Genomic DNA, 57,671 nt, shown 5'->3' with positions numbered 1-57,671 from the left:
AGCTTGACGGCGCCGGTCTTGGGCAGCTTGACCCCGTGCGCCCCCGGCAGGCCGGGGACCGGCAGCGGGTTCCCGGCCTTTCCGGTCACCGCGCCCGGGTTCACCGGCAGCGTCGCGATCGTCATGCCGTTGCCGCCGGTGCGGACCGTCCGCTTCCCCGCGGCGGGCGCCTGCGGCAGCCCGTTGACCTTCGGCGTGACCGTCGGCGTCATGCCGCCGCCGAGCGCGTTGTTCACCGTCGGCAGGTTGCCGTGGACGGGCACGGCCTGCGCACCGGGCAGGCTCTGCAGCCCGGGCAGGCTCTGGGCAGCGGGCAGGCCCTGCGCGACCGGCAGGTTCTGCGCGACCGGCAGGTTCTGCGCGACCGGCAGCTGCGAGCCGGGGACCGGGCCCAGGGACGGCGCGCCGGTGCGTTGCTCGGCGGTGCGCTGCTCGGCGGTGCCCGGCAGCAGGTTCGTCGCGGACAGGGCGTCCGACACCGGGACGCTCTTGGTCGCGGGGATGCCGTTCACCTGCGCGGCCGTCCCGGACACGGCCTGGCCGGCGTCCGGCAGCCCCGTCACGGGCAGGTTGGCCGCGGGCGGCTTGGTCGCGGGGAGGCCGGCGTCCGGCAGGCCGGTCACGGGCAGGCCGGTCGCGGGCAGCGCGCCCGGTCCGCCGTCGCGGTGGTTCGCGGTGGCGGGCAGCTTCGGCAGGACGGGCAGCCCCGGGTTCACCGGCAGCGGGGTCGGGGTCTCGCCCGCGGACCGCGCGTAGGGGTGGTAGCCGCCGAAGCCCGGCCCGTCCTGGCAGTGCGCGAGGGAGCGGCCGACCACGGCGCCGACGTTCCCGCACACGTCCACCGGGGCCTTCGCCGGCGCGTGCGCCTGGTTGCCGCCGCCGACGCTGCCGTTCCCGGACGTCCGGCCGCCGCCCTGCGGGCCCTCGACCAGCGTCTGCCCGTTGCAGTGCGCGGCCGCCTGGCCGACGACCGCGGCGGCGTTGCCGCAGACGTCGACGGGGGCGGTGATCGGCGCGTTGCCCTGGTTGCCGCCGACGACGCTGCCGGTGCCGGACGTGTGCTGGCCGCCGGAGCTGCTGCGCACGTGCGCGCCGCCCTCGCAGTACGCGCCCGCCTCGCCGACCAGCGCCGCCGCGTTCCCGCAGACGGTCGCGGGGACGCTGATGGGCGCGTTCGCCTGGTTCCCGCCGATGACGCTGGACACCCCGTCGGTGGTCTGCCCGCCGGACCCGTGGCCGCCGTTGCGGACCGACGCCCCGCCCTCGCATTCGGCGAGGGCGTTGCCGATCGCGTTGCCGCACACGTCCACCGGCGCGCTGACCGGGGCGTTCGCCTGGTTGCCGCCGAGCACGCTGTGCAGCCCGGACGTCTTCTGCCCGGCGCCGGTGTGCCCGCCGTTCTTGACGATCGCGCCGCCCTCGCAGCCGGCCACCGCCTCGCCGACGATCGCGACCGCGTTGCCGCAGACGTTCACCGGCGCGCTGATCGGCGCGTTCACCTGGTTGCCCGCGATGACGCCGAGCGCGCCGTCGGTGGTCTGGCCGCCGCTGCCGTGGCCCGCGCCGCCGCCGTTGTGCACGGTCGCGCCGCCCTTGCAGCCCGCCTCGGCCTTGCCGATGATCGCCACGGCGTTGCCGCAGACGTCTACGGGCGCGGAGATCGGGGCGTTGACCTGGTTGCCGCCGAGGACGCTGTGCTCGCCGGACGTCTTCTGCCCGCCGGACCCGCCGCCGTTGAGCACCGACGAGCCGCCCTTGCAGCCCGCGTCCGCCTTGCCGATCAGCGCGACGGCGTTGCCGCAGGCGTTGACCGGCGCGCTGATCGGCGCGCTGACCTGGTTGCCGCCGCCGACGCTGCCGGTGCCGGAGGTGTGCTGCCCGCCTCCGCCGCCGTTCAGCACGGACGCGCCGCCCTTGGACACGCCGTGCCCGCTGCCGACGATCCCGGCGCCGTTCCCGCTGACGTCGACCGGCGCCGAGATCGGCAGGTCGACCTGGTTGCCGCCGAGGACGCTGCCGTCGCCGTTGGTGGCGTCGGCGAAGGCGTTGGCGGGGACGACGCTGACGCCGAGGGCGACGAAACTCGCGGTGAGCGCCGCGGTGCGCGCGGTGCTTTTTGCCCACGTTCGCATGATGCTCCGTTCGGGGGATGATGAATGGAATGCCGAGACACGCGTTCGGTCTCGTGGGAAGGACACGCCTGACGGCACGCTCACGCAGGGCCCGAGCCGCACGGGCCCACGCCGGGAGCGTTCTGATCAGGGATTAGTCAGGCGCGAAGGAGGGCTCGTCCGCTGCCGTGCGGACGGCCGGGGGAACCGCGCCGACATTGCGCGGAACGCGGGCTCGCGGCGGAACCGGAGCCCAGGGGAAAGCGGCCGGCAGGCCGGCGGCGGCACCGATCGGAACACCGCCGCAGGTCGCCGAATGCGTGCCGGGCTCGCCCGGCGCCTGGAAGGGCGCGGGGTGCCGCTCGAGGGCACGGTGATGCCGGACATGGGACGCCTGGCGCGTCCCGGAGGCCGCGTGCGACCGGTCCGGCGACCGGCGCGCCGGCACCGCGCTCCTCGCCGCACGGCGAGGTGCGCTGTGCGCCTTCTGCGGGCTCGCGTGCCGGTCCGCCGGCGCGGCGGCCTCGGCCGCCGACTCCGGCGGCACCGGCTTCGCGGACCCGGCCGGCGCCAGTGCCCGCACGGACGCGGGGTGCTTGACGGCCCCGGCCACCGACGGGATCGGCGTGCGCGGGGCCTTCAGCACGTGCGCCAGCACGGGGGCGCCGTCCGCGACGACCTCGGCCGGCGCGGGCGGGGCCTTGACCGCCGGTGCGACCGGCGGCGCCGGGAGCTCGGCGGCGCGGGCGGTCGCCTGCTGCGCCATGCCGCCGAGGAGCCAGCCCGCGATCAGCAGGCCGGCGAGGACGAGCAGCCGCCGGACGATCCGCCCGGTGAGGGCACGCCGCAGCGGGACGGGAACCGTCCCTGCCCGCGCCGCGACACCTGCCACCGTGAGACCTCCGTTGCGACCACCGCCCATCCCTCACGGGACGGGCGGGTCCCTACGAACGGTGACGATAGCACCACAGACCGCATTGGCAACGGGAATTTCAAGACCGGTCGAGGAATTGGTCGAGAACCCGCACGCCGAAGCGCAGGCCGTCCACGGGAACGCGCTCGTCGATGCCGTGGAACATTCCGGAAAAGTCCAACTCTGGGGGCAATCTCAGCGGCGCGAAACCGAAGCACCGCATTCCCAGCCGCGCGAACGACTTGGCGTCCGTCCCGCCGCTCAGGCAGTACGGCACCGGCAGCGCCCCCGGATCCTCCGAGGTCAGCGCCGCCTCCATCGCCGCGACCAGCGCCCCCTCGTACTCGGTCTCCACCGCGTGGTCGTGATGCACGAAATCACGCGTGACGCCCGGCCCGAGAAGTTCGTCCACCGTCGCGAAGAAATCGTCCTCGAAACCCGGCAGGAAACGCCCGTCCACCTGAGCCGTCGCGCTCTGCGGAATCACATTCGTCTTGTAGCCCGCGTCCAGCCGGGTCGGATTCAGCGTGTGCCGCAGCGTCGCCCCGATCATCCGCGCCAGCGGGCCGATCTTCTCCAGGGCCTCCTCCGGGCGCTCCGGATCGAACTCGACCCCGTACGCCAGGCACGCCCGCTCCAGGAACGCCCGCACCGTCTTCGTCAGCCGCACCGGGAACTCGTGCTCGCCCAGCCGCGCCACGGCCGCCGCCAGCGCCGTCACGGCGTTGTCCGGATGCACCATCGACCCGTGCCCGGCCGTCCCCGCGGCGGTCAGGTTCATCCACGCGATGCCCTTCTCCGCCGTCTCGATCAGGTACATCCGCTTGTCGCCCGGCACGGTCAGGCTGAACCCGCCGACCTCCCCGACGGCCTCGGTGCACCCCTCGAACAGCTCCGGGTGCTCGTCGACGAGCCACCGGGCGCCCCACTTCCCGCCGGCCTCCTCGTCCGCCAGGAAGGCGAGCACCACGTCCCGCGGCGGCCTGCGCCCCTCCCGGAGCCGCTGCCGCGCCACCGCGAGGATCATCGCGTCCATGTCCTTCATGTCCACGGCCCCGCGGCCCCAGACGCACCCGTCCGCGATCTCCCCGCCGAACGGGTCCCGTGTCCAGTCCTCCCGGCGCGCCGGCACCACGTCGAGGTGCCCGTGCAGCAGCAGCGCGTCCCGCGAGGGGTCCTCCCCCTCGATCCGCGCGACGACGCTCGCCCTCCCGGGATGCGACTCGAGGATCCGCGCCTCCAGCCCCACCTCCGCGAGTCTCTCCGCGACGTACTCCGCCGCGACCCGTTCCCCGGGTCCCGAATGATCTCCCGGATTGCTGGTGTCGATCCGGATCAGCTCCTGGCAGAGCCCGACGACCTCGTCCTCAGCGGTCGGCTGGTGGGCCACAGTGATCACCTTCGCGCTAGCCGTCCTCGTACCCCACCATCGTGCCCGCTCGATCGACTTCGCCGCGACTCGGCTCCTTTGGTATGGTGAAGCCCGCCGCAGCCGCGCTGCGGCCTGCGACACCGGTCCGGGTGGCGGAATAGGCAGACGCGCTAGCTTGAGGTGCTAGTGCCCTTCACGGGGCATGGGGGTTCAAGTCCCCCCTCGGACACCAGCATCACCCCGTAAGGGGCGCGAAAAGCTCGGCTTGGGGAAGGATCTCGAGCCGGGCTTTTTTCATTGGCCCTGATCAGCATGCGCATCGATCCCCCGCTGACGACCGCTGGTCTGTTCGCTCTCCAGGTAGGCGAGGGCAGGAGTCAGCGTCCTGGGGTGAGCAGGTTGCGGACACGGCTGACGGCGGCCGCGGCGGGCCAGAGGCGGGTCGCCATGTTGCGGGCGGCGATGGCGGTGCGGGTCCGGGGGACCATCAGCGCGGCGGCGGCGGAGACGTTGTTCTGCTTGGGGTCGACGAGGGTGCGGTGCTTGGCCTCGTAGCGGGCGAAGGCCGCCCGATGGTCGGCGGGCGTGGCCGCGAGTTCTTCGGCGAGGGTATAGGCGCCGGCCATGGCCATGGTGGAGCCGTCGCCGAAGAGCGATACGGACGAGGCGGCGTCGCCGAGCAGCGCGATGCGGCCGTTGTGCCAGCGGTCGAGGCGGACCCTGCTCACCGAGTCCAGCCACAGGTCGTCGGCGGTGCGGACGCGGTCCAGGAGTTCGGGCAGGCGCCAGCCGCCGCCTGAGTAGGCGTCGATGACGATCCGCTTGTGCTGCTCGACGTCGCGGGGGTCGAAGCCCTCGATCGCCGGGCTGCGGAAGATGAACGCCGCCAGGGACCGGCCGTGGACGGGGTGGACCGAGACGAGCCGGCCCGGGGTGTTGTGCAGCACGACGTCCCGCTGGTCGGCGGCCCTCCCGTCCCACTGCATCGTCGCGACGTACAGGCCCGCGTGGCCGACGAACCGCGACTCGGGGCCGAAAGCGAGCCGGCGGGTCCTCGAGTGCTGGCCGTCGGCGCCGATGACCAGGTCGAACCGGCGCGGCGCGGCGTTCTCGAACGTGACGTCCACGCCGTCGTCGTCCTGGCTCATCGAGGTGATGGTGTCGTCGAAGAGGAACTCGGCGGAGTCCCGGCTCGCCTCGTAGAGGATCTTCGCCAGGTCGGTGCGCGTGACCTCGGCCTCGCCGCTGCCGGCCGCCCGCGCCAGGGCCCGCATGTCGACCCGGCCGACCTCGCGGCCGGAGGCGTTCACGAAGCTCATCGCCGTCACGTCGGTGGCCGCCTCGCGGAGCCGGTCCATCACGCCCATCCGTTCGGCGACCGTCACGGCCGGGCCGCGGACGTCGACCGGGTTGCCGCTGGTGCGCAGGCCCGCCGACCGCTCGACGACGGTGGTCGCGAAACCGCGCGCGGCCAGCCAGTACGCCAGCGTCGGTCCGCCGACGCCGGCTCCGGAGATCAGCACGGTGGGGTTCTCGGCGGTCATGTTCGGCTCCTCTGGGTCGTCGTCTCGTGATGACTGTATGACCAGATTCGAAATCTAGTCAACTAATAGTTTGCGGTTGACCAGATTTCACATCCGGTCATAGGGTCGTCTCATGAGCGCGCGAGCCGAACGACTTCGCGATCCGCGGCAGCGGGCCGAGCGGGCCGCCCGGATCCTCGACGCCGCCGCCGAGCTGCTGGCCCGCCACGGCTACCGACGGGTGACCGTCGACGACGTCGCCGCCGGGGCCGGCATCGGCAAGGGAACCGTCTACCTGCACTGGAAGACCCGCGAGCAGCTGTTCGGCGCGGTCTTCCAGCGCGAGGTGCTGAGGGCGATCGACGAGCTGCGGCAGGCCGTGCGGCGGGACCCGCGGGCGGCCCTGCTGCACGGCTTCGCCCGCACGTACTTCCTGGCCATCACGGACCGGCCGCTGCTCCGCGGGTTCCTGCTCGGCGACCCCGCCCTGCTCGGCAAGCCGACCGCGGAACGCGGCGAGCGCCACGACACCACGTTCCGCGACTACATCGCGCTGCTCGCCGACCGCGCTCTGCTCCGCGACGACATGGACGTCGACGACCTGGCGTACGCCTACCAGTCGACCTTCGAGGGCTTCCTGCGAGCGGAGTCGGACGCCCCCGGCCGGGAAGTTCGCGCGGATCTGCTGGCTCGGACCGTACGGCGCGCCTTCGAGAACGACCCGGAGCCGCCCGAGGCCGTGCTGGCCGACCTCGCGGCCGCCGTGGCCGACCTGCTCACCGCCCTCATCGACGCCGACCGCGCCGAATCCGGCATCCCCGCAGGACGCGACGGCTGACCGGCCGTCGGTCGTTTACGGCCTGGTAGAGGGCCCTCCAGAAGGCGTGGATCAGCGTCGCGGCGAGGGCAAGCGGTGGACTCCGGCGCCGCGGCGGCTCACCGCACCAGCGGCAGGAAGATCGTGTCGACGATCTCTTCGAGGACGTGGTCGGGCGCGGGGGCGAAGGTCGTGAGGAACTCGTGGCGCAGCAGGTCGAAGGGCAGGGTCTTGATGCGCTCGGTGAGGCGTTCCGGGTCGACCTCGCCGCGGTCGGCGGCGCGGGCGAACAGCGCGTCGACGGCCTCCTTGCGCCCCGTCACCGAAGGGTCGAACAGGTCGCCGGGTTCGGTCCCGGTCTCCTGGCGGTAGCCGGCCAGGTGCGCGTTCATGACGACGACGAGCTGGAAGCGGGTGGCGTTGATCTCCCGCAGCAGGGTGAGCACGTCTCCCCGCAGGCTTCCGGTGTCGGGAACGTCCAGGATGTTCTCCCGGGCGACGTGGACGACGGCCGCCCGGACGAGCGCGTCGCGGTCGGGCCAGCGCCGGTAGAGGACCGGCGGGCTGGTGCCCGCCCGCTTGACGACGGCGTCCATGGTGAACCGGGCGTACCCGCCTTCGGTGAGCTCCTGCCAGGCGGCGTCCAGCAGCGCCTTCTCCAGCGCCGCGCCGCGGCGTCGCTCGGCCATGGGAGCCCCCGTCCGCTCTAGATAGACTTGCCTATCTAATCCTAGCCGCCTAGGCTGGCCTCCGTAAGATAGAATCCTCTATCCTAAGGAGTGCCGATGCACACCGCCGGCGCCAAGCCGCCACCACCGCCCGCCGCACCCGCCGGCTCCGGCCGCGTCGACCCCGCCGTGCGGCGGATGACCATCACCCTGATCATCGGCGCGCTCGCCGTCATCTTCGACACGACGATCATGAGCGTCGCCATCGACGGCCTCGCCGGCCGGCTGCACGCCTCGCTCAACGACGCCCAGTGGGTGACGACCGCCTACCTGCTGGCCCTGTCGGCCACGATGCCCGCGGTCGGCTGGGCCCAGTCGGTCCTCGGCGGCAAACGCCTGTGGATCGCCGCCCTGGCCATGTTCTTCCTCGGGTCGCTGCTGTGCGCGGCGGCGTGGAACATCCAGAGCCTGATCGCCTTCCGGGTGGTCCAGGGCGTCGGCGGCGGCATCATGATGGTGCTGATGACCACGCTGATCATGCAGGCGGCCAAGGGCCGCGACATCGGCAGGGTCATGTCGCTGATCACCGTGCCGACGGCCCTGGGCCCGGTCCTCGGCCCGGTCCTGGGCGGCGCCATCCTGCACCTGGCCGACTGGCGCTGGATCTTCCTGTTCAACGTCCCCTTCTGCCTCGTCGGCGGCTACCTGGCCCGGCGCGACCTGCCCGCCGACGAGCCCCGCCCCGCTCCCCGTCCCCGCCTGGACGCCGTGGGCATGCTGCTGCTGTCCCCCGGAATCGCCGCCGCCGTCTACGGCCTCACCCAGCTCGCCGGATCCGACGGCCCGGCCGCCGCCAAGGTGACGCTGCCCCTGGCGGGCGGCCTCGTCCTGCTCATCGGCTACGTCCTGTGGGCGCTGCGACGCGGATCCGGCGCCCTGCTCGACATCCGGCTGCTGCGCCACCGCTCGCTGGCCTCGTCCTCGGCGCTGGTGTTCCTGTCCGGCGCCACCCTGTACGGGACCATGCTCCTGCTGCCGCTGTACTGGCAGCAGGTCCGCGGCGAATCCGCCCTGGACGCCGCACTGCTGCTCATCCCCCAAGGCGTGGGCACGCTGCTGTCCCGCACGCTGGCCGGACGGTACATGGACCGCTTCGGGCCGCGACCGGTCGCCATCGCCGCCCTCGCCGCCTCCCTCGCCGCCACCGTGCCGTTCGGCTTCATCACCGCCTCCACGAGCGACATCACGCTGATGGCCGTGCTGTTCGTCCGCGGCCTCGGGCTGGGCGCGGCCATGATCGCCATCATGGGGGCCGCGTTCGTCGGCATGCGGCGCGACGAGATCCCGGCCGCGTCCAGCATCAGCCGCGTCACCCAGCAGGTCGGCGGTTCCGTGGGCGTCGCGGTCCTCGTCATGATCCTTCAACGCGCCTCCGCCGGCGCCCGCACGCCCGCCGCCCTCGCCACCGGATTCGCGGACGCCTTCTGGTGGTCCGCCGCGTTCACCGCCGCGGCCGTCCCGCTGTGCCTCCTCCTGCCCGGCCGGCCCAGCCCACAGCCGGTCGGCGCGTGAGGTCAGCGCGGCACGTAGGTGAGGATGACCGACCCGTTCTGGAACCGTTTCTCGTCGGTGAGCGTGAGATCCAGGCCCGCGGTGTCCACGTGTTCGAGGAGCCGTCGCCCCGCCCCGGCGACGACGGGCATGTACCAGAAGCGGAACTCGTCGATCAGGCGGTGCCGGACGAGCGTGGCGTCGAACCGGGTGGTGCCGTACTTGATGAGGTCCTTGCCCGGCCGCTCCTTCAGCTTCGCGATCGCGGCCGGGGCGTCGGGACCGAGCAGGGTGGCGTTCCAGGTCGTCTCGGTCAGTGATCGGGACGCGACGTACTTGGGCATGGCGTTGATGCGGTCGATGTAGGGATTGCCGGTGACCTGGCCCCAGTTCGCGTAGAAGGACTCGTAGGTCTTGCGGCCCATGACGAACGCGTCGTAGTTGCGGAGTTGTTCGAGCGAGTACGCCGAGGACTCGGCGTCGAAGAGGGCCCAGCGTTCCGGGGCTTCGATGACGCCGTCCAGCGTGACGAGCGTCGACTCGATGAGCTTGCGCATGGTGGTTCTCCTAGTTTCGAGTGGATGAGGGTTCCGGCCGCATCGGCGGTTGACCGCGGTGGTCAGTCGGCGGGGGCCGGTTCTGGGACTTGGTCCTGCTGGACGGTGGCGGCCCCGGTGACGCCGGTATGCCGGATGAACAGGAAGGCGATGGGGATTCCGGCCAGGGCGATGAGTCCGCAGACCCAGAAGGCGGTGTGGAATCCGCCGGTGAGCGCGCCTGCGATGGCGTGGCCATGGGCGCGGAGGTCACGGGTGCGCGTGGCCGCCACGGTGGAGGCGATGGCGATCCCGATCGCGCCGCCCAGTTGCTGGGACGAGTCGATGAGGCCGGAGGCGACGCCGGCGTCCCGTTCGGTGACGCCGACCAGGGCTCCGATCGACACCGGAATGAAGATCCAGGTGACGGTGCCGGTCAGGAGGAGGGGGCCGGCCAGGTTCGTCCAGAAGCCGCCGTGCGCGGGTGCTCGGGTCGCCCACAGGATCCCGGCGCCGGTCAGGGTCAGACCGGCCGCCGCCACCAGCCTGATCGAGGTGCGGGTGACGAGCATCTGCGCCGGCCCCGCGAGGACCACTCCGGTCAGGCCGACGGTGAGCCAGGCCAGGCCGGTGTTCATCGCGGAGTAGCCGAGTACCTGCTGCATGTAGAGGGTGCCGATGAAGATGTAGCCGTAGAAGCTCGCGCCGAGCAGGAATCCGACGGCATTGGACCCGGCGAGCGTGCTCAGCCGGAACAGGCGCAGGGGCAGCAGCGGCGCCTGCGCCCTGGCTTCGATGGCCACGAACGCGGCGAGCAGGGCCGCCGACGTCGCGATCAGGGCCAGGGTCCGGGAGGCCGTCCACCCCGCGGTCGGCGCCTGGGAGATGGCGTACACCAGGATCACCAGGGCGGCGGTCACCGTGACGGCGCCGAACGGGTCGTAGCGGCGGCGGACGCCCCGGAGCCTGCTTTCCGGCACTACACGGCGGGTCAGGAGCAGCGCGGCCCCGCCGACGACCACGTTCAGGTAGAAGATGTACGGCCAGCCGGCGTAGCGGGTGAGGGCGCCGCCGGCCAGGACGCCGACGGTCGCGCCGCTGGCGCCGATCGCGCCCCACAGGCCGAGTGCCCTGTTGCGTTCGGTGCCCTCGGTGAACATGTTCATCACGATCGACAGCGCGGCGGGCAGCACCATGGCGGCGCCCAGTCCCTGGACGCCCCGCATGACGATCAGGAAGACGCCGCCGGTGGCCAGCGCGCAGGCCAGCGAGGCCGCGGTGAACAGCGCCAGCCCGGCCGCGAACACGCGCCTGCGCCCGAGCAGGTCGGCGGCTCGGCCGCCCAGCAGCAGGAACCCGCCGAAGGTGAGCGCGTACGCGGTCACCACCCACTGCAGGTCCGCCTGCGCGAGGTCCAGCTTGCGGCCGATCGTCGGCAGCGCCACGTTGACGATCAGCATGTCGACCGCCGTCATGAAGTACGCCACGGCGAGCAGCGAGAACGCCCGCCAGCGGAGGGCGTTCACGGGGTGCGGCGACGGCTCTGGCATCGGTCTCTCCTGGTGTGATCGGGTGATCTCAGGAGGACGACGAATGGCGGCCGCCGGAACCGGACACGGCGCTAGGGGATTTTCAGGCTCTCGATCCGCCGCTCGAAGGCCGTCCGCTCGGCGGTGCTGCGGGCCAGCGCGATCGCGTGCTCGTAGTGCTCCCGCGCTGCGGCGTGGCGGCCGGCCCGCCGTTCCAGGTCGGCCAGGGCCGCCCAGTAGAAGGGGTACCGGGACAGCTTGGACTCGTCCGCCAGGGCGGTCAGCTCACGGCGGCCCTCGTCGACACCGTCCCGTTCGGCCACGGCCAGCGCGCGGTTGAGCGCCACGACGGGGCTCCAGGACCGTTCGGCGAGGACCTGGTAGAAGCCGATGATCCTCTCCCAGTTCGTCTCCTGGACCGACGGCGCGATGGCGTGCTCGCAGGCGATGCCGGCCTCCAGATGCCAGCGGGACATGTGATCCCCGGTGGCCGCGTGGGCGAGATGGACGAGACCGCGCTCGATGCGCTCCCGGTCCCAGCAGCTTCGGTCCTGGTCCTCCAGGGGGACGAACACGCCGTGCTCGTCCAGGCGCGTCGACAGCCGGGCGGTGCCGAAGCAGAACAAGGCGGCCAGAGCGTGCACGTCCGGATGCGCCGTCGCCTTGGCGTCCAGCAGCAACTCGGCGAGGCGCAGAGCGTCGTCGCACAGGAACGGGCGTACCGGGTCCTGCGGGTTGCTGCCGTGATAGCCCTCGTTGAACAGCAGATACAGCGACCGCAGGACCGAGCCCCGCCGGGCGTCGAGGTCGGGCAGGTCGTCCACGTCGGGCAACCGGCCCAGCTCGCGCAGGCGTCCGCGACCGCGGTGCAGGCGCCGGTCGATGGTCTGGGCGTCCACGAGGAACGCTTGACCGATCTCCTTGGGCGACAGCCCGCACAGCCACCGGAGGATCAGGGTGACGTGCGTCTCGCGGCTCAGGCCGGGGTCGCAGACGGCGAACATCATCGCCAGCTGGCCGGCCCCCTCGGCGGCCGGAGCCAGGGCCGCCTCGATGGTGTCGGTCAGCGCGGTCCTCGTCGCCAGCTCGGGCAGCAGGGAGCGGCGCCGCTGCTCCCGGCGGATGATGTCGACCGCCCGGTTGTGGGCCGCCCGGATGATCCACGCCTTGGGGTCCCGCGGCAGCCCGAAGCGCCACGCCTGCATGGCGCTGACCAGCGCGTCATGGACGACGTCCTCGGCGAGCGGGATGTTCGACGGGCCCAGGACCCGGATCAGCGCGCTGACCAGGTGCGCGTACTCCCTGCGGAACAGGTCCTCCACCAGCTCCGCGGACGAGAGCGCCTCGGCCCCTTCGTCCACCGGCTCAGGCCCGGTAGTCCTGGACCGGCCGCACCTCGACGGACCCGCCGAACTCGTACGTCGGGCAGCCGCGCGCGACCTCGATGGCGTCCTCCAGGGAGGCCGCCTCGACGATCATGCTGCCGGTCACGAGATCCTTCGACTCGGCGTACGGCCCGTCGGTGACCAGGTCGCGACCGCGGACCGTGGCCCCCGGGCCGTCGAGCGCGGTTCCGGTGTTGCGCCTGCCCTGCCCGGCCAGCTCCTCCGACCAGCGGTACCACTTCTCGACATGGGCCTGGAGCTCGGACGGCGACAGGTCGTGACGCGAGACGGCACCCCCGCGGAAGATCAGCATGAACGTGCTCCGCGGGACGCGGTCCTCGCCATCGGGTTCCGCCATCACGGCCTCCCTGTGTCCGCCGCCGGGCATCCTCGGATCCGGCGACCGCCTGAGCCCGGCCCCGACACCGCACCAGCGGCAACAAGTCCCAGCCCGAAAGCAATACCACAGCATCGGGCCGTCCGCGCCGCGTGCCAGGCCGGGGGCTCCCGCTTCCGGCGGGTGGGGTCAGCGGGTGACGGCGGGCCGGGTCAGCGGGTGACGGCGGCGGCGCGCAGGTGGCCGTCGCCAGCGCCGAAGTAGACCACTCCGCCCGACACCACCGCGTTGGGGTCGCGGTCGTCCGCCAGCGTGACCTTCCCCAGGGAGGCACCGTCACCGGTGTTCAGGAGGTGCAGTTCGCCGGTCTTCGTGACGACGTAGACCGTCCCGGACGAGACGGTGGGCGACGAGCTCACCTGGGGCAGCCCACGGCGCCACATCACCGCGCCGGTCTTGGCGTTGAACGCGACCGCCTGACCGCCATCTCCCTGGGAGTCGGCGTTGCCGCTGACATAGAGGACCCCGCCGGACAGTACGGGGAGCCCCGAATCCGAGACGTCGCGGAGGTTCGTAGGGGTCTTCCACAGGAGCGCACCGTTGCCCGGGTCGCGGGCCGAGACGGTGCCGTCCTCACCGATCGCGTACATGACGCCGCCGATCACGTTGAGCGACTGCGGCCGGCTGTGGAGGTCGTCGGAGAAGGGGACCTTCCACAGCCGCTTGCCCGTATCGGCGTCCAGCGCGTGGAGTTGCGGGCCCGGCTCGTCGTAGGTGCTCGCGACGTAGTAGACGACGTTCTCGTGGGCGGTCATCTCCCAGACGATCCCGGTTTCGTGGGCCCACGTCCTTTTGCCGGTGCCGGTGTCCAGCGCGTACACCAGCGACTTCTTGGCATCGGACGTCCGGTGGAAGAGGTACATGTTCCGGCCCGACAGCGCTTCGCCTAGCAGCAGCGTCCCTGCGGGGTACTCCCACAGCCGTCGGCCGGACGCGGCGTCCAACGCGAACACGCGGCTGCTGTCACTGTCGCGGGACGAGTCGGCGTAACCGCTGACGTAGACCCTGTTCCCGGCGATGAACAGGGAGTTGCCGCCGCCCCACGCCCGGTCGCGCTTCCACCGGGCGCCGCCGGTCCGGGCGTCCACGGCGTGGACGACGCCGTCTCCGTCGCCGAAGTACAGGGTCCCGTCCTTGAGCTGCGGCGGCCAGGACGCGTCTCCCCCGTAGGACCACAGCTGCTTCAGGACCGGCGGGCGAAGCTCGGCGGCGCGGCTGGCGTGGCCTCCCCGGCCGGCGTCCGGGCCGCCGCCGGTGAGGAGCAGCGCGGCGGCGACGGTGACGAGGACGGTGACGCCGGCGAGGCCCGTCAGGGCACGGCCCCGCGCGAGACGCCGCCGCGGAGGAGATTCCGGAGGCGGGCCCTGGTACGGCGCCGTCACGACGGCGGTGCGGGCGAGGGGCGGCGCGGGGACCGTGCGGGTGATCTCGGTCGTCAGCGGTTCGGGCAGCCAGCCGGCTCCACCGGGCGGCCAGGCGCGTGAGGCCCGGCCCAGTTCCTCGACCAGGCCGGGGACGGTGGGACGGCGGCCGGGGTCCTTGTCCAGGCATCGGGCCACGACGTCCACCAGCCCCGGTGGCACGCCGGTGAGGTCGGGCGACCCGTGGACGACCCGATAGTTCAGGGCGTGCGCCGAGCCGCCGCCGAACGGCCCCGCCCCGGACGCCGCGTACGCCAGGACGGCGCCGAGGGCGAAGACGTCGCTCGCCGGACCGACCTCACCGCCCCGCACCTGCTCGGGGGACATGAAGCCGGGCGTGCCGACCATCGCCCCGGTCACCGTCAGCCGGGTGCCCTCGGACGCCAGTGCGATCCCGAAGTCGATCAGGCGCGGGCCGTCCGCGGCCAGCAGCACGTTCGACGGTTTGAGGTCGCGGTGCACCACGCCTGCGGCGTGTACGCCCTCCAGCGCCTCGGCGAGCGCCGCGCCCAGGGCCCGGACCGTCCCGTCCGGCAGGGGGCCGTGCGCGCCGACCGCGGCCTTCAGCGACAGCCCAGGCACGAACTCGGTGGCCAGCCAGGGCGGCGTCCCCTCGGGGTCGGCGTCGATCACGGCGGCGGTGAAAGGGCCGCTCACGCGGCGGGCCGCCTCGACCTCCCGGACGAACCGGCGCCGGAACCCCGGATCCTCCGCCAGCTCGGCCCGCACCACCTTCACCGCGACCGCGCGCCCGTCCGGCGGCGCCGCCAGGAACACCTGGCCCATCCCGCCGCCCCCGAGCCGCCCGACGACCCGGTACCGCCCGAGCCGCTCCGGGTCGCCCGGCTCCAGCGCCGCTCCTCTTTCCCTGCCCATCAGACGGCGTCCGAGAGCGCGCGCAGAACGTCGTCGTCCTCGACGTAGAGGCGGCCGTCGATGACGCTGGGATTCCCGCCCACGTGTTCTTTCCACAGGGGTGTGCCGTTGCGGGCGTCGAGGGCGTAGAGGTTCCCGGCCTCCTCTTCGTCACCGTCGCCGAAGAGCACCGTCCCGTTCCGGACCGACAGCAGATGGGCCGCGTCCACTCCCGGCTTGTGCCGCCACAGCGGCCTGCCGGTGTCGGCGGCGAAGGCGCACACGTAGCCGTCGTTCTCGAAGTAGGCGACCCCGTCCGCGATGATCGGTGCGCCGGCTCCGCCGGCGATGGCGGGATCCCAGGAGGCGCCCTCGAAGCCCTGCTTCCACGCGTACCGGCCCGTCGCGGCGTTCACCGCGTGCAGGGAACCGTCCCGGACGCCGAAATAGACGGTCCCGTTCGCGGCGACGGGCGATGATTCGAGCCGATCCCCGACCTCGAGGCGCCAGAGGTCCGCGCCGGTCTCCGCGTCCACCGCGCGCAGGGTGCCGTCACTGATCACGGCGAACACGACTCCTCCGGAGACCACCGGCCCCTTCTTCGAGAAGCCTTCGTAGGTGTTGCTCCACATCTGCCGCCCGGTGCGGGAGTCCCGCGCGATCAGCCGGACGTCCGACGCGTAGACCCTGTCTCCGACCGTCTCGACCGACGGATGGACGCCGTGGTCCTTCCACTTCCAGAGCTCCGCGCCGCTGGCGGGGTCCCGGGCGTAGAGGTGGTTGCCGGCGCCGTAGTACACCGCCGAATCGGCGGCCCCCAGGAACATCGGGCCGGTCGGGACGTCCTCGTCCAGGGGGTGCGCGTACTTCCAGCGCAGCCGGCCGTTCTCGGTGTTCAGGGCGTACAGGCCGCCCTTCTGGTCGTCGATGTACGCCGTGCCGCCGACCACTTGCGCCAGGTGCATGCCCTTCTCCAAGGGGAAGGTCCACAGCTCCTTGTGCTTCGGCGGGCCGGCCGCCTCTGCCTCGCCGTCGTCCCGGGACAGCCGGACGGCCAGGACGACCGCCGCGATGACGAGGACCACCGCCGCGGCGGCGGCCGCCGCGGCCAGGATCCGGCGCCGTGCGGGGCCGGGCGCCCGCGTCCGTCCCACCGAAACGGGCACGCCGGGCGGGACGGGCACGCCGGGCGGGACGGGCACGCCGGACGGGACGGGCACGCCGGACGCGCTGGGCGGGGGCAGGGGAGGCGCGGACCGGACGCGGAGGACCTCGGCGGCCACCGGGGCGGGCAGCCGGCCCGCCTCCGTGAAGAAGCCCGCGGCCTGCCCGGTCCCCGCCGAGCGGCTCAGCTCGCCGACCAGGTCGGGGACGGCGGGACGGCGGGCGGGGTCCCTGGCGAGGCAGCGGGCGGCGACGTCCGCGAGCGCGGGCGGCACACCGGTCAGCACCGGGTCCTCGTGGACGACCCGGTAGTTCAGGGCGTGGGCGTGCCCGGCCCCGAACGGGCCGGTGCCGGTCGCCGCGAACACCAGCACGGCGCCGAGGGCGAAGACGTCCCCGGCGGCGGTGACCTCGTCGGCCGCGAGCGCCTCGGGGGCGATGAAGCCGGGCGTTCCGACGACCATGCCGGTCTCGGTGAGCTCGGTGAGCTCGGTGAGCTCGGTGAGCTCGGCGGCCTCGGCGGCCCGCGCGATCCCGAAGTCGATCACGCGCGGGCCGTCCGCCGCCAGCAGCACGTTCGACGGTTTGAGGTCGCGGTGCACCACGCCTGCGATGTGCACGCTCTCCAGCGCCTCCGCCAGCGCGGCGCCCAGCGCGAGCACCGATGCCTCCGGCCAGGGGCCGTGGGCGGCCACCGCCGCCTCCAGGGAGAGGCCGGGCACGTACTCGGTGGCCAGCCAGGGCGGCGTCCCGTCGGGGTCGGCGTCGATCACGGCGGCGGTGAAAGGGCCGCTCACGCGGCGGGCCGCCTCGACCTCCCGGACGAACCGGCGCCGGAACCCCGGATCCTCCGCCAGCTCAGCCCGCACCACCTTCACCGCGACCGCGCGCCCGCCCGGCGACAGGGCGAGGAACACCGTGCCCATCCCCCCGCCGCCGAGCCGCCCGACGACCCGGTACCGCCCGAGCCGCTCCGGGTCGCCCGGCCGTAGCGGCGCGACACCGCTCACTCGGCTTCCTTCCCGGCGGTGGTGCCTGGGGCCCGCACGGCCAGGTCCGGCATCAGGCGCGTGATCATGGTCGTGGTCCTCCATCGGCGACGGGCAGCGGCGGCTCGCATTCAGATAGACGATACTGTTCGCCAGAGAGTTCGCTCGTTCACCAGACGTGGCGCATTCCCGGGGCCGAGCTGACGCGAAGAAGGCTCTTCGGGTGCACCCGGAAAGCCGCCTGCCCGAGCAGCACCAGCACAGCGGAGCCTGAACGTCAGGTCGCCATCCGCCAGGTCTTGCGGGGTTTGTTGTGCATCCGTCCCGGGATGCCGGGGCGCTGCTGCCAGGGGTGCGGTCCGGTGGGCGGGCGGTACCCGACGCCCAGCGCGTCCAGGCGGGCATAGTGCGCCGCGTTCATCCGGCGCTCGAAGTCCCCGAAATCGCGTTCGTCCGGGCCCGGTAGCCGGGACCAGGCCACTTCGGCGAACGCGACGAGGCGCGGGAACGCCTGGTAGTCCACGCGGCCCCGGTTCTCGGCGACCTCCGTCCACAGGTTGGCCTGCGCGCCGATGATGTTGGCCGCGTAAGGCGTACCGGCCAGCCGGGGCGGGACGGGTTCGAACCGGTAGACGTCCTCAAGCGTGTGGACCCAACCGAACGGCACGGGCTCGTCGGGGCCGTGGGCCTGGACGTGGTCGAGGTAGACCTCTTGCTGCGGGCACATCACCACGCTGTGGCCGGCCTGCGCGGCGGCGATCCCGCCCGCGTACCACCGCCAGCACATGACGGCGGCGCCGTCCGCCAGGCCGCCCTCCAGGATCTCGTCCCAGCCGATGAGGCGCCGTCCCCGCGCGGCGAGCCAGTGAGCGAAATGGCGGATCATCCACGACTGGAGGTCGTCCTCGTTCTCGAGCCCGAGTTCCCGGATGCGGGCCTGGGCGGTGGGCGACTCTCGCCACTGGTCCTTGGCGCATTCGTCCCCGCCGATGTGGACGAACCGGCCGGGGAAGACCGCCAGCACTTCGTCCAGGACGTCCTCGTAGAAGCGCACCACGGCGTCGGTGGGGGCCAGCACGTTGCGGGTGATGCCCCAGTCGGTCCACACCTCCAGCGCGGCGGTGTCGACGACGTCGGTGTTCCCCAGCTCCGGGTAGGCGGCGATGGCGGCCTGGGAATGGCCGGGAAGGTCGATCTCGGGCACGACGGTGACGTGACGCTCCGCCGCGTACGCGACGATCTCCCGCAGATCGTCCTGGGTGTAGAAGCCGCCGTGCGGCCGCTCGTCCCACAGCGGCGGGGTCCCCCAGCCCAGGCGGGTCCGCCGCCGCCAGGCGCCGGTCTCGGTCAGCCGGGGGTGGCGGCGGATCTCGACCCGCCACCCCTGGTCGTCGGTGAGGTGCAGGTGCAGCACGTTCAGCTTGTGGGCGGCCAGCAGGTCGACATAGCGCAGCACGTCGTCCTTCGGCAGGAAGTGCCGCGCGACGTCGAGCATGAAGCCCCGCCAAGCGAAGCGCGGCCGGTCCTCGACGATCACGTACGGCACCGTGACCGGCTCCCGCGCGGTGGGGGCGCGGCGAAAGGCCTCCGGGCCCAGCATCTGCCTCAAGGTCTGGCGCCCCCAGAAGACGCCGGCCTCATCGCCGCCGACGATTCCGGCGCCGTCCGCCGACACGGTGAGCCGGTACGCCTCCGGCCCCAGTGACGGATCGACGTCGGTGCGCACATTCCCGCTGAAAGGACCGGACCCTCCTGTCAGTTCGACTCGGCTCGGGGCTGGTATCACGTTCAGCTCGGACGCCACACACCCAGTTTCACCATAGGAGTCATCCATCCGCCAGAGAACGCGCGCGAGGTCCTCAGTGCATGGATTGCGCAGCCGCCGTGGTCACTGGTCGGGGGGAAGGACGACCTCGTCGTTGATGACCTGCGTGGTTTCTTCGACTACTGCTTGGATGATGCGGTCGCGTTGTTCCGTGTCGAGTTGCTCGGGAATGCCGCTGTCGCTGAGTTCGATGCGGATGGTTCGGATGATGACCGAGGCGGCGGGCGGATCGTTGTGCTTTTTCTTGTGGTCCTGGTAGACGGTCCAGGCGAGAGTGGCGACGCTGACGACGAGGCCGCCAAGGGAGACGGGGTCGAGGTACTGGTCACGGCGGGTTGCGCCGTCGGCGCTATGGAGTGCGGCTTCGACGTCGGCAGGAAGGCGCCCGCCGTACTCGGGCGCCAGCCGTGCCGCTGCGGCGCGGGCTGCCTGCTGGATGGCGTCGTTCATGTGGGCCTGCCTTAACCGAGGCCGGTCTCGTCCGGTCCGGTGTGGGTGACGTGGGCGTGAACAGATGAGGGAAGGGCGTTTCCGGTGACGGTGCGCCACAGGTCGTGCAGGGTTTCGACGCCCAGTTGCCGGGTGAGGCGCTGGAGAATGTAGGGCGCGGGCCCGGTGGCGGGGTGGGGATATTCGTCGAAGAGGGCGACGCACCGGATCGTCCATTCGAGGGCCTGGCGAGGCACGCCGCGGTCTGCGGCGAGCAGCCCGAGTTGCCCGTAGCCGCGGGCCATGCCGGGCCGGTCACGGAGGTCTTCTTTGATGGCGACGGATTGCCGGTAGAGGTGTTCGGCCTGGTCCAGGTCGCCCTGGTCCTGGGCGGTGGTGCCGAGCTGGTGGTAAGCGGACGCCATGCTGAGCCGGTCACCAAGTTTTTCGGCGATGGCGAGCGACTGCCGGTACCAGCGCTCCGCCTGCTCGAAATCGCCCCGGTCCTGAGCGACCCGGCCGAGCTGGTGGTAACTGCGCAGCATTCCGGGCCGGTCGCGAAGCTCTTCGCGGATGGCGAGCGATTCCCGGTAGCGGTCTTCGGCCTGCTCCAGATCGCCGTGCTCCTGGGCGATGATGCCGAGCTGATGGTAGCTGGACGCCATTCCGGGCCGGTCGCGGACTTCTTCGAGGATCGCGAGGGACCTCCGGTACCAGTGCTCGGCCTGCCCGAAATCCCTCCGGTCCTGAGCGGCCCGGCCGAGCTGATGGTAACTGCGGGCCATTCCGGGCCGGTCGCGAAGTTCCTCAAGGATGGCGAGGGCCTGCCGGTACCAGTGCTCGGCCTGCGCCAGATCGCCCCGATGCTGGGCGGTGATTCCGAGCTGGTGGTAGGCGAAGGCCATGCGGGGCCGGTCCTGCATTTCTTCGAGGATGGTGAGGGACTTCCGGTACCAATGCTCGGACTGGTCCAGATCACCCCGCAGTTGCGCGACCATGCCGAGATGGTGCTGGAAGACGGCGGTGTCGATGCGTGTGTGGTCACTGTCGGGGAGCTGCTCGTAAGCACGTAAGAGGGTGCGGTTGACGGCTTCGGCCTCGGTCAGCTGACCGAGGATCTGGTGGCGGGTGGCTTGGCCGTCCATGAGGAACGCCCACAGATTGCCGGCGGCGGTGTCGAGCGGCGGCGGGGTTCCGGGCGGGTCTTCGAGGACGTCCACCGCGCGGTCGACCCATGCCCGCGCCTCCTCGTACAGTCCTCGCAGGTCCCAGTAGGCGCTCAGGCACCGAGCGATGATGGTGGCGTGGCCCCACTTCTGTTGAGTGAGGGCGTGGCCGAGCATGCCCGACAGATTGCGGCGATGCAGCTCGGTCACCGTCACCGCGTCCTGGGCGTTCTCGCTGTTCCACTGCCCGCTCAGCCACCGCGCGAGAACGGTATAGGCGTCCAGCAGGGCCCGTTTCGCGGCGGCGTGCTCGGCGTCGAAACCGTCGGGATCGAGCCGGCGCCAGTGCGCGGCCAAATAGGACGGCAGCGCCGGGTGCAGGCGGTACACACCCATGCCGAGTTCCGACAGCAGTCCCACCCGGTGGGCCCGGTCCAGCACCGCCTGCCATTGGTCGGATGAGAGCCCGCGAAACCGCTCTGGACACTCGGCAGATTGCGACATCGCGTCGAGGGCGACGCTGTCAGTCGTCGCGTGGAAGAGGGCGAGGGCGGTGATGGCCTGCCGATCGCGGTCGGGGAGGTGGGCGAAGGAATAGGTGATGCTGGCCGCCAGGCTGTTCGCCCGGTCGCCCTCATCACCCGCAGGCAACGGCTCGATCCCCTTGAGCGCATTCAGCAGATGCTCCGGCGCCGTGCCGTCAAGGCGGGGAAGGATCAGGCGCATGCTCAGCGGATGCCCGTCTAGCCATTGCACCAATTCCTCGAACGCCCGCCGCCCGCGCTTGGCCCGCGTGCCCGGATACGGCGCCAGGAGCTGATCGGTGTAGAGGACGGCCTCGTCCCGGTTCAGCCCGCCCACGTCGATGCGGCGGATCCGGGAGCCGAGCCATTCCTCGGGGCCACGGCTGGTGATCACGATCGCCGAGCGGCTCCGGGCAGCGACCCGATGCAGGAAATCACGCAGCTCGTCGGCCTCGTCCTCGTCCAGCGGCGGGGTGGCGCCGGTGGGGTCGGGCATGGAGCGGGCGGTTTCGAAGTTGTCCCACAGCCACAGCACCCGGTAGTCGGCCAGGAACTGCTCGATCGTCCTGCGGCGTTCCAATGGTGCCAGGGCGGTGAAATCGGTGCCGAACACCCGCAGGCCGAGGCTGGTCACCAGGCCGTCCAGGCCGAATGAGGAAACGCCCGGTTCGAAGGAATCCCAGAACACCAGATCTGGCCGGTCGACCCCGCCGGTGTCCCGCCACCACCGCCCGAACGCCTTGGCCAGCTCGGTCTTCCCCGTCCCACCGGGACCGTGCAGGACGACGACGTGCTGAAGGCGCGCCGCCGTGTCCAGGGTGAACAGCAGGCCGTCCCGGCCCACGAATTTTCCGTCCGCACCCAGCCCATCGCCGTCCGGGGACTCGTCGTGAATCCGAGCGCGGACCTCGGCCAGCATGGCCGCCTGGGATGCTGGCTGCGGCCGTTCCGTGACGAGGCCGGGAAAGGAGATGTCCCGGCGCATGTAATGGACGGGGACCATCCAGTCGTCCAGCGGCAACCGTCCTTTCGGGCTCGGACGGAGGTTCGCGACGTGCAGGTGCCGCCGTGCTCTGGTGACGGCGTCGCCGACACTGTCACCGGAGAAGAGGCGCTCATAGAACACGGCCATGAATTCGGCGGCGGCGACGGCGTAGACGCTGTAGGCCATGGCGACCACCGAGGCGGTGCCTTCGCGCAGGAGCCGCGTCGCGACCGCGGCCTCCACCTCGCTGCCGAGTTGCGCCGACTGGCAGGCGTTCAGGACGACGACGGGAACCCGCCCGGCGGCCAGGACGACCGCGACGCGCTCAGCGGCGACGAGGTCGGCGCCGCCTTCGGGTTTCTCGAACGCCAGCATTCCCCGCTCGCCCGCGGCCCCGTATTTCGCGGAGCCGCGTCCGGCCGGCAGGGAGGGTTCGCGGGCGAAGACGCCATGGCCGTCGAAATGCACGACCTGGAACGGCTCGCCGCGATCCACCGCGTCCTGCAGGACCGACTCGAATCGGCTGAGAGTGGGCGGCCGCAGAACGGTCAGCTCGACCGTGCCGCGGACGGACTCCAACCGTTCCAGCAGGGGCCGGGCGACCATCTGGTAGCCCACGTCGGCCGTTCCGTCGGGCCGCGACAGGACCATCAGCACCCGCAGCCGCGACCCCACCGGATCGGCGGGTTCGAAGGACTCGGTCAGGTCCGCGGACGGCATGGTCCGGATCAGCGGGACGCCTTCCAGCGCCAGCGGAGTCGGGCGGCCCGGGTCGCGCATCAATTCCCACGGCAGGCCGAGAAACCGCGCCGAAGCCGATTGGAGGACGATCTCCACGTCCCTGCGGCTTCTGGCCGCCACGTACGCCTCGCGGGCCGGGCCGGACTCTCCGAGCAGCGCGGTGAACAAATCGCCGCCCCAGGCGGCCAAGCGGTCCCGGATGGCCGCGCCACGCTCTTCGTAGACCGCGAACGGGGCGGTCAGGTAGTCCTCCAGGTACCAGCGCAGATCCTCGAGAGCCGCATCGTCCAGCGGCCACGGCATGTCCCGGGAAGTGACGACCTGGCTCGCGAACTCCTCCCCCGCCAGCCGGACCTGCACCGACACGCGGCCGTCGGCGTCGGCGGACACCAGGAGCCGGCTCCTACGGCGACCATCGCGCACATCGCACCCCGTCCTCGCTCCCGGCCGTCCCGCGGCTAGACCCACGGCCAGATCCGCGGCCAGATCCGCGGGCCGACGCGAGATCTATCGCGCCGACCGGGCTCCGGCGTCACCTCGCAGAATAGACACTCCTATTCCTCGGAATCCGCCGAACGGCCTCCGGACGCCTGCCGTTCGGCCTGCCGCCGGAACAGTTCCTCGACGGCGCTCGGCAGGGTCGTCTCGAAGTCGATCAGTTTCGCCCAGGTCGGGGTGACGACGATGCGGACCATGCCCTCGTGGTAAAGCGAACGCACCCCCGCCTCCCATTCGACCCGTTGCTCGGCCGTCATCTGGTAGGTGCCGCTCGACTCGAGGTATTCGTCCGGGATGCCGTCGGTGACGTCGAGCTCGGCCCGGCCGCGGATGAGCAGCATCTTGGGCGGGTGCACCTCGGTGTCGATCGTCAGGGCGACCGCCGGGTTCTCGCGGAGGTGGGCGAGCTTCGGCGCGTTCTTCGCGGTGCATATGACGATCTCGGCGCCGTTCCAGCTGAACCCGACGGGGACGTTCCGCGGCGTGCCGTCCTTGGCGACGTACGCGAGGCGCGTCAGGTCGCGGGCCAGCAGTTCCCGGCTCAGCGGGCGGTTCAGGATCTCGGTGGTCTCGTCCGGTGTGGTCATTGCGTATCTCCTTCTGGCTCTGGACGGGTTCTAGCTCTGGACGGGGAGGTCGTAGAAGCGGCGGGCGCTGGAGCCGACGCGGTTCAGGTCGGTGCCGTAGATGTGCAGCGAGACCGCGGTCTCGTCGCCGATGTTGCGGACGCGGTGGATGTCGCCGGGCGGGGCGAACGCGCTGATGTCGCCGGTCAGGTTCGCGTTGTGGCCCGCCTCGATCAGGGACGTGCCATCGTCGGAGAGGGTGTACAGGTCCTCGTGCTCCACGCCGGTCAGGACGCCGAACACGCACCAGGTCACGTGATCGTGGACGCGGGTCTGCGCGCCGGGCCGCCAGGCGATCGCGACCATCGAGAACGAGCCGTCCGGCTCCACGTGCAGGCGGTGGCTGCTGTACGTGCCGCGCTCGCCGGCGAGCTGGTCCGCGGTGAGCAGGGCGGGCGAGGGCAGGTGCGCGCGGAGCGCGTCCCCCACGTACGACGCGGTGTCGCGCCGGCCGGCGTCGCGGGCGACGGCCGCGCGGACCGCGATGACCAGTTCGTCCAGCTCCGCTGCGGGGCGCGCGGTTAGGGTGTTCATGGTGCCTCCCTGTCGGGTGTGCTTCCAGCGTCCGCCCCGAGGGGATCCGCGGTCATCCGTGCCGGCCGCAGAGCACCACGGATGCCACCACGGAAAGGGGACACGGGTGGCGGAGCGGATCTCCGAGCGGGAGGCCGAGGTGCTGGCCGCGCTGGGCGCGCGGTTGTCCAACGCGCAGATCGCGAACCGGCTGCACATCTCCGTCCGCACGGTGGAGAGCCACGTGTCGTCGCTGCTGCGCAAGTACGGCATGGCCGACCGGTGGGCGCTGGCGGAGCTGGCCCGCGCCGGGGAGCGGGAGCCGGGCCGGGTCGCCGGGCTGCCGGTGTCCGGGACGACGTTCGTGGGCCGTGCGGCCGAGCGCGCCGCCGTGCTGGCCGCGGTCGAGCAGGCCCGGCTGGTGACGCTGCTGGGCCCGGGCGGGGTGGGCAAGACGCGGCTGGCCGCGGTGGCGGCCGAGGAGGCCGTGGCGCTGTTCCCGTCCGGCGGGGCCTTCGTCGACCTGGTGCCGGTGCGCGACGGGTTCGTGGCGCGCGCGGTCGCGACGGCGCTCGGGGTGACCGAGGGGTCGCACCAGCCGCTGGAGGAGGCGGTCGCGGCGCGGCTCGGCACCGGGCGGTCGCTGCTGGTGCTGGACAACTGCGAGCACGTGATCGACGAGGCCGCCGCGTTCGCCGAGCGGATCCTGGCCGCCTGCCCGGGCACCCGCGTCCTCGTGACCAGCCGGGAACGCCTCGGCGTCCCGGGCGAGCGCAGCGTCCCGATCGCGCCGCTGCCGCTGGGCTCGGACGCCGAGCGGCTGTTCCGCGACCGGGCGCTCGCCGCGGACCCGGAGTTCGTGGCCGACCCCGCGGTGGTCGCGGACCTGTGCGCGCGGCTGGACGGCATGCCGCTGGCGATCGAGCTGGCCGCGGCCCGGGGCGCGTCGCTCGGACCCACGGGACTGCTCGCGGCGCTCGACGACGCGCTGCGCCTGCTGTCCGGCGGACGCGGCGGCGACGAGCGGCACCGATCGCTGCGCGCGGTCCTGTCGTGGAGCCACGACCTGCTCGACGAGGAGGAGCAGGCGCTGTTCCGGCGGCTCGGGGTGTTCGTCGGGGCCTTCGACCTGGACGCCGCGGCCGCCGTCGGCGGGGACCGCGCGGGCGTCGCGGACCTGCTCGGCCGGCTGGTCGACAAGAGCCTCGTGGTACACGTGCGCGGGCGGGTCAGCCGGTGGCGGCTGCTGGAGACCGTGCGCGCGTTCGCGCTGGCGCAGATGTCGGCCGCGGGCGAGGAGGACAAGACCCGGGCGCACCACCTCCGCTGGGCCGCCGCCGCGGCGTCCGCCACGGAACGCCGGATCGGCGATCCCACCTGGCGCGAGGACTTCGACGCCATGGCCGCGGACCTGCGCGCCGCGCTCGCCGCGGCCGGCGGCCCGGGCGAGGTGCCGCACCGGCTGGCGAGCGCGCTGGCGCACCTGACCTACGCCCGCCGCCACCTGCTGGAGTCCTTCGCCCACCACCGGACCGCCGCGGCGGTCGCACCGGACGCGGCCTCGGCGGCACGCGACCTGCGCGCCGGAGCCGGATGCGCGCACGTCAGCACCACGTCCAACCAGCACGTCTACGAACTGCTGCTGGAGGCGGCCGAACAGGCGGCGCGGGCCGGCGACGACCGCGGCCGGGCGATCGACCTGGCCCGCGCGGTCGAGACGGCCTGCCGGTACCCCGAGGCGTTCGAGACCGGCGTCCCGTACGAGCGTCTGCGCGGCCTCCTCGACGAGGCGGTCGCCGCCGCACCCGCCGACGACCCGAAGGTCACGGCGCACCTGGCGGTCGCCCGCGCGTGGCTGGCCGGCCCGGTGAAGGGCGCACCCGACCCCGCCCTCGCCACCACCGCCCTCGCCGCGACCAGGGCGGCCGCGGACCCGGTGCTGGTCAGCTCCGGCCTGTGCGCCGCCGGGACCGCCGCCCTGCACGCGGGACGGCTGCGCGAGGCCGACCGCGTCACCCGCGAACGGCTCGCGCTGCTGCCGTCCATGGACCGCGACGACCCGTACTGCGCACCGGAGATCTGCAACACCTACGGCCGCGCCTGCATCTACGCGATCATGACCGGCGACCTGCCCGGCGCGATGGCCGCCGCCCGCGCCGGCATCGACGACGACCTGCTGCGCGACACCCACATCACGGCCAGCCGCCTCGTCCAGCCGCTCGCGCTGACCGGCCGCTTCCGCGACGCGATCGAGCACGCCGAGCGGATGCTGGACCAGTGGGAACGCGCCGGACGCCCCGCCCCGCTCTGGATGCTCCCGGCCGTGACCCTGACGGTGCTGGCCAGCGCGATGCTCGACGAGCCAGAGTCCACGGCGGTGGCGCGGTGGCGGGCGCACGCCGCGGAGATGGCCGGCGGCACGCTCGGCACGGCGCCGGTCGCGGCGTTCGTCGACGCCCGCCTCGCCCTCCACGACGAGCGGTACGACACGGCCGAACCCCTCGTACGCAGGGCCTTCACCGTCGACGCCCCGCTCGACAACTACCTCGCCTACGCGCGGGCGGCGGGCGCTGAGCTGGCCGTGGCCGCAGGATTGCCCGACGCGGCGGACCTGCTGGCGGCGGCCGCCCCGCTCGCGGAAGAGAACGCCTGGGCGGCGGCCTGCCTGGCCCGTGCCCGCGGGCGCCTCCACGACGACCGCGCCGAACTCGCCCGCGCCCTCACGGCGTTCGAACGCCTGGACGCACAGGCCGAAAGCGCCCACACCCGAACCCTCCTGGCGCATCGGTGACCACCCGGCCGTGTGCCGCCTGGAGCGGGAAGGGGCGGAGGTCACGGCTCATCGGGGGTCGAGGGGACGGAACTCCGGGGGCCTCTTCTCCAGGTAACTGGTGACGCCCTCGGCCGCGTCGGGCTGGTTGAAGGAGGCGACCATCAGTTCGTCGGCTTCGCTGACGGCGGTGGCGAAGTCGGTGTCGAGGGCCCGCATCACCTGCCGTTTGATGACGCTCATCGAGGTGGGCGAGCAGTGGGCGGCCAGTTCGGCGGCGTAGCCGACGGCGGCGTCCAGCAGCGCGTCGGCTTCCACGACCCTGTCGACCAGCCCGAGCGCCCAGGCCTCCTCGCCCTTGACGATGCGGCCCGACAGCAGCAGGTCGAGGGCCCGGCTGGTGCCGACGAGGCGCGGGAGCAGCCAGGCGATCCCGTACTCGGCGATCAGCCCGCGGCGGGCGAACGCGGTGGTGAGCTTGGCGTCCGGGGTGCTGAAGCGGATGTCGCAGTAGAGCGCCTCGACGAGGCCGAGCCCCGCGGCGGCGCCGTTGATCGCGGCGATCATGGGTTTGCGGACGGTCAGCGGGAAGGTGCGCGGCCGGGCCCGCTCGACCGGCCCGACCTCGCCGGCGGTGCTGACCTCCTGGAGGGCGTCGAGGTCCGCGCCGCCGCAGAAGCCGCGTCCGGCGCCGGTCACCACGATCGCGCGGACGCCGGGGTCGGCTTCGGCGTCGTCGAGGAGCGCGAAGTAGCGCTCCTCCAGCTCGTCGTTCCAGGCGTTGAGGCGCTCGGGCCGGTTCAGCGTGAGGAGCAGCACGGGCCCGCGCCGCTCCGCGAGGACCGTCTCATGCGTGTTCGGGGGCATCTTCGTTTCCTGTCGTCGTGCTCGTCGCCGATCGCGAGGGTCGAGGGGGTCGAGGGGGAGCCTTCCCCGTGTCAGGCACCGGCAGGGGTGCGGTGCTTGCGCAGTTCCTGAAGGGCGATGGCGCGCTTGTGGACCTCGTCGGGCCCGTCGGCGAGGCGGAGGGTGCGCAGCTGCGCCCAGGCGTTGGCGAGCGGGAAGTCGTCGGTGACGCCGCCTCCGCCGTGCACCTGGATGGCCCGGTCGACGATCTTCAGCGCCATGTCCGGCGCGGCGACCTTGATCGCGGCGATCTCGGTGCGGGCGGCCTTGTTCCCGGCGGTGTCCATCATCCAGGCGGCCTTCAACGTGAGCAGCCGGGTCCGCTCGATGTCGATGCGGGCCTCGGCGATCCAGTCGCGGATGTTGGCGCTGTCGCTGAGCCGGTGCCCGAACGCGACCCGCTCGTCCGCCCGGCGGCACATCAGCTCCAGGGCGCGCTCGGCGACGCCGATCGCGCGCATGCAGTGGTGGATCCGGCCGGGGCCGAGCCGCGCCTGGCTGATCGCGAAGCCCTCGCCCTCGCCCTTCAGGACGTCGCTCGCCGGCACCCGCACGTCCTGGAACAGGATCTCGGCGTGGCCTTCGCGGTCCATGTACCCGAACACCGGCAGGCTGCGGACGATCGTGATCCCCGGCGCGTCGATCGGGACGACCATCATCGACTGCTGCCGGTGCGGCGGGGCGTCCGGGTCGGTCTTGCCCATGACGATGAGCACCCGGCAGTTCTTGTGCATGGCGTTGGACGCGAACCATTTGCGGCCGTTGAGGACGTAGTGGTCGCCGTCGCGCTCCATCCGCAGCTCGATGTTGGTCGCGTCGGAGCTGGCGACGCCGGGCTCGGTCATCGCGAACGCCGAGCGGATCGTCCCGTCCAGCAGCGGCCTGAGGTATTTCTCCTTGTGCTCGTCGCTGCCGAACAGCGTGAGCACCTCCATGTTCCCGGTGTCGGGCGCGGCGCAGTTGGTGGCCTCCGGCGCCAGGTGGGCGCTGCGGCCCATGATCTCCGCCAGCGGCGCGTACTCCAGGTTGGTCAGGCCGGGGCCCCACTCCGGGTGCGGGTGGAACAGGTTCCACAGGCCGCGCCGGCGCGCCTCGGCCTTCAGGTCCTCGACGATCCGCGGCTGGTGGTGCGGGTCCCCCGCCGCGCGCATCTGCTCCTCGTACACGGCCTCCGCCGAGTAGACGTGCTCGTCCATGAACTCCAGCAGGTCGGCGCGGTACCGCTTCGTGCGGTCGGAGAAGTCGAACGGCTCCACGGCGGGGCTCCCCTCCAGGTGACGTGCCGCCATGTCTACTTGAATCTGCCTTCAAGTTCAAGTGCGGTCCGGCACGGCGGCGCTGCTAGCCTTCGACCGACGAGTGCGCGACCGGACAGAGGCGAAGACCGGCAGTGGTTCCCGAAGAGACCGATCCCGGACGCAGGACCGGCGGCGAGCGGCAGGCCCGGACCACGCCGCGCAGCAAGCGCGGCGTACGGACCAGGAACGCACTGATCCAGGCCGCGCGGGAGGTGTTCGAGCGCGACGGCTACCTCGACGCCCGCATCACCGACATCTCCAAGGCCGCCGGCGCCGCGGCCGGGTCCTTCTACACCTACTTCAACGACAAGGAAGAGATCTTCGCCGCGCTGGTGGAGATGGTGCAGGAGGAGATGCTCCACCCCCACCTGCGCGAACGGACCGGCGTCAGCGACCCGCGCGGCGTCATCGAGGCCGCCAACCGCGAGTACCTGGAGATGTACCGGCGCAACGCCCGCCTCATGGCGCTGTTCGAGCAGGTCGCCCAGATCAACGAGAACTTCCACCGGCTCCGCCTCGAACGCGGCACCGCCTTCGCCGAGCGCAACGCCAAGATGATCCAGGAGCTCCAGGAGCGCGGGCAGGCCGACGCGTCCATCGACCCCCTCGTCACCGCGTACGCCCTGTCGGCCATGGTCAGCCGGATGGCGTACATGGTCTTCGTCGCCGGGCTGCCCATCGCCTTCGACGAGCTGGTGGAGACGCTGAACACGCTGTGGGTCAACGCGCTGCGCCTGGACCCCGCCGCCTGACGTCCACGCCTGACGTCCACGCCTGACGTCCACGACCCCCGCCCGGGCCCGGGCCCGCGCCCACACCACCTGGAACCCGTGCCCGTAACGCGTAGATCCGCGCCCGCGGGTACATGGACTTGAGTTCGAATTCAAGTATTGTCCCGCCCCGCCCGGCGCTGTTTCATGACGGCACCCGGCGCGCCGCACCGGGCGGCCTCACGGCCACCGCCCACCCCGCAGCCCGGACGCCCCGCCGTCGTGCCATGGGCTGCTCGGGCCCACCCCAAGGAGAGACATGCGCCAATCGGGCAGGAAACCCACCCCCTGGCGACGGCTGGCAGTGGCGGCCGCCGCCGTCATCGCCGCGGCCGCCCCCGGCCTCGCCGTCCCGGGCACCGCACAGGCCCGGCAGCAGTCCGCGCCCGCCGCACGGCCGGGGGACCTGATCAGCGCGGAGCCCTCATCGTTCCGCCTGCCGCCCGGCATCCCGACGCTCACCAACGCGTGGAAGGTCCTCTACCGCTCCACGGACGTCAACGGGAAGCCCGACGAGGTCTCCGGGACCGTCATCGTCCCGGACGACGGCCGTACCGGCACCCGCCCGCTGCTCACCTACGCCGTCGGGACGGTGGGCATGGGCGACCAGTGCGCGCCCTCCGTCAACTTCCCCAAGGGCACCAGCATCGAGGCCGGGCAGATCAACGCCGCCCTCCAGCGCGGCTGGGCCGTCGCCGTCACCGACTACCAGGGCCTCGGCACCCCCGGCGACCACACCTACCTCGTCGGCCGGCCCGAGGGCACCGCGGTGCTGGACGCCGCCCGCGCCGCGCAGCGGCTGCCCGAGGCGCGGCACGCGGGCGTCACCGCGGACTCCCCCGTCGCCGTCATGGGCTACTCCCAGGGCGGGCACGCCGGCGCGTGGGCCGCCGAGCTCGCCCGCACCTACGCTCCCGACCTGCGCATCAAGGGCATCGCGAGCGGCGGCGTCCCCGCCGACGAGCTCAAGGGCGCGGCCGGCGGCGGAGGCGTCGCCGGCCTGGAGCTGATGGTCGCCATCGGCCACGACGCCGCGTACCCCGGACTCGGCCTCGACGGCTACCTCAACGACGAAGGCCGCGCCGTCGTCGCCGAGCTGCGCGGCGGCTGCGTCCTCGACAACGCCCTCGCCACCTTCGGCAAGTCCCTCGACGAGCTGACCGTGCGCGACCCGCTCGCATCTCCCGACTGGCAGGAGCGCCTGGCCGCCGACCGGCTCGGCACCCGCGCGCCCGGCTACCCGGTGTACCTGTACCACGGCACCGCCGACGAGATCGTCTCCTACGGTCTCGTCGAGCAGCTGCGCTCGGACTGGTGCTCGCGCGGCAACGTCGTCCAGTGGCAGCCCGTCCCGCTGGCGAACCATGCCGCTGCGGCCGTCGCCGGCGGGACCCCCGCCCTCGACTGGCTCGCCGCCCGCATCGCGGGGCAGCCCGCGCAGGGCAACTGCGGCTGACCGTCCCGGTACGCCCGAACCGCCGCTGACCGGTCACCGGCCGGTCAGCGGCGGCGCTCGCGGTCGCGGCGCTAGGTGTGGACGGCGGCGCGGGAGATGGGCATGTACGTCGGGGCGGCGTCGGTGGTCAGGAACGTCCGGACCACCGCGCGCACCGTCTCGGGGTGCTCCATCAGCAGCAGGTGGCTGGCGTTCGGCAGGACGGCGAGTTCGGCGGTGGGCAGCGCCCGGTAGAGCGCCACCGTGTGGTCGAGCGTGACGAGGTCGTCGTCCCCGGCGAGGACAAGGGTGCGGGCCGTCACCGCGCGCAGGTCGGACGGGTCCGGGGCCGGCTCGGTCGCGGCCGCGTCCGCGATCTTGCGGACGACGACCGGGAAGTGGTCGCGGCCGTCCGGGGACACCTCGGCGTAGGCGTCGACGATCGGGGCGGGCAGCGGCCCCTCCGCCGACGGCTTGAAGATCATTCCGTCGAGGTCGTAGGCCGTGCTGATCAGGACGAGGCGTTCGACCAGGTCGGGGCGGAGCATCGCGGTGCGCAGCGCCACGCTGCCGCCGGCGCTGTAGCCGACCAGGCGGGCCGGGCCGCCGACCACCCGGTCCAGGAACGCGGCGGTGTCGCGCGCCATGGCGTCGATGGTGATCGGGCCGGGGGCGTCGGGGGTGCGGCCGTGGCCGCGCCGGTCGGGCAGGTAGACGCGGAAGGCGTCGGCGAGGCCGTCGAGGTTGCCGGTGAAGCAGCGGCCGTCGGTCATCCCGCCGTGCAGCAGCACCACCGGGTCGCCCGCGCCGCGCTCGTCATGCCACATGTGAACGATGTCGGTCATGCACTACATACGGGACGGCGGCTCCGGAGTCATCGGCAGGCCGAACAGCGGGAACAGCGAGGGGTCGAGAAAGGTGGTCAGGGCGCCGATCAGCCCGTCCCGGGGTTCGATGACGACCAGGCCGAACGCCCGCCCGTCCCGGTACTGCGCGACGGCGGGCGAGCCGTTGGCCGCCGTGCGGACGAGCCGGTCGTCGGCGCACGCCCCGCCGGCGCCGAGCAGCGCGGCGCGGATCGCCTCCCGGCCGCCGAGCCACCAGGCGAACGGCGGCATCGACATGGTGGCGTCCCGGTGCAGCAGCGCCACCAGGCCGTCGACGTCGTAGGACGTGAACGCCTCGACGTACCGGTCGAGGAGGTCCTCGTCGATCTCGCCGCTCGCGCTCGCCGCGCGGCGGTCGGACATCGTCGCGCGGGCGCGCTGCAGGGCGCTGTTGACCGCCGCCGGGCTGCTGCCGAGCAGCGCGGCGGTCTCGTCCGCCGACCAGGCGAGCACCTCGCGCAGGATGAGGACGGCCCGCTGGCGCGGCGGCAGGGCCTGCAGCGCGGCGACGAACGCGAGCCTGACCGTTTCGCGCTGGACGGCGAGGTCCGCCGGGTCCGCCGGGGCGGCCGGGTCGCCGCCGGACGGCAGCACGAGCCGGTCGGGGACGGGCCACACGAACGCGCCGGGGTCCAGCGGCGCGCCGAGGGCGCCCCCGGTGGACGCCGGGCCGAGGTCCATCGCGAGCGCCCGCCGCTGGACGGCGCGGGCCATGTCGAGGCACACGTTCGTGGCGATCCGGTACAGCCAGGTGCGCAGGGCGGCCCGGCCCTCGTCGAACCGGCCGGCGTTCTTCCAGGCCCGGACGAACGTCTCCTGGACGGCGTCCTCGGCCTCGGCGGCGGAGGCGAGCATCCGGTAGCAGTGGGCGGTCAGCTCGACCCGGTGCGCCTCCAGCCGGTCCTCGAACCCCATCCGGCCACCCTAGCCGCGCCCTCCGCGCGAGGTGCCGCACCGGCCGCGGTCAGGGACCGGCCCCGGCCGGAGCGGTTCCGCCCTTCTCCGGCGGCCCGGCGCGGCCCGCCTGATGGACCACGATCGCCGTTTCCACCGAGGGGTAGATCGGGATGATCCGGGTGAAGCCGGTGTTCCGCAGGACGTGCCGGACGTGCTGGTTCACCGCCGCGACGGCGAGCGTGCCGGCCCGCCGGCCCTGGCCGTCCGCCCGCGCCTGACCGCCGGCCCGAGCCTGGCCGTCGGCCCGCGTCTGACCGTCGGCCCGCGCCTGGCCGTCGGCCCGGCCCTGACCGCTGGCGCTCGCCTGGCCGCCGGCTCGCGCCTGGTCGCCGGCGCTCGCCCGGCCGCCTCGGTCGTCCGGTCCCGCCTCCCGCGACGGTCGCAGGAGGCGGTGGACGCCGGCCAGCACGCTGAGACCGTTCGAGTCGACGAACCCGACGTCGGAGAAGTCCAGGATGAGGTGGTCGGCGCCGTCACCGATCAGGGCGGCCAGGTGACCGCGCAACTCGGCCGCGGAGGCGACGTCCAGCTCCCCGGCCAGGGTGACGACGGCCAGGCCGGAGTTCGCCGGCTGGAAACGGCTTTCCACTATCAAGCCCATGGCTCGCACCCCCCGAGGTCAGCGCGAGGCGATGCGCCGCAGGGCGTGGGCGACGGTGGGGCTGACGCCGATGTGCTGGTCCAGGCCGGTGCGGGCCAGGATCCTGCGGCACACCTCGGGCGGCCTGGCCACGACCATGTCTCCGCGCCGGGAGCGGGCCGCCTTCCATACGGTGATCAGGGCGTTCAGGCCGGAGGAGTCGCAGAAGCTCACCCCGTCCAGGTCGAGGACGAGCCGCGGCCGGGCGAGCGGCGCCGCCGCCGAGGCGGCCCGTTCGCGCAGCACGTCGGCGGTCAGCACGTCGATCTCGCCGTGCACGTGCAGGACCGCGCAGGACGCGGCGTACTCGGTATGGATTCGCAACCGGCCTTGGGGTGCCTCCTCGAGGGAAGCGGCCATCTGCGTCATCCCGTCTCACCTCCATGTTGACCGGCTGTGTACCCGCCCGTAGCCGGAGCACTCGCGATCTATGGAGAGAAGCGCCAAGTGTGATCTACGAAACCCTGTAGTGATCGGGGTAGATTTTCGAGGCGACACCGGGTAGTGTTCCTGCTATCGAGAACAGATGAGTCCATGAGAAGCGGCAGCGGACGAGCTGCCGGACGGATGGATGAAGACCGGTCGGGACGAGCCGGGGCCAGCGCAGTGCAAGGGGCTCCGGCGCCGGCCGGGACCGGCGGTCCGAGGGGCCGCCGGGAGCAACACAGGGAAACACGCAGTACAGGTAGTCACGCAGTACAGGTAGTGATGTCGAGGAAAGGAGGGTTCGACGCCATCGGGATCGCCCGCAGCAGGCTCCAGTCACGCCGCGCGGGTACCGCAGCTCCACGGATTGGACGGTGGTCTACGGTCACGCATACGCGATCCCCGCGTCCCCGCCCTCGTCTGGGCGGCCGGCGCGGAAGGCCGGTTCGTCAGAGCCGGTAGATGGTGTTGTACCTCTGGGCCCCGGCGCCGCAGTCTGGCGCCGGGGCCCCTGTTGTCGTCGCTGCCCTCCGAGGCAGTACGGAAGGTTCATGAAAGCACCCGAGCCGGCCCGGGCCGGCGACCAGCAGGACCGGCACGACCCGCAGGACGGGCCCGACCCGCAGGACGCGGGCGGGCTCCAGGACAAGTTGGACGACGAGGACTACCCCGCCTACAGCATGGGCCGCGCGGCCGAGATGCTGGGCGTCACCCCGGCGTTCCTCCGCAGCCTGGACACCGCCCGGCTGATCGTCCCGCAGCGTTCCGCCGGCGGGCACCGCCGCTACTCCCGCTACCAGCTGCGCGTGGCGCAGCGCGCGCGCGACCTGGTGGACCAGGGCACCGCCCTGGACGCGGCCTGCCGCATCATCATCCTCGAAGACCAGCTCGCCGAAGCCCAGCGCATCAACGCCCGGCTGCGGCAGGAGCGCGCCCCCCGGCAGAACCCCGAGTAGCACGCCCCGCGTAGACGAGCTTCTGCGTACGGCCGCCGAGCACGGTCGACTCGACGAGCTCCAGGTCGAACTCGGCCCCGCCGTGCAGCAGAGCCGCCTCGCCGGCGCGGCCCGAGACGGCGGAACCGCCGCGGACGATTATGGGAGAGGGGCCGGAGCGTAGTGCGCGGTGGGCAGGCCGGGGCGGACGACCAGTTCGGTGCCGGGCTCGCCGGCGCGCAGGATCTGCTCGATGGCCGCGGCGACCTCGTCCGCCGCGAGCACGGGGATGCCCGCGGCGTGGAAGCGGTCGCGGGCCCCGGCGGTGAGCGGGGTGTCGACGAGGCCGGGGCAGACGGCGCCGAGGCGGATCCCCTCCCGCGACAGCGGGCCGGACAGGGCGCGGACCAGGCCGATGACGGCGTGCTTGGTCATGGTGTAGATCGGGTCCTGCTCGACGCCCTGGAGCGCGGCGAGCGAGGCGGTGACCACGATGGCCCCGCCGCCGTTCCGGCGCATGACCGGGAGCGCGGCGCGCAGCCCGTAGACGACGGAGTGCTGGTTGACGCCGACGACCGCCTGGTACCGGCCGAGGTCCAGGGTGGCCGGGTCCTTGTCTACGGAGTTGGTGCCCGCGTTGAGGACGAGCACGTCCAGCCGGTCGCCCGCGGCCGCGACGGCTCGCTGCGAGGTCTCGGGGGCGGTCAGGTCGCCGACCACCGCGTCCCCGCCGAGGGCCGCGGCGACGCGTTCGACCTGGGGGTTGCGGTCCACCAGGACGCAGCGCGTCCCGGACGCCGCGAGCCGCCGGGCCGCCGCCTCGCCGATGCCGCCAGCGGCACCGGTGACGACGGCAGTCCGGCCGAGGCCGCCGGTCGGGCCGGGGTCGGTCGGGCCGGGGTCGGTCGGGCCGGGGTCGGCGCTCATGAGGTGTATCCGCTCGACTCGGCCAGGTCGGCGGCGTCATTCATCAGGTCGAGCACGATGGGACCGAACGCGAGCAGCTTCTCGTCGTCGCCCGCGCGCTGGTAGCCCTGCTCCAGCACCACGCCCAGCTTCCATTTGGCGAGGACGAGGTAGTAGTCGATGTCGTCGACCTGGCGGCCGGAGACCTCGGCGTAGTGCGCGAGGAGCCGGTCGCGCGACGGCATCCCGCGCAGGTCGACGTAGCTGGCCTCGGACGCCTCGGGGGCGCCGGTGTCCTCCGGCCAGCTCTGGATCATCCAGGCCAGGTCGAGCTTGGGGTCGCCGATGGTGCCCATCTCCCAGTCGACGATGGCCGCCAGCCGAGCGGGCGCGCCGTCTCGGAACATCACGTTGGCGAACTGGTAGTCGCCGTGCATGATGCCGGGGACGTAGTCGAGGGGGCGGTGGGCGCGCAGCCACGCCGCGGCGACGTCGAAGCCGGGCAGCTCGCGGCCCTTGATCCGGTCGAGGAAGCGCGTCCAGCGGTCGACCTGGCGCTCGTGGAAGCCGTCGGGGCGACCGAGGTCGTGCAGGCCCTTCGCCTTCCAGTCGACCCGGGACAGCAGCGCGATGCCCTCGGCGAGCTGGTAGCCGAGGCCGGCGCGGGCCTCCAGGTCGGTGTCGAACGGGGCGGGCCAGCTCGTCCGGCCCATGGGCGACCAGCCGTCGATGAAGCCCATGAGGTAGAAGGGGCGGCCGAGCACGGAGGCGTCCTCGCACACCGCGATCGCCCTGGTGTGCGGGACGTCGGTGCCGTCCAGCGCCTCGACGATGCGCCATTCCCGCAGGATGCCCTTGTCCCGGTCCGGGGGCGCCTCCGGCGGCGGGATCCGGATGACGCAGCGCTCGCCGCCCCGGACGACCTCGTGGATCTCGTTCTGCGTGCCGCCGGACAGCAGCCGGTGCTCGACCGGGGCGCCCTTGCCGGGCAGCCCGGCGTCGTCCATCCAGGCGGCGAGCCGTTCGAAGTCGATCACTGGTGCTCCACCTCGGCGTCGGTGCGGCCGGCGGGCGCGCGTCCCGGGTTCCGTCCCATTGCGCCCTCCCCTCGGCAGTGAGAATATCATTCTTGCAATGGAGAATACTATTCTGATCTTGGACGGTGGGCACCCGTGCAGCTCGGCGACCAGTTCCACCTCGGCATCGTCACCGCCGGCCTCGCCGCGACGATGGACGCGCTGACCTCGGTGTTCGGCTACGAATGGGGCCCGGAGGTCGGCGGTCCGACCACCGTGCGGCTGCCGTCCGGGGACGCCGTGCTCGACCTGCGCTGCGCCTTCTCGACGTCCGTGCCGCGGCTCGAACTCGTCCGGTCCATCCCGGGGACGCTGTGGGAACCCGCCCCCGGCGGCATCCATCACGTCGGTTTCTGGTCCGACGACGTGGCCGCGGACACCGCGGAGCTGGCGGGCAACGGCTACGTGCTCGAGGCCGGCAGGAACGGCCCCGACGGGCGGCCGTTCTTCACGTTCCAGCGCAGCGCGACGGGGTTCCGCATCGAGCTGGTCAGCACGGCCGCGCGCGCCGGCCTGGAGCAGTGCTGGGCGTCCCCGGCCCAGCGGACGGCCCCGGCCCAGCGGACGGCGGAGACCGACCGTCCGTGACCCCTGCGGGCGGGACGGAAAGGATGTGTGATGACCGAACCACATGAGGTGCGCACCCCGGCCGAACTGTTCGACCTGTCGGGAAAGGTCGCGCTCGTCACGGGCGGCAGCCGCGGGCTGGGCCGCGCGATCGTGCTCGGCTACGCCGCCGCCGGCGCGGACGTGGTGATCGCCAGCCGGAAGCTCGACGCCTGCGCGGCGGTGGCGCGGGAAGTGGAGGCGCTTGGCCGCAGGGCGCTGCCGATCGCCTGCCACGTCGGGCACTGGGACGAGCTGGACGCGCTCGCGGAGCGCTCCTACGAGCATTTCGGGCGGATCGACGTCCTGGTCAACAACGCGGGAATGTCGCCGCTGGCGCCGTCGTCGGCGCAGACGAGCGAGGAGCTGTTCGACAAGGTCGTCGCGGTCAACTTCAAGGGGCCGTTCCGGCTGTCGGCGGTCGTCGCCGAGCGGATGGCGGCGGCGGACGGCGGCTCGGTCATCAGCGTCTCCAGTACCGGCGCGCTGCGGCCGTCGCCGACCTTCGGCCCGTACGCCGGATCGAAGGCCGCGCTCAACGCGATCAGCGTCGCCTTCGCGCAGGAGTTCGCGCCCAAGGTGCGCTTCAACGTGATCTCGCCCGGCGGGTTCTACACCGACATCTCCAAGGAATGGGCCGTCCCGGGCCGCGACGAGCCCGGCCAGCTCCTACGGCGCTTCGGCTACGCGAACGAGATCGTCACCGCGGCGCTGTACTACGCCAGCGACGCCTCTTCGTACACGACGGGCTCCCTGCTCAGGGTCGATGGCCTCGGCCCCGTCTGACCCGCGGCGGGGTGATCGCGTGAACGAGAATCCGGCGTCCGGCCAGGTGGGCGACGTCGCGAGCCGGATCGCGCAGCGTTCCCTCGCCAAGCGCGGCGCCGGCTACGCCGACGAGGTGCGGCGCCTGCTGGACGCGGCCCTCGGCGTGATGAAGCGGCGCGGCACGACGTCGCGTCCGCGCGTGGCCGACATCGTGACCGCGGCCGGATTGTCGAACGACGCGTTCTACCGGCACTTCCCCTCGAAGGACGCGCTGGTCGCGGCCCTTCTCGAAGACGGAACCGAGCGCCTTTACAGCTATGTCGCGCATCAGATGGGAAAGGAGCCGACGCCGGAGGGAAAGGTATACCGGTGGGTCCGGAGCGTGCTCTCCCAGGCTTACGCGGAGAGCGCCGCGACCACGCGGGCGGTGCTGTGGAACGCGGGCGCGGTGAGCGAAATCATCGGCTCCGCGCCGCCGGTTCCGAGCGACCGTCTCGCCGAACTGCTACGCGAACCGTTGCGCGAACTCGGCAGCGCCGATCCCGCCTTCGACGCGTCGCTGGCCGCCTATACGGCCTTCGGCAAGCTCGGAAGCTACGTGTGGAGCGAGACCCAGCCCACGGACCACGACACCGAGCGCATCACGGCCTTCTGCCTCCGCGCGCTCACGCCTCCCCATGCTCAGTCCGCGGTCAGCAAGGCATAGAGGAGATAGAAGAACCCGCCGAAGGACAGCGCCGCCATCATGGCGAACTGCGCGCACGCACCGCGTCGCCGCCCGACCAGCGACACCGCGATTCCGGCGATCGGCGAGAGCAGCGCACCGCCGATCGCCAGGATCAACAGAACCCTGCCGACCCAATCCCGGAAAGAATCGACATAGACATCGTTGTCGAAGAGCACCGAGCCCGCCCAGAACGCGATAGGGAAGGCCAGCCACCAAGCGGTCAGACCAACGATGAGCCGTGACGTGACCCGCCCACCGGACGGAGCACCGGCCAGAGCGGGATCATCAGGCACCATGTCCTCGATCCTAAGCGCGGCGAGAGCGGCGCGGCGCTGTGGCTTTCCGGGCGTATCGGACCGCGAAGAGCGGCGCGGAAAGTACCATTGGCCGCCATGCGAAAGCGGCTGATCGTCTTGGTGGCGGTCCCCTGGCTGGTGGCGGGATGCGGTGCGGCGAATTCGGCCGTGCGCGGATACCACCGGTACACCGATCCCAGCGTGGCGATGGAGCCGACCATCCATGCGGGCCGGACGTTCGACGCGCGTCCCGTCGACCGCGGGGACTACCGGCCGAAGCGCGGTGACGTCGTCGTGTTCACGATGCCGTCCTGGCTGAACGGGCGCGACACGGCGCAGGTCAAGCGGGTCGTGGCGATTCCGGGCGACCGGATCGCCTGCTGCTCCGGCGATGGGCGGGTCGTTCTGAACGGCACTCCGATTTCGGAGCCGTACCTCGCGCCGGACGCCCGCGAAACGCCTTTCGGGCCGGTTTCCGTACCGGCGGGCCGGCTCTGGCTGATGGGCGACAACCGCGGGTCGTCAGCGGACTCCCGCGTCCATCTCGGCGACGGCGGCAACGGCACCGTGCCGGCGACCGCCGTCATCGGCGTGGCCGTTCTCAAGTGACCCACGTTTCGCACCAGGGTGAATCAGTGGCGCCCGCCCCCGGCCGGACGTGATCATCGCGGCATGGTCTCGAACATGATCGATGCGGCGGCGGCGGGCACCTGGCGGCTCGGCGACCTGGTGGTCAACCGGATCGGCTTCGGCGCGATGCGCCTGCCGCAGACCGGCACGGCCCTGATCCCGGACGCGGTGCCCCGCGACCGCGGGCAGGCGGTCGCGGTGCTGCGGCGCGCGGTCGAGCTCGGCGTGAACCACATCGACACCGCCGCCTTCTACTTCTCGCCGCTGCGGTCGGCGAACGAGCTGATCAACACCGCGCTGGCGCCCTACCCGGACGACCTGGTGATCGCGACCAAGGTCGGACCGGCGCGGGACGCGTCCGGCCGGTGGGCGCCGCACGCGATGACCCCGGACGCGCTGCGCGGCCAGGTCGAGGAGAACCTCCGCCAGCTCGGCCGCGACCATCTGGACCTCGTCAACCTGCGCGTCCTGCGAAGGCACGGCGAGTTCGCCGAGCGGTTCGGCGCGCTCGCCGAGCTGCGCAAGGCCGGACTGATCCGGCATCTCGGACTGTCGAACGTCGGCCCGGAGCATCTGGCGGAGGCGCAGGCCATCGCGCCGGTCGCGTGCGTCCAGAACCCGTACGGCTTCGGCGCCTTCCCCGAGCAGGAGCGGATGCTGCGTCTGTGCGGCGAGCAGGGCGTCGCGTTCGTCCCGTTCTACTCGCTGGCGGGCACCCGCGAGGAGGAGGGCCGGTCCGGCGACGACGACCCGGCCATCAACGCCGTCGCGCGCGCACACGGGGCCTCCCCCGCGCAGATCCGCCTGGCCTGGACGCTGCATCAGGGCCCGCACGTCCTGGCGATCCCCGGCACCGGCGACCTCGCCCACCTGGACCAGAACGTCGCCGCCGCCGCCATCCGCCTCACCGACCAAGACCTCGCCACCCTCACCCCGGCCTGATCAGGCGGCGTGGGTGATGGCCTCCGGCTTGCCCGGCGAGCCCGAGGGTGCGGGCGGTGGTTATAGGTGGTCGCGGGCCGCGCGGGAGACGGGGGCGGTCAGCATGGCGACGCCCGCGTCCACCAGGTCCGCGGCGAGCAGTTCCGCGTCGGCGGGACGGCCGGCCTGGACCTGCCGTTCGTGGTTGGCGAGCGTGTGCAGGAACAGGCCGACGAAGAAGTCCAGCCGGTGGGCGCGCACGGGCGCGGGCAGCTCGTCGATGCAGGCGCTGATCCGGGTGTGGAGCTGGTCCAGGGCGCGGGTCCAGTCCTCGGCGCCGAGATCGTAGGGCGCCATCTTCTCGACGTACAGGGCGTTCGCGACGAACCGCAGGAACCAGCTCGGACGGTCCGGGGTGCCGAGCCGCTCGATCATCGGCCGGACGAACACCTCGACGAGGGCGCGCAGGTCCTTGCCGCGCCCGCGGTCGTCGACCTCGGCGAGCCGGCGCAGCTGGAGCTCGTTGGTGGGCGCCAGCCGGTGCCGGTAGATGGCGGTGACCAGCTTCTCCTTCGTGCCGAAGTGGTAGGCGACGGCGGAGGTGTTGCGCTGCCCGGCGGCGGCGGCGATCTCGCGCAGGGAGACGGCGTTGACGCCGCGCTCCGCGAACAGCCGCTCGGCGACCTCGATCAGGCGGGTCCGGGTGTCGGCTGCGGGCACGCGTCCAGTCTGCGGGGCCGGGCCGGTCAACGCAAAACCCACGTTTAACGCGTGTGCTTTAATCGGCGCTACCACGGAAGGAGCCCCCCATGCCCGAACCGAGCGCCGCGCCCCCACGGCCCCGCGCCTCCCGCAGTGCGCCGGACGTGATCGTGATCGTGCTGGACGACCTCGGGTTCGCGCAGTTCGGCGCGTACGGGTCGGACGTCGCGACGCCGAACGTCGACCGGCTCGCCGCCGGCGGCCTGCGCTACAACCGCTTCCACGTCACCGCGATGTGCTCGCCGACGCGCGCGAGCCTGCTGACGGGCCGCAACCACCACGCGGTCGGCATGGGGTTCCTGGTGGACCTGCCGGTCGACCAGCCCGGATACACCGCGCGGATCCCGCGGTCGGCGGCGCCGCTCCCCCGCGTCCTGCGCGATGCCGGGCACTCGACGATGGCCGTCGGGAAGTGGCATCTGACGCCGCGCTGGGAGCGGTCGGCGTCGGGGCCGTTCGACACGTGGCCGCTCGGGGCCGGCTTCGAGCGCTACTACGGCTTCCTGCAGGGCGACGCGAACCACTGGGCGCCGTGGCTGGTCAGCGACAACCACTACGTCGAGCCGCCCGCCGGGCCCGGGGACGGCTACCACCTCAGCGAGGACCTCGTCGCCACCGCGCAGCGGATGATCCTCGACCAGAAGCACGCGACCCCGGACAAGCCGTACTTCCTGTACCTGCCGTTCGGCGCGATGCACTCGCCGCACCACGTGGCGCCCGAGTGGTCCGAGCCGTACCGGGGCCGGTTCGACCACGGCTGGGAGCGCTGGCGGGAGGAGGTCTTCGCGCGGCAGGTCGCGTCCGGCGTCGTCCCGGCGGGCACGGTGCTGCCCGAGCGTCCGCCGTGGATCCAGGAATGGGACGCGCTGAGCGCCGGCGAGCGGCGGGTGTTCGCCCGCATGCACGAGGTGTACGCGGGGTTCCTCACCCACACCGACGCGCAGATCGGCCGGCTGCTGGACTTCCTGGAGCACATCGGACGGCTGGACGACACGCTCATCGTCGTCATGTCCGACAACGGGGCGAGCGCGGAGGGCGGGCAACTCGGCACCCCCAACGAGCACCGCTTCTCCGCCCGCATGGGCGACACCCACTCCGGCAACCTCGCCGCGCTCGACGCGTGGGGCTCACCGGAGACCTATCCCCACTACGCGTGGGGCTGGGCGTGGGCGGGGAACACGCCGCTGCGGCTGTGGAAGCGCTACACCTGGCTCGGCGGGACCCGCGTCCCGCTGATCATGCACTGGCCGCGCCGCATCACCGCGCGCGGCGGGATCCGCGGGCAGGTGGTGCACGCCGTCGACCTGATGCCGACGATCCTGGAGGCGTGCGGCGTGCCCGCACCCGACGTCGTGGACGGGGTCGCGCAGCAGCCCGTCGACGGCCGCAGCCTGGTCCCCACCTTCGACGACCCGGACGCGCCGTCGCCCCGCGAGACGCAGTACTTCGAGATGCTCGGCTCCCGGTCGATCATCCACGGCCGCTGGAAGGCGACCACCGACCACGTCTCGCGCGGCGTCCTGGACGAGGAGCGGCTGATCCGGGGCAGCCGCGACTTCGCGACGGACCGCTGGTCGCTGTTCGACCTGTCCGCCGACTTCGCCGAGGCCGTCGACCTCGCCGCCGAGCATCCGGAGATCGTCGCCGACCTGGAGGCGCGGTGGGCGGACGAGGCGGAGCGCAACAACGTGCTGCCGTTGCAGGACTCGCTGCAGGACCGCCTCGCGCACATGGTCCTCCCGCCGTACGGGCTGCCGAGCAGGGCCGTGTACTGGCCGGGCGGCGAGCCCGTCCACGACGAGTCGCTGCCGCTGCTGACCGGCGGGTTCACGCTGACGGCCGACGCCGAGGTCGCGGACGGCGGCGCGGACGGCGTGGTCTGCGCGCTCGGCGACCGCATCGGCGGGTTCGTCTTGCGCGCGGACGGCGGCCGGCTCGCTTTCGCGTGCTCCCGCGCCGGCGACCTCGACCGCGTCACCGCCACCGATCCGCTGCCGGAAGGCCGCCACCGGATCGGCGTCCGCGTCCACGGCGGCACGATCACGCTGCTCCTGGACGGCGAGGAGATCGCGTCCGGAGCCCTCGGCGGGGAGTGGCCGGTCGCGTTCCAGCACGGCGGCGCAGGCCTGCGCATCGGCCACGACGCCGGGCTGCCCGTCGAGGACGGATACCGGCCCCCGGCCCGCTGGAACGGCACCGTCCACCAGATCGAGATCGACACCGCGCCCGTCGCGGCCCCCGCCCCGCAGGACGGCCTGCGCACCGCCCTGCACAGCGACTAGACGCGCGAAGGCCGGACGGGCGGCGTGCCCGTCCGGCCTTCGCGCCGGGGTCAGCCGGCGTGCCGGGGTCAGCCGGCGTGGCGGGTCTGCTCGGGGACGTTGAAGCCGTTGACGCGGACGTCGGGCTTACCGGACGTGGCGGAGTAGCGGGCCGTGATGGTCTGCTGCTCGCCCGGCCAGAGCGTGACGTCGTTGTCGCTCCAGCGGATCGGCAGCACCTGCTTGCCGCCCGCGAACAGGTCCGCGCGGGTGAACAGGGCCGGGGCGCCGCCGTGGCCGACGTTGCGGACGGTCACGCTCGTCACCATCTCGCCGCCCTCGCGGCGGGTGGTGGCCTGGACCTTGATGTCGGCGGGCTTGAGGGAGCGCAGGCCGGTCAGGTCGGCGTAGCCGTCCTTCTGGAAGACCGCGAACCCGTTGGACGGGGTGTACTTGCCGGGCGCGTGGGTCTTCGGCCAGTCGACCTGGTCGGCCTTGGTCGACAGCCAGTACACGTTGCGGCTGACGACCTCGGAGCCGCGGGTGAGGGTGAGCTTCTCGAAGTAGGTCTTGGAGATCCCGGCCGGGACCTTCGGGTGCAGGACGGTCCGGACGTCCTGGCTGCCCAGCGTCCCGACGGGCGCGCTGGCGGTCGCGCGGACCTTGCCGTCGAGGTCGATGATCTGCGCGGTGGCGCGCAGGCCGTCCTGGCGGGCGCCGGTGAGGTTGGCGACCTTGATGGAGTCGTCGTCGTAGGAGTACATGACGTGGACGGGCTCGTTGGCCTTCTTGGCGCCGAAGTAGACGCCGGGCTGGTCGAAGTCGGACCCGTACATGCTCCACTGCAGCGACGGCCACGCCTTGTTCAGCATCCAGTAGATGATCCCGGTGCTGGGGTTCGCCTTGTCGGTGGAGTTGCCGATGTACGACTCGAACTGCGCGCGCGTCACCTCGTACTGGCCGAGCTGGACGGTCTTCTGGTACGAACCGGCGTCCTTCCAGGGGCCGTACCGGTGCCACAGCGGGGTGTTGTAGACGCCCATGCGGGACAGGCGCGTGTAGTCGGAGTAGAAGAACGTGTGGTACATGTCCTGGCCGGCGGTCTGGCCCTGCGCGGTCGCCGGGTCCCAGATCTTCTTCTGCTCGGCGGCGCTGAGGAAGCGGTTCAGCGAGTCCTGCGTCGGGATGGTGTTGCCGGTGCTGACCTCGGTGTCGAAGCCCCAGGCGCTGCCGGTCATGCTGAGCGTCGGGTCGTTGGTGTTGACGGTCTCGCGCTTGTTGTTCCACAGGGCGTTCGGCGGGAAGTAGTTGTAGCCGCCCTCCTTGGTGCCGGCCGGCCCGAGCTTGGGCGACGACTTGTACTCGGCCGCGGCGACCTGCGGGAGCCGGAAGTCGGCCTTCTCGAACGCCTTGAGGTAGAGGGCCTCCTTCTCCGGGTCGGGCGCGTCGTCGCTGCCCTGGAAGAAGGTGAACACGCTCGGGTGGTCGCGGAGCCGCTCCGCCATGGTGCCTGCCTGGTTGGACGCGTTGGCCTTGACGTCGTTCGACCAGGTCGACGACTTGTTCTCCCAGAGCGCGCAGCACTGCCAGCCCGGCATGGCGAGGACGCCGGCCCGGTCGAGCTGCGCGAACATGTCGTCCGGCGGGAAGTTGCCCTCGAACCGGACCGCGTTGAGGCCCATGTTCCGGATGTAGGAGATCTGGTTCGCGACGTTGGACGGCGAGTAGCGCAGGAACAGGTCCGGCGACCATCCGGCGCCGCGGATGACGAGCGGCTTGCCGTTGACGATGAACTGCCGGTAGCCGTCCTTGCCGTGCGTCTTGCCGGGGACGGGCTTGGTGAGCCGGGACGTCACCGTCCGGATCCCGAAGTCCTCGGCGGCGGTGCTGGAGACCGTCCCGTCCACGGACGCGTCGAGCGCGAGGTGGTACATCGGCTGGTCGCCCATCTGGTACGGCCACCACACGGCCGGGTCCTTCAGGTGCAGGCCGGGGCAGTCCGCCTTGGTGATCGTGACGGTGCGGGTCGCGTGCGCGGGCACCGTGACGGTCGCCTTGCAGGCGATGCGGGTGGAGCCATGCGTGATCGTCCCGGACACGGTCACCCGCTGCGGCGTCCCGGTGTTGTTGCGCACGTCGGCCTTGACGGTCAGGTCGGCGGTGGACAGGTCGGCGGCGTCGTCCTGCAGCACGTGCGCGTTGCGGACCGAGACCGGGCCCTCCTGGACGATCTGCGGCGCGTACTGCAGCCCCGTGTTCTGGTCGGGCGCCATCGGGTTCCAGTCGACCTGGTTCTGCGTCAGGTACCGCATGGGCGTGTCGAACTTGGTGATGTCCTCGTCGTTGCGGGAGACGTCGAGCGCGATCGCGTTCGCGCCGTCCTTGACGTAGGGCGTGATGTCGTACTCCAGCCGCGCGTACGAGCCCTGGAGCTGCGCGCCTTCGGCGATCCTCTTCCCGTTGACCCAGAGGTCGGCCTTGCCGGAGACGCCGTTCATCACCAGGAACGTGCGCCCGTCCTTGCGGGGGTGGACGGTGAGCTGCTCGCGGTACCACCAGTTCGCGTCGAACTGCTCGGCCGGGACCTTCTTCATGTTGTCGTTGTCGAAGATGTTCGGGTAGCGGCCGTTCTCCAGCAGGCCCGCCATCAGCGTCTCGGGCCGCGACAGCGGCAGCCAGCCCTTCGTGGAGTAGTCCGGCTTGGAGATCTCCGCGCCGGTGTCGCGGGTGTCGGCGGACGACCGGATCGCCCAGCCGGAGGTCAGTTCCGTCGTCCCGGAGGACCGGATCCGCTGCGCGGCGGACCGGTGCCCGGCGGTCTTCCCGTGCCCGGTGAACGCGTGGGCCGGCATCGCGGGGGCCAACGTCCCGGCGAGGGCGAGCGCGGCGCACAGCGCCGTGGTTCGAGTCCTGGACCCGCTCATGTGTCCGTCACTCCTTCGTGCGGCAGGAGCCGGGCGCTTCCCGGCGGCTGGTGTGCCTTCATGCTCGTGCCGGGGGCACCCGCCGGGCCGTAGGGCCAGGACGTCAATGGGGGTAGTGCTAGGCCCACTTTCCGGTGAGGGCGGTGGCGTCCAGGAGCCGCCTCGTCTCGGGGTGGCGGGCGTCGTCGAGGGCGCGGGCGGGCACGTCCTCGACGATCCGTCCGGCGTGCAGGACGACGACCCGGTCCGCGACGCGGCGAGCGACGCGCAGGTCATGCGTGACCAGGGCGATCGTGATGCCGTGGTCGCGGCGCAGGCCGGTCAGCAGCCGCAGGACGCGGTCCTCGGTGAGGACGTCCAGGCCGCTGGTCGGCTCGTCGGCGAGGAGCACGTCGGGCTTCTGCGCGAGCGCGCGGGCGATCGCGACGCGCTGGCATTCGCCGCCGGACAGCGTGGCGGGACGTCGCGCCGCCATGGCGGGGTCGAGGCCGACGTAGCGCAGCAGGTCGTCGTCGTAGGGACCGGCCTCCGCGATGGCCTGCCGGACGGTGTGCCGGGGGTCGAAGGAGGCGAGCGGGTCCTGGAAGACCAGGCCGGTCCGGCGGCGGACGGCGCGCCGGTCGCGGTCGCGCAGCGCCCAGACGTCCCGGCCGCCGCGCAGGACGGTGCCGGCGTCGGGACGGTCGAGGGCGGCGAGGGCACCGACCAGCGTCGACTTGCCCGAGCCGCTGCGCCCGACGATCGCGACGGCCTCGCCAGGACGGACCGCCAGGTCGGCGCCGTCCAGCGCGACGGTCGTGCGGCGCCGGGACCGCAGGACGCGCCGCAGGCCCTGGACGGACACGGCTTCGCCGTCGCCCGGCGGCGCCTCCGCCGCGACGGGTGCGGCGGTGGCGGCCGCGACGAGGCCCCGTGCCAGGTCGCTCTGCGGGTCGGCGAGGATCCGATCGGCGGGCCCCTGCTCGACGATGCGGCCGTCCCGCATGACGGCGATGTCGTCGGCCCAGCGGGCGGCGGCGGCCAGGTCGTGGGTGATGAGCAGGATGGCGCGGTCGCGGGCCTCCGCGCGGACGAGGTCGAGCACGGCCGCCTGGGTGACCGGGTCCAGGGCGGTGGTGACCTCGTCGGCGATGAGGACGGGCGGCCCGTGCACGGTGGCGAGCGCGAGCGCGACGCGCTGCGCCTGCCCGCCGGACAGCTCGAACGGGTGCGCGGCGGCCAGCGCCGGGTCGAGCCCGAAGCGGGCCAGCGCGGCGCCCGGGTCGCCTGTGCCGTGCGCTTTGACGGTCTCGGTGAGGTGCCGCCGGACGGTCACGGTCGGGTTGAGCGAGGCGAGCGCGTCCTGGAAGGCGTACCCGACGTCGCGCCCGCGCACCGAAGGCCGGCCGTTGACCAGGACGGTCCCGCCGTGCGGGTGCAGGCCGGCGATCGCGCGGGCGGTGAGGGTCTTGCCGCCGCCGCTCGGCCCGGCGAGCGCGAGGACGCGCCCGGCCGGGACGGCGAGGTCGAGGCCGTGCACGACGCGGCGTCCGGGGACGTCCACGGTGAGCCCGGTGATCGTCAGGCCGCTGGAGGTCACCACGTCCCGCCTTCGCCGGAGGGGCCGGCCACCGCGCCGGCGACGGCGTTGACCGCGACGATGGTGACGACGACGGCGGCCGCCGGGATCGCGACCGTGTACCACTCGCCGGTGAGCAGGTGCGACTGCGCCTCGGTGAGCAGGTTGCCCCAGCTCGGCCGGTTCGGCGGGACGCCGAGGCCGAGGAAGCTGAGCGTCGACTCGGTCAGCACGGCGTGCCCGACCTCGAACGCGGCGATGGACGCGACGGGCGGCAGCGCGCCGGGCAGCAGGTGCCGCCACATCACCTGCCACCGGGACAGGCCGAGCGCGTAGGCGGCGCGGACGTAGAGGCGCTCGCGGCGGCCGCGCAGCTCGGCGCGGACGATGAGCGCGACCGGCATCCAGCTCGTCAGCGCGATCGCGGCGACCACCAGGCCGAGGGACGGGCCCGCGACGGCGGCGAGGGCGAGCACGATGACCAGCAGCGGCAGGGCGAGCAGCACGTCGGCGGTGCGGGCGATGAGGCCGTCGAGCCAGCGCGGCGCGATCGCGGCGAGCCCGCCGATCAGCACGCCGAGCCCGACCGTGATCGCGGCGGCGGTGAGCCCGACCAGCAGGGACGTGCGGGCGCCGTAGAGCATCCGGGTCCACAGGTCGCGGCCGAGCAGGTCGGTGCCGAGCGGGTGGCCGGGCGAGCCGGGCTTCAGCGACGTCGCGGAGGTGTCGGTGGCGACCGGGTCGAGGGAGGTGAGCAGCGGCGCGAGGACGGCGAGCAGCACCAGCGCCACCAGCACGGCGACGGCGGCGGCCAGCGCGGGGCGGCGGGGCCACAGCCGGACGGCGAGCAGCCCGCGCACGCGGGCCGGCGCGGAGGCGGGGGCGTCAGGCGGCATCGGCACGTCCCGTCCGGGCGCGCGGGTCCAGCGCCGCGACGATCAGCTCGGCGGCCAGGTTCGCGGCGATCACGATGAGGCCGGTGACCAGCACGATGGCGATGAGCAGCGGGTGGTCCTGGGCGCGGGCGGCGCTGATCGCCTCGCGGCCCATCCCGGGCCAGGAGAAGATCACCTCGGTGGCGTAGACGCCGGCGACCAGCGTGCCGACGCCGACGCCGAGCCGGGCGGTGAACGGCACCAGCCCCGGCCGCATCAGGTGCCGGACGACGACGGTCCGCCGGGGCAGGCCGCGGACGCGGGCGTTCTGCACGTGCGGCGCGTCCCGGAGCCGTCCGACGCCGTTCTCCACGAGCCGCACGTACACGCCGAAGTGGTGGCCGAACGCGAGCGCGCAGGCCGGCAGCATCAGATGGGCGAGCAGCCCGTACGCGGTGACCGGCTCCCCCGGCCGGCTGACGCCGCCGGACGGCATCAGGTGCGTCGCCGCCGCGAACGCGTACAGCAGCAGCAGCGCGACGACGAAGCCGGGCATGCCGCCCATCACGAACAGCAGCAGGTCGATGCCGCGCCGCAGCCACGCCCGCCGGGTGAGCGCAGCGACGAGCCCGACGGCGAGCGCGGCGGCGAAGCTCAGCAGGACGGCGGACGCGGTGAGCAGCAGCGTCCACGGGACGGTGTCGCCCAGCGTCTCGGTGACCGGCCGTCCCGACATGTACGAGGTGCCGAGGTCGCCGCGCAGGGCGTGCGACGCCCACCGCCAGTACCGGACGGGCGGCGGGTCGTCGAGGCCCATCTCGCCGCGCAGCTCGGCGATCGCCGCCGGGGACGGCGGGCGCCCGCCCGACCGCGCCTCCAGCACGGACGCCGCGGGGTCGCCGGGCGCGGCGTCCAGGAGTCCGAAGCACACCACCGACAGGGCGGCGACGACCAGCGCCGCCGTCGCCAGCCGGCGCACCGCACGCAGGGCCATCTAGTTGTAGCGCCAGGTCTCGGCGTTCCAGAAGAACCCGTAGCCGTGGTGGCCCAGCGTGCGCTGCGCGGGCCCGGTCAGGTCCTTCGGGACGGCGTTGATGGTCTTCAGGTAGGAGATCCACACGAACGGCGGGTCGTCCTGGAGCGCCTGCTGGAACGCGGTGTAGGCGGCCTTGCGCTTGGCGGGGTCGAGGGTGGAGCGGCCGGCCTCCAGCGCCTCGTCGGCGGCGGGGTTGCTGTAGGAGCCGTAGTTGGAGCCGCCCTTGTCGAGCGCCTGCGACGAGGCGAACGGCCCGTACACCGAGGAGTCGGGGTCATAGGGCGTGCCCCAGCCGACGACCATGCCCTGCAGGTCGCCCCAGTGCTTGCGCACCCAGTCGCGCGGGCGAGGACGCGGGTCGACGTCGAACCCCTGCTGCTTGAGCTGCGTCGCGGACACGTTCAGGATCGCGACGCGCAGCGAGTCCTCGGCGAAGGTCGTCAGCTCGAACTTCACCGTCCTGCCGCTCTTCGCCCACGACCCGTGGGCGTTCTTGGCGTACCCGGCCTCCTTCATCAGCGACGCCGCCTTGGCGGGGGCGAACGCGAACCCGGGGGCGGCGGCGTACGGGCCGGTGTCCAGCGGCCCCTTCGCCGGGGTGCCGTAGCCGAGGACGACGCTCCTGGTGATGGCGTCGCGGTCGACCGCGTGGTTCATCGCCTGCCGGACGCGGCGGTCGGCGAACACCGGGTCCTTCATGTTGAACATGAGCGCCCGGTAGTCGGCGGTCGGGTACACCTCCAGCCGGTGCCCGCCGGCCTTGCCCGCCTGCTGCGGCGCGAGGTTCGCGGCGTCCACCTCGCCGTTGCGGAGCTGGATCAGGCGGGCCGAGTCGTCCGGGACGTACTTGACGACGACCTTCTTCAGCCCCGGCTTGCCCTCGTAGTAGCCGTCGAACGCGGTCAGCTCCGCGTACTGGCCGTGCTTGTAGGCGGTGAGGGTGAACGGGCCGGTCCCGACGGGGCGCCGCCCGAACCCGGGGTCGGTGAGCTTCTTCCCCTGGAGCAGGTGCTTCGGCAGCATGCCCATCGACACCGCGTCGAGCATCGGCGCGAACGGCTCGTCGAGCCTCAGCCGGACCGTGGCCGGGTCGGGCGCCTCCACCGACCTCACCATCGTGAAGTTGCGCGACAGCGGCGAGTCCGCCCCCGCGTCGCGGACGGTCTCGATGGTGAACTTGACGTCGTCGGCGGTGAACGGCTTCCCGTCCTGCCAGGTGACGCCCGGCCGCAGCGCGAACGTGTAGGTCCTGCCGTCGGGCGCGATGTCCCATGACCTCGCCAGCGCGGGGACGACCTTGTTGTCCCTGTCGTGCCGGGTCAGCCCGCGGAACACGAGTTCGGTCACCGGGTCGGTGTGCTCGTCCTGGAGGCCGGGGTTGAACGTCTCCGGCTCGTCCCCGATCGCGTAGGTGAGCGACCCGTCCCCCTTCCCCGAGGCGGGCTCGTCCCCCTGCCCGCACGCCGACGCGACCGCGGCCGCCAGGACAACGGCCATCACCGCCATAACCGGACGTTTCACCATGCCGGGCATTATTGCAAACTCTATGCAGTAGCGAACCACATGCATCTACTGCCGAGGCCGGCATGGACCGCCGCACCCGCCCCCAGCGGGCCGAGACGGGCCGGACGCGCGCGGCGGGCTCGGCGGGCTCGGGGGCGGCGCAGCGGATCCGCTTTCCTGGCGCGGTCCAGCCTTCTTTCCGTCGGCCCGCGAACGCCCTGAAAGGTGAAGGAAGCGAGCGCAATTAGAGGGCACGCGCGGGCCGCCTCCCCGCCTCCAGGTGGACAATACGGATAAATTCGGACAGCAGAATTGCATTCGGCCGGCACCGGAAGCGCTTCCCGCCGGGAGTTGATCCGCACTCCACCCGCCCAGTGGTGCGCTAAAGGGCCCGGCGTGGTGCGCTAAAAGGCCCGCCGAGCTGCCCTTTCGCCGCGCCGCGCGGCCGAAAGCGGACAGCAACTCGGGCGTGACTTTCATGTCGAGATCGAAGTTCGCGAAGCACCCCGGTCAAGCCCTGAAGTGGTCCTCTTGCGGACAGTTGATCGCCTCTGCCGTCACACCGGTCACAGGAGTCACCCGGCTCAATGGAACCGAAGAATGTTCCCGACCAACCAGATAGGTTTGATTTAGAAAACGAGCGGCTGGATTTATCGGCGACTCCGTGGTTAACGTGTTCCCGTTCGCCGAGAAGCACCGGCCGGCGCCGGAACGGGCGAACCCGATCAGGGCGGCATTCGATCTTTGCGTGCGTAGGGCGGCACTCTAAACGCGCAATGAGAGCGGAGATCCTCATGGTGGATTTCAATTTCAGTGTCTTCTCGGCTGCCCCGGCGGCCGCGGACGAGGACACGGCTCTCACCGATCTCCTCGCGGCGGCGATCGGCCGGGCGCCCTCTCCCGAGCGGTGGCGGACCGGCCGGGCCGGCATGTGGCGCACGGCCGTCCCGGACGGGGCGCCCCGCCGTTCGCAGGGCTGGAAGCTGCACGTCACGGCCACCCCCGCGGCGGCGCCCGAGGTCCTCGGACGCTGCCTGGAGGTGCTGCTCCGGGCCGGCTCGGGGTTCAAGTTCGCCGCCACGACCGACTACGTCGCGGCCCTCAACGCGCGCAACGCGCCGCGCGGCCATTCGGGCAAGTTCATCACCGTCTACCCGGAAAGCGATGACGAGGCCGTCCGGCTCGCCGCCGCCCTGCACGAGGCGACGGCCGGGCTGCCGGGCCCGCGCGTCCTTTCCGACCGGCCCTACGCGCCCGGCAGCCTCGTCCATTACCGCTACGGCGCTTTCACCGAGGACCGGCGGCTCACCAATGACGGTTTCTACGCCTGGATGATCATCGACCCGGAGGGGAATCCGGTCGAAGATCGGCGCGTCGGCCGCTACACACCTCCCCCGTGGGTCAGCTGTCCCTTTCCCGACAACGGCAGCGGCGTCACCCGCGCGGAAGGCGGTTCCCGAAAGGACATCGTGATCGGCGGGCACTTCGCGGTGAAGAACGCGATCCGGCACACCAACAAGGGCGGCGTGTACCGTGCAGCCGACGTCCGGACCGGGGACGCGGTGGTGCTCAAAGAAGCCCGGCCGCATGTCGCCGCCGATCTCGAAGGCCGCGACACCCGCGACCGGCTGCGCGCGGAGGCGCGCGCACTCGAACGGATTCGGGAGCGGCGGATCGCGCCCCGCCCGGCCGGATTGTTCACGCAGAACGGGCACCTCTTCCTCGCGCAGGAGATGATTCCGGGAACGCCGCTGCGGGAATGGACGGCCGATTCCATCCGCGAGGCCGGCTGGGGCCCGCACCTCGCTCCCGCGCTCGAGATGGCGCGCCGGCTGGCCGACCTGATGATCGAGGCGCACGCCGCCGGGCTCGTCCTGCGCGACTTCAACCCCAACAACGTCATGGTCCGCCCGGACGGCGCGCCCGTCCTGATCGACCTGGAGCTGGCCGCCGTGGCCGGCGGCGGCGAGGAGGTGCCGCTGCGGGCGGGCACCCCCGCCTTCAGCGCGCCGGAGCAGTTCGACGGCGCGCCGCCCCACCCGACGGCGGACTACTACAGCCTCGGCGCGACGCTGTGCTACGTCCTCACCGGCGGGCCGCCCTACTTCCTGGACGAGCACCCGCGGCCCCGGCCGCTGACGCAGCGGCTCACCGAATGGCTCGCGGCCCGCACCCAGAGCCTCGACCTGCCGGAATCCCTCCAGGCGGTGCTCGTCGAGCTGATGGCGGACGACCCCGGACGCCGCTGCACCCCGGCGCGGGCCCGCTCCGTCCTGGCCTCGTGCGCGCCGTCCCCCGTCCCCGTCCGGCGCGGCAGGGACGCCGGGCCGGGCGCCGTGCCCGACGTCGCGCCGGACGCGTGGCTGCGGGAGGCGTGCGAGCAGGCCGTCAGGGGCATCACCGGCCGGCTGCTCGCCGCCATGGAACCGGAGTCGGCGCAGGCGCTGTGGCCGATGTCCTGCGTACACGGCGCACCCGACCCGTGCAGCGTCCAGCACGGCGCCGCGGGATGCATGGGCGCGCTGGTGCGGTACATGCGGCACACCGACGATCCGCGCCTCCCGGACGCGTCCGCCACGGCGGCGCGCTGGATGCTGGACCGCCTGCGGGACGGCACCCGGCGGCCGTCCGGCCTGTACTTCGGGACGGCCGGGGTCTCCTGGGCGCTGCTCGACGCGGGCCTGGCGCTCGGCGACGAGGGCCTCGTCGAGGAGGCGGTCGCGGTGGCGGAGGCGCTCCCCACCGCCGCACCCGGCCCAGACGTCACGCACGGCACCGCGGGCATCGGCATGACCGCCCTGCACCTCTGGGCCCGGACCGGCCGGCCGCTGTTCGCCGAGCGCGCCCTGGCCGCCGCCGACGCGCTGGCCGCGTCGGTCGAGGAGGGCCCGGACGGGCTCGTCTGGCGGACGCCCGCGCACGTGGAGTCGAAGCTGGCCGGCAAGTCGTACTACGGGTTCGCGCACGGCATCGCGGGCGTCGGGTACTTCCTGCTCGCCTGCGCGGAGGCGACCGGCCGCGCCGAGCACCGGGAACTGGCCGTCCGGGTCGGGGACGGCCTGCTGGACGCGGCGGTCGTCACGCCCCGGTCGGCGATGTGGGGCGCCGGGACCGGCGACCCGCCCACCGCGCCGTACTGGTGCCACGGCGCGTCCGGCATCGGCACGTTCCTCGTGCGGCTCGGCGCCGCCACCGGCGAGGCGCGGTTCCTGCAAGCGGCCGACCTGGCCGCCCGCGCGGTGACCGACCAGTCGTGGCGCGCGGTGCTCGGGCAGTGCCACGGCCTCGCGGGCAACGGCGACTTCCTGCTCGACATGGCCGGCATCACCGGCGACGCGCGGCACCGGGCCGCCGCGTGGCGGCTCGCCCGGATCATCCTCGCCAACCGCGCGCACCGCGACGGCCGGATCGTCCTGCCGGACGAGCGCGGGGACGTCTCGATGAGCTGGGGCGAGGGCCTGAGCGGGGTGCTGGCGTTCCTGGTCCGGCTGCGGTACGGCGCGGAGCGGCTCTGGATGGCGGACGGCGCGCTCGCGGCGGGCGCGGCCGAGGACGCGGTGGCCGGGGCGGCCGTGCGGGGGTCGGCGCCGTGAACGCACCCGCGAACGGGACCGTGAAGGGCGCCCCGGACGGCACCGTGAACGGCACGGCCGACGCGGCCGTGCCCGCCCTCCCGGGGATCCCGAGCCGGTTCGGCCTCGCCTTCTCCGCCGGCGGCCGGTGGGCGGCCTGCCTGAGCGCCGTCGACGACCACGTGACGCTGGAGCGGTGGAACCTCGCCCGCGCCGTGCCGTCCCGGCGGGTGTTCGGCGCCGGGACCATCGCCTCGGGGCCCGGCCGCCGGGAGCCCGTCGACCGGCACAGCCGCCCGCTGCCGCTGGCCGACGGCCGCCTCCTCGTCGTGCGCCCCGGCGTCGACGCGCACGGCGTGCCCGCCGGCCACGGGACGGTCGTCGCGGCGCAGGCCGGGCACGGCGGCACGACCGTCGGCCGGTCGTGGTGGGTCCCGTCGATGCTCGCCGGGTACGCGCTGGCGAGCCCGGGCGCCCCGCAGACGGTCGTCCTCGTCACCGTCGAGGACGAGCACCGGTCGCGGATCTGGGAGCTGTCGCTCGGCACCGGCACGCTCGAACCGGTCATGGCGGTTCCCGGCGCGCTGTCGGGCGGCGTGTGGCTCGACGGCGGGCGCACCCTCGCCCTCGACCAGGCGACCGCGGACCACCGCGCCGACGGGATCGCCGTCGACCTGCGCGACCGCTCCTGGCGGCGGGTCTGGTCGGTGGCGGACGCGACGGCCGACCGGATCGTCGCGTGCGACCGCCGCACGCGGACCCTCGCGGTGACCACCGGCCGCCCCGGCGCCGAGTGGACGGGCGGGCTGCGGATCGGGCTGTGGTCGCCCGGCGGCGGGCGCGTCCGGTTCCCCGCCGCGCTCAACCGGCCGGACGGCGGCCTGGTCCCGCTGACCTTCGACGACACCGGCGCGCACCTGCTGCTGAGCGAGGTCGCGGGCGCCGCGTCCCGGCTCCTCGTGTACACCCGGGCGGACGACGGCGTCGAGCCGGTGGCCCTCCCGCCCGGGCTGGCGGGGCCGCCCGCCTCGTGGACGGGCGACCGCATCCACCTGCGGTTCTCGGCGCCGCACCTGCCGCCGACGCTGGCGACGGCGCACCGTCCGCCGGGGACGGGGTGGGCGCCGGTGCGGCGCGCGCCCGACGTCGCGGCCGCCTGGCGGACCGCCGAGCTGGTCGAGCTGGCGGGCCCCGCGGGGCCGATCGAGGCGATCGTCTACGGCGGTCCGCGCTGGCGCGAGCGGCGGCACCTGGTGCTGGCGCTGCACGGCGGCCCGCTGTCGGCGTGGCGGTTCGAGTTCGACCCGCTCTTCCAGCACCTCGCCGCCGCCGGCATCGCGGTGGTGGCGCCCAACCAGCGCGGCAGCACCGGCTACGGCGAGCGGCACCTGCGCGCGGTCATCGGCGACTGGGGCGGGCCCGACCTGGAGGACGTCGTCCACCTGGCGCTCGGCCTCGCCCTGCCCCGGCGGGACGCCGGGCTGCCGGAACCGGTGGTGCTCGGCGGCAGCTACGGCGCGTTCCTCGCGCTGCTGGCCGCCTGCCACCGCCCGGACCTGTGGTCCGGCTGCGTGGCGCTCGCCCCGTTCACCTCCGCCGCCGGCCTGCGCCGCGACGCGCCCGGACCCGTCCGGGACCGGGTCGCGCGGCTCACCCGGCCCGGCGGCGACACGGAGGCGGACGGCCCG

General features: G+C 73.0%; 45 protein-coding genes and 1 tRNA gene (1 of these 46 running past the window's edge). 15 read left to right on the top strand and 31 right to left on the bottom strand.

The window, feature by feature from the left end; all coding sequences use genetic code 11:
- The 3 genes from F9B16_RS50875 to F9B16_RS15285 all read right to left on the bottom strand — a co-directional run.
- On the bottom strand, positions 1-2,132 hold the 5' portion of the coding sequence (locus F9B16_RS50875) for a chaplin family protein (protein ID WP_192808801.1). 214 nt of this gene lie to the left of the window's left edge; the window shows 2,132 of its 2,346 coding nt (coding positions 1-2,132); the start codon lies at positions 2,130-2,132; its stop codon lies beyond the left edge, outside the window.
- 133 nt (positions 2,133-2,265) lie between these two features.
- Positions 2,266-3,003: a hypothetical protein gene (locus tag F9B16_RS15290; protein WP_151540727.1), complete on the bottom strand. Its 738-nt coding sequence runs from the start codon at positions 3,001-3,003 to the stop codon at positions 2,266-2,268.
- Positions 3,004-3,103: 100 nt separating this feature from the next.
- Entirely contained in the window at positions 3,104-4,414 is a 1,311-nt protein-coding gene (locus tag F9B16_RS15285; RefSeq protein ID WP_225991647.1) for a M20/M25/M40 family metallo-hydrolase, read from the bottom strand.
- 125 nt (positions 4,415-4,539) lie between these two features.
- Between F9B16_RS15285 and F9B16_RS15280 the strand changes: the two genes are divergently transcribed.
- A tRNA-Leu gene (locus F9B16_RS15280) sits at positions 4,540-4,628 on the top strand.
- Between the two features lie 145 nt (positions 4,629-4,773).
- Here F9B16_RS15280 and F9B16_RS15275 read toward each other — a convergent pair.
- Positions 4,774-5,940 (bottom strand): FAD-dependent monooxygenase, encoded by a 1,167-nt coding sequence (locus F9B16_RS15275; protein ID WP_151540725.1) that lies wholly within the window; start codon positions 5,938-5,940, stop codon positions 4,774-4,776.
- A gap of 112 nt (positions 5,941-6,052) precedes the next feature.
- Here F9B16_RS15275 and F9B16_RS15270 point away from each other — a divergent pair, with 112 nt between their 5' ends.
- A complete protein-coding gene (locus F9B16_RS15270) occupies positions 6,053-6,757 on the top strand; it encodes a TetR/AcrR family transcriptional regulator (protein ID WP_151540724.1) in 705 nt (234 codons plus the stop codon).
- Positions 6,758-6,855: 98 nt separating this feature from the next.
- Here the strand turns inward: F9B16_RS15270 and F9B16_RS15265 are convergent, their stop codons facing one another.
- Positions 6,856-7,425 (bottom strand): TetR/AcrR family transcriptional regulator, encoded by a 570-nt coding sequence (locus F9B16_RS15265; RefSeq protein WP_151540723.1) that lies wholly within the window; start codon positions 7,423-7,425, stop codon positions 6,856-6,858.
- Positions 7,426-7,521: 96 nt separating this feature from the next.
- Here F9B16_RS15265 and F9B16_RS15260 point away from each other — a divergent pair, with 96 nt between their 5' ends.
- Positions 7,522-8,976 (top strand): MDR family MFS transporter, encoded by a 1,455-nt coding sequence (locus F9B16_RS15260; RefSeq protein ID WP_192808800.1) that lies wholly within the window; start codon positions 7,522-7,524, stop codon positions 8,974-8,976.
- Positions 8,977-8,978: 2 nt separating this feature from the next.
- Here the strand turns inward: F9B16_RS15260 and F9B16_RS15255 are convergent, their stop codons facing one another.
- The 11 genes from F9B16_RS15255 to F9B16_RS15205 all read right to left on the bottom strand — a co-directional run bounded on the left by F9B16_RS15255 (position 8,979) and on the right by F9B16_RS15205 (position 24,559).
- Entirely contained in the window at positions 8,979-9,512 is a 534-nt protein-coding gene (locus F9B16_RS15255) for a dihydrofolate reductase family protein (protein ID WP_151540722.1), read from the bottom strand.
- 62 nt (positions 9,513-9,574) lie between these two features.
- A complete protein-coding gene (locus F9B16_RS15250) occupies positions 9,575-11,041 on the bottom strand; it encodes an MFS transporter (RefSeq protein ID WP_151540721.1) in 1,467 nt (488 codons plus the stop codon).
- Positions 11,042-11,112: 71 nt separating this feature from the next.
- Positions 11,113-12,381, bottom strand: coding sequence for an RNA polymerase sigma factor (locus F9B16_RS15245; protein ID WP_151540720.1), 1,269 nt, complete (start codon positions 12,379-12,381; stop codon positions 11,113-11,115).
- Between the two features lie 4 nt (positions 12,382-12,385).
- Entirely contained in the window at positions 12,386-12,763 is a 378-nt protein-coding gene (locus tag F9B16_RS15240) for a YciI family protein (RefSeq protein WP_192808799.1), read from the bottom strand.
- 191 nt (positions 12,764-12,954) lie between these two features.
- Entirely contained in the window at positions 12,955-15,099 is a 2,145-nt protein-coding gene (locus F9B16_RS15235) for a protein kinase domain-containing protein (RefSeq protein ID WP_151540718.1), read from the bottom strand.
- The gene (locus F9B16_RS15230; RefSeq protein WP_225991646.1) at positions 15,099-17,252 is read right to left on the bottom strand and encodes an outer membrane protein assembly factor BamB family protein; all 2,154 of its coding nucleotides are present in this window, start codon (positions 17,250-17,252) and stop codon (positions 15,099-15,101) included. Before F9B16_RS15230 ends, F9B16_RS15235 begins: the two co-directional genes overlap by 1 nt.
- A gap of 256 nt (positions 17,253-17,508) precedes the next feature.
- Positions 17,509-19,065: a beta-N-acetylhexosaminidase gene (locus F9B16_RS15225; RefSeq protein ID WP_151540716.1), complete on the bottom strand. Its 1,557-nt coding sequence runs from the start codon at positions 19,063-19,065 to the stop codon at positions 17,509-17,511.
- A 54-nt stretch (positions 19,066-19,119) separates the two neighbouring features.
- Positions 19,120-19,506, bottom strand: a complete 387-nt coding sequence (locus F9B16_RS15220; RefSeq protein WP_151540715.1) for a hypothetical protein — start codon at positions 19,504-19,506, stop codon at positions 19,120-19,122.
- Between the two features lie 11 nt (positions 19,507-19,517).
- On the bottom strand, positions 19,518-23,291 hold the full coding sequence (locus tag F9B16_RS15215; RefSeq protein ID WP_151540714.1) for a tetratricopeptide repeat protein: 3,774 nt from the start codon (positions 23,289-23,291) through the stop codon (positions 19,518-19,520).
- Between the two features lie 164 nt (positions 23,292-23,455).
- Positions 23,456-23,986 carry a pyridoxamine 5'-phosphate oxidase family protein gene (locus F9B16_RS15210; RefSeq protein ID WP_151540713.1) on the bottom strand — a complete coding sequence of 177 codons (531 nt, stop codon included), beginning with the start codon at positions 23,984-23,986 and terminating at the stop codon, positions 23,456-23,458.
- Positions 23,987-24,016: 30 nt separating this feature from the next.
- On the bottom strand, positions 24,017-24,559 hold the full coding sequence (locus F9B16_RS15205; protein ID WP_151540712.1) for a cysteine dioxygenase family protein: 543 nt from the start codon (positions 24,557-24,559) through the stop codon (positions 24,017-24,019).
- A gap of 106 nt (positions 24,560-24,665) precedes the next feature.
- Here F9B16_RS15205 and F9B16_RS15200 point away from each other — a divergent pair, with 106 nt between their 5' ends.
- A complete protein-coding gene (locus tag F9B16_RS15200) occupies positions 24,666-27,329 on the top strand; it encodes an ATP-binding protein (protein WP_192808798.1) in 2,664 nt (887 codons plus the stop codon).
- A gap of 48 nt (positions 27,330-27,377) precedes the next feature.
- Here F9B16_RS15200 and F9B16_RS15195 read toward each other — a convergent pair whose 3' ends face one another.
- Together F9B16_RS15195 and F9B16_RS15190 are read right to left on the bottom strand one after the other, a co-directional pair.
- Positions 27,378-28,175 carry an enoyl-CoA hydratase-related protein gene (locus F9B16_RS15195; protein ID WP_151540710.1) on the bottom strand — a complete coding sequence of 266 codons (798 nt, stop codon included), beginning with the start codon at positions 28,173-28,175 and terminating at the stop codon, positions 27,378-27,380.
- A 71-nt stretch (positions 28,176-28,246) separates the two neighbouring features.
- Entirely contained in the window at positions 28,247-29,503 is a 1,257-nt protein-coding gene (locus F9B16_RS15190; RefSeq protein ID WP_225991645.1) for an acyl-CoA dehydrogenase family protein, read from the bottom strand.
- A gap of 101 nt (positions 29,504-29,604) precedes the next feature.
- Here F9B16_RS15190 and F9B16_RS15185 point away from each other — a divergent pair, with 101 nt between their 5' ends.
- The gene (locus F9B16_RS15185; protein ID WP_151540709.1) at positions 29,605-30,264 is read left to right on the top strand and encodes a TetR/AcrR family transcriptional regulator; all 660 of its coding nucleotides are present in this window, start codon (positions 29,605-29,607) and stop codon (positions 30,262-30,264) included.
- A gap of 277 nt (positions 30,265-30,541) precedes the next feature.
- Positions 30,542-31,738 carry a lipase family protein gene (locus F9B16_RS15180; RefSeq protein WP_151540708.1) on the top strand — a complete coding sequence of 399 codons (1,197 nt, stop codon included), beginning with the start codon at positions 30,542-30,544 and terminating at the stop codon, positions 31,736-31,738.
- Between the two features lie 71 nt (positions 31,739-31,809).
- Here F9B16_RS15180 and F9B16_RS15175 read toward each other — a convergent pair whose 3' ends face one another.
- From F9B16_RS15175 to F9B16_RS15160, 4 genes are read right to left on the bottom strand one after another with little or no spacing between them, the layout of a single operon-like run.
- A complete protein-coding gene (locus F9B16_RS15175) occupies positions 31,810-32,562 on the bottom strand; it encodes an alpha/beta fold hydrolase (protein ID WP_151540707.1) in 753 nt (250 codons plus the stop codon).
- 3 nt (positions 32,563-32,565) lie between these two features.
- Positions 32,566-33,519, bottom strand: coding sequence for a sigma-70 family RNA polymerase sigma factor (locus F9B16_RS15170; RefSeq protein WP_151540706.1), 954 nt, complete (start codon positions 33,517-33,519; stop codon positions 32,566-32,568).
- Positions 33,520-33,568: 49 nt separating this feature from the next.
- A complete protein-coding gene (locus F9B16_RS15165; RefSeq protein WP_151540705.1) occupies positions 33,569-34,162 on the bottom strand; it encodes an STAS domain-containing protein in 594 nt (197 codons plus the stop codon).
- Positions 34,163-34,180: 18 nt separating this feature from the next.
- A complete protein-coding gene (locus F9B16_RS15160; protein WP_192808797.1) occupies positions 34,181-34,561 on the bottom strand; it encodes an STAS domain-containing protein in 381 nt (126 codons plus the stop codon).
- A gap of 746 nt (positions 34,562-35,307) precedes the next feature.
- On the opposite strand from F9B16_RS15160, the gene F9B16_RS15155 reads away from it, so the two are divergent.
- On the top strand, positions 35,308-35,583 hold the full coding sequence (locus tag F9B16_RS15155; RefSeq protein WP_225991648.1) for a MerR family transcriptional regulator: 276 nt from the start codon (positions 35,308-35,310) through the stop codon (positions 35,581-35,583).
- Positions 35,584-35,721: 138 nt separating this feature from the next.
- Here the strand turns inward: F9B16_RS15155 and F9B16_RS15150 are convergent, their stop codons facing one another.
- Both F9B16_RS15150 and F9B16_RS15145 read right to left on the bottom strand, forming a co-directional pair.
- On the bottom strand, positions 35,722-36,489 hold the full coding sequence (locus F9B16_RS15150; protein ID WP_151540702.1) for an SDR family oxidoreductase: 768 nt from the start codon (positions 36,487-36,489) through the stop codon (positions 35,722-35,724).
- The gene (locus F9B16_RS15145; RefSeq protein ID WP_225991644.1) at positions 36,486-37,505 is read right to left on the bottom strand and encodes a phosphotransferase family protein; all 1,020 of its coding nucleotides are present in this window, start codon (positions 37,503-37,505) and stop codon (positions 36,486-36,488) included. Before F9B16_RS15145 ends, F9B16_RS15150 begins: the two co-directional genes overlap by 4 nt.
- A 135-nt stretch (positions 37,506-37,640) precedes the next feature.
- Between F9B16_RS15145 and F9B16_RS15140 the strand changes: the two genes are divergently transcribed.
- From F9B16_RS15140 to F9B16_RS15130, 3 genes are read left to right on the top strand one after another with little or no spacing between them, the layout of a single operon-like run.
- Positions 37,641-38,132 (top strand): VOC family protein, encoded by a 492-nt coding sequence (locus tag F9B16_RS15140; RefSeq protein ID WP_151540700.1) that lies wholly within the window; start codon positions 37,641-37,643, stop codon positions 38,130-38,132.
- 30 nt (positions 38,133-38,162) lie between these two features.
- A complete protein-coding gene (locus F9B16_RS15135) occupies positions 38,163-38,936 on the top strand; it encodes an SDR family NAD(P)-dependent oxidoreductase (RefSeq protein ID WP_151540699.1) in 774 nt (257 codons plus the stop codon).
- 19 nt (positions 38,937-38,955) lie between these two features.
- A complete protein-coding gene (locus F9B16_RS15130) occupies positions 38,956-39,624 on the top strand; it encodes a TetR/AcrR family transcriptional regulator (RefSeq protein WP_225991643.1) in 669 nt (222 codons plus the stop codon).
- Here F9B16_RS15130 and F9B16_RS15125 read toward each other — a convergent pair.
- The gene (locus tag F9B16_RS15125) at positions 39,600-39,941 is read right to left on the bottom strand and encodes a hypothetical protein (protein WP_151540697.1); all 342 of its coding nucleotides are present in this window, start codon (positions 39,939-39,941) and stop codon (positions 39,600-39,602) included. The two genes, F9B16_RS15130 and F9B16_RS15125, sit on opposite strands and share 25 nt — an antisense overlap.
- Positions 39,942-40,037: 96 nt before the next feature.
- Here F9B16_RS15125 and lepB point away from each other — a divergent pair, with 96 nt between their 5' ends.
- Positions 40,038-40,550: a signal peptidase I gene (lepB, locus tag F9B16_RS15120; protein WP_151540696.1), complete on the top strand. Its 513-nt coding sequence runs from the start codon at positions 40,038-40,040 to the stop codon at positions 40,548-40,550.
- 63 nt (positions 40,551-40,613) lie between these two features.
- Positions 40,614-41,513 carry an aldo/keto reductase gene (locus F9B16_RS15115; protein WP_151540695.1) on the top strand — a complete coding sequence of 300 codons (900 nt, stop codon included), beginning with the start codon at positions 40,614-40,616 and terminating at the stop codon, positions 41,511-41,513.
- 60 nt (positions 41,514-41,573) lie between these two features.
- Here F9B16_RS15115 and F9B16_RS53595 read toward each other — a convergent pair whose 3' ends face one another.
- Complete coding sequence (locus tag F9B16_RS53595) at positions 41,574-42,212, bottom strand: TetR/AcrR family transcriptional regulator (RefSeq protein WP_151540694.1); 639 nt, start codon at positions 42,210-42,212, stop codon at positions 41,574-41,576.
- 89 nt (positions 42,213-42,301) lie between these two features.
- Here F9B16_RS53595 and F9B16_RS15105 point away from each other — a divergent pair, with 89 nt between their 5' ends.
- Positions 42,302-44,536 (top strand): arylsulfatase, encoded by a 2,235-nt coding sequence (locus tag F9B16_RS15105; protein ID WP_151540693.1) that lies wholly within the window; start codon positions 42,302-42,304, stop codon positions 44,534-44,536.
- A 68-nt stretch (positions 44,537-44,604) separates the two neighbouring features.
- Here F9B16_RS15105 and F9B16_RS15100 read toward each other — a convergent pair whose 3' ends face one another.
- The 5 genes from F9B16_RS15100 to F9B16_RS15080 all read right to left on the bottom strand — a co-directional run bounded on the left by F9B16_RS15100 (position 44,605) and on the right by F9B16_RS15080 (position 52,432).
- Positions 44,605-47,439: a glycoside hydrolase family 2 protein gene (locus F9B16_RS15100; RefSeq protein ID WP_151540692.1), complete on the bottom strand. Its 2,835-nt coding sequence runs from the start codon at positions 47,437-47,439 to the stop codon at positions 44,605-44,607.
- Positions 47,440-47,557: 118 nt separating this feature from the next.
- On the bottom strand, positions 47,558-49,018 hold the full coding sequence (locus tag F9B16_RS15095; RefSeq protein WP_192808796.1) for an ABC transporter ATP-binding protein: 1,461 nt from the start codon (positions 49,016-49,018) through the stop codon (positions 47,558-47,560).
- Positions 49,015-49,893 carry an ABC transporter permease gene (locus tag F9B16_RS15090; RefSeq protein WP_151540690.1) on the bottom strand — a complete coding sequence of 293 codons (879 nt, stop codon included), beginning with the start codon at positions 49,891-49,893 and terminating at the stop codon, positions 49,015-49,017. Before F9B16_RS15090 ends, F9B16_RS15095 begins: the two co-directional genes overlap by 4 nt.
- On the bottom strand, positions 49,883-50,866 hold the full coding sequence (locus F9B16_RS15085) for an ABC transporter permease (RefSeq protein ID WP_151540689.1): 984 nt from the start codon (positions 50,864-50,866) through the stop codon (positions 49,883-49,885). The genes F9B16_RS15090 and F9B16_RS15085 overlap by 11 nt, the downstream gene beginning before the upstream one ends.
- Positions 50,867-52,432, bottom strand: coding sequence for an ABC transporter substrate-binding protein (locus F9B16_RS15080; RefSeq protein WP_225991642.1), 1,566 nt, complete (start codon positions 52,430-52,432; stop codon positions 50,867-50,869). It lies immediately after the preceding gene.
- Positions 52,433-53,205: 773 nt separating this feature from the next.
- Between F9B16_RS15080 and lanL the strand changes: the two genes are divergently transcribed.
- Entirely contained in the window at positions 53,206-56,004 is a 2,799-nt protein-coding gene (lanL, locus tag F9B16_RS15075) for a class IV lanthionine synthetase LanL (RefSeq protein ID WP_192808795.1), read from the top strand.
- On the top strand, positions 56,001-57,671 hold a 1,671-nt coding region (locus tag F9B16_RS15070), incomplete at its 3' end, for a S9 family peptidase (RefSeq protein ID WP_151540688.1). The genes lanL and F9B16_RS15070, both read left to right, overlap by 4 nt.

It is taken from the genome of Actinomadura montaniterrae, assembly GCF_008923365.1.
GTDB lineage: Bacteria > Actinomycetota > Actinomycetes > Streptosporangiales > Streptosporangiaceae > Spirillospora > Spirillospora montaniterrae.
The sequence above is the reverse complement of the archived record's forward strand: the minus strand, read 5'-3'. Positions and strand labels throughout refer to the sequence as shown.

Coding starts and splice junctions, on each gene's coding strand:
- F9B16_RS15180 (WP_151540708.1), top strand. CDS start 30,542: ATGCGCCAATCGGGCAGGAAACCCACCCCCTGGCGACGGCTGGCAGTG.
- F9B16_RS15270 (WP_151540724.1), top strand. CDS start 6,053: ATGAGCGCGCGAGCCGAACGACTTCGCGATCCGCGGCAGCGGGCCGAG.
- F9B16_RS15100 (WP_151540692.1), bottom strand. CDS start 47,439: ATGAGCGGGTCCAGGACTCGAACCACGGCGCTGTGCGCCGCGCTCGCC.
- lanL (WP_192808795.1), top strand. CDS start 53,206: ATGGTGGATTTCAATTTCAGTGTCTTCTCGGCTGCCCCGGCGGCCGCG.
- F9B16_RS15210 (WP_151540713.1), bottom strand. CDS start 23,986: ATGACCACACCGGACGAGACCACCGAGATCCTGAACCGCCCGCTGAGC.
- F9B16_RS15235 (WP_151540718.1), bottom strand. CDS start 15,099: ATGGGCAGGGAAAGAGGAGCGGCGCTGGAGCCGGGCGACCCGGAGCGG.
- F9B16_RS15170 (WP_151540706.1), bottom strand. CDS start 33,519: ATGGGGTTCGAGGACCGGCTGGAGGCGCACCGGGTCGAGCTGACCGCC.
- F9B16_RS15260 (WP_192808800.1), top strand. CDS start 7,522: ATGCACACCGCCGGCGCCAAGCCGCCACCACCGCCCGCCGCACCCGCC.
- lepB (WP_151540696.1), top strand. CDS start 40,038: ATGCGAAAGCGGCTGATCGTCTTGGTGGCGGTCCCCTGGCTGGTGGCG.
- F9B16_RS15195 (WP_151540710.1), bottom strand. CDS start 28,175: ATGCCCCCGAACACGCATGAGACGGTCCTCGCGGAGCGGCGCGGGCCC.
- F9B16_RS15250 (WP_151540721.1), bottom strand. CDS start 11,041: ATGCCAGAGCCGTCGCCGCACCCCGTGAACGCCCTCCGCTGGCGGGCG.
- F9B16_RS15225 (WP_151540716.1), bottom strand. CDS start 19,065: ATGGATGACTCCTATGGTGAAACTGGGTGTGTGGCGTCCGAGCTGAAC.
- F9B16_RS15265 (WP_151540723.1), bottom strand. CDS start 7,425: ATGGCCGAGCGACGCCGCGGCGCGGCGCTGGAGAAGGCGCTGCTGGAC.
- F9B16_RS15150 (WP_151540702.1), bottom strand. CDS start 36,489: ATGAGCGCCGACCCCGGCCCGACCGACCCCGGCCCGACCGACCCCGGC.
- F9B16_RS15220 (WP_151540715.1), bottom strand. CDS start 19,506: ATGAACGACGCCATCCAGCAGGCAGCCCGCGCCGCAGCGGCACGGCTG.
- F9B16_RS15240 (WP_192808799.1), bottom strand. CDS start 12,763: ATGGCGGAACCCGATGGCGAGGACCGCGTCCCGCGGAGCACGTTCATG.
- F9B16_RS15080 (WP_225991642.1), bottom strand. CDS start 52,432: ATGGTGAAACGTCCGGTTATGGCGGTGATGGCCGTTGTCCTGGCGGCC.
- F9B16_RS15205 (WP_151540712.1), bottom strand. CDS start 24,559: ATGAACACCCTAACCGCGCGCCCCGCAGCGGAGCTGGACGAACTGGTC.
- F9B16_RS15175 (WP_151540707.1), bottom strand. CDS start 32,562: ATGACCGACATCGTTCACATGTGGCATGACGAGCGCGGCGCGGGCGAC.
- F9B16_RS15135 (WP_151540699.1), top strand. CDS start 38,163: ATGACCGAACCACATGAGGTGCGCACCCCGGCCGAACTGTTCGACCTG.
- F9B16_RS15125 (WP_151540697.1), bottom strand. CDS start 39,941: ATGGTGCCTGATGATCCCGCTCTGGCCGGTGCTCCGTCCGGTGGGCGG.
- F9B16_RS15190 (WP_225991645.1), bottom strand. CDS start 29,503: ATGGCGGCACGTCACCTGGAGGGGAGCCCCGCCGTGGAGCCGTTCGAC.
- F9B16_RS15115 (WP_151540695.1), top strand. CDS start 40,614: ATGGTCTCGAACATGATCGATGCGGCGGCGGCGGGCACCTGGCGGCTC.
- F9B16_RS15155 (WP_225991648.1), top strand. CDS start 35,308: ATGGGCCGCGCGGCCGAGATGCTGGGCGTCACCCCGGCGTTCCTCCGC.
- F9B16_RS15275 (WP_151540725.1), bottom strand. CDS start 5,940: ATGACCGCCGAGAACCCCACCGTGCTGATCTCCGGAGCCGGCGTCGGC.
- F9B16_RS15085 (WP_151540689.1), bottom strand. CDS start 50,866: ATGGCCCTGCGTGCGGTGCGCCGGCTGGCGACGGCGGCGCTGGTCGTC.
- F9B16_RS15165 (WP_151540705.1), bottom strand. CDS start 34,162: ATGGGCTTGATAGTGGAAAGCCGTTTCCAGCCGGCGAACTCCGGCCTG.
- F9B16_RS15160 (WP_192808797.1), bottom strand. CDS start 34,561: ATGGCCGCTTCCCTCGAGGAGGCACCCCAAGGCCGGTTGCGAATCCAT.
- F9B16_RS15090 (WP_151540690.1), bottom strand. CDS start 49,893: ATGCCGCCTGACGCCCCCGCCTCCGCGCCGGCCCGCGTGCGCGGGCTG.
- F9B16_RS15105 (WP_151540693.1), top strand. CDS start 42,302: ATGCCCGAACCGAGCGCCGCGCCCCCACGGCCCCGCGCCTCCCGCAGT.
- F9B16_RS15255 (WP_151540722.1), bottom strand. CDS start 9,512: ATGCGCAAGCTCATCGAGTCGACGCTCGTCACGCTGGACGGCGTCATC.